Raw genomic sequence first — 57,671 nt, 5'->3', positions numbered from 1 at the left:
AAAAGCAGATCCTGCCAAAGGCTATTTTGTCGATAGCAATGGTTTGGCTTTACCAGTAGACGGCAATGGCTTTGTTACGGTCTCTGTGAGCGATTTAAATCATCTGCAATTTAAACCGGTTAATGATTTCAGCGGCCAGGTCAGCATCACAGCAGTTGTCAATTTGGTTGACAATGCTCTCAATAGCCAGGGTCAGACAGTGACCGACAGCGCCAGTTACACCAAGGTGATGAATTTCGACGTTTTGCCAGTTAATGATCCGGTACATTTTGGCGGTCAGTTTAATTTCAGCGGTAACGAAGATGTAATTGGAGGCATTCCCTTATCAGGAATGACCGTCAATACAACAGATACCGATGGATCAGAAAAAATCGTCTCTCTGGTCATTCGAGGTGTGCCGGATGACTTTCTGATTAGCTCGGCTCAAAACATGGGAAATGGTGACTGGAAAATAACCGTCAATGCCGCCAGTTTTGACTTGTCCAGCATCAAAGTCATCGCTCCCGAGAACTTCAGCGGCAGCCTGGATCTGGAAGTTGTAGCCTTTACAAAAGAAGCGCTCGCCGCCCTGCCTGGTTCTGGCGGAAGTCATAGTATCCATCTGGATATTAACCCGGTCAGTGATCCGGTTGACATTATTGGCGCTGGAGCCGCCAGTACTGCCAGCGGTATTGAAAATGGGCAAATAAGTATCAATCTTAACTTTCAGGCTCGGGATAATGTAGACAGTTATAACGGCTCTGCGACCAATGTACAGGAGAATGGTCCGGAATCCTTACTCATCACCGTAAAAGGCGTACCCACTGGCTCAGAAATCCAGCTGCCAGCAGGGGTTAACGGCACACTGGAAAGCAAAGTCTATGACAATGCCAGCGGCGAATGGATCTGGACTTTTAAAGTCAATGCCGCAAATCTTGGCAGCATCATTTTCCTGCCTGGTGATTTTAACGGGAATGCAGAATTAACAATACAGGCACAAACCGTAGATAACCAGGCGGCTCCAGGAGCAGTTCGTGAAGTAAACGTAGCAGTGGATATTACCGCGGTTAATGATGCACCGGTTAATATCCATCCCGCATCATTTGACGCCCTGGAAGATCAAAGCGTCCTGCTTAACAATATTCAGATTAGTGATGTCGATGCGCGTGAAGCGAATGGCAATATGACCGTTACCCTCTCCGTTGAACATGGAGTACTTACACTGACTGGCTCTTTAAGCGGTATTATACTCACCGGCAATGGCAGCAGTACAGTCACACTTGTTGGCCAATTGGATGCGATTAATCAGGCACTCAACGGAAACCTGCATTATCAAAGCAATTTAAACTATAACGGCTCAGACTCACTAGTCATTAATACCAATGACAATGGCAACTCCGGAGGACCTGCGCTTTCAGCAGTATCTACTGTGCCGATTAATATCGCAGCAGTTAATGATGCCCCAGTTAATATCACACCTGCGATTCCTCTCGAGGCAGCAGAAGATCAGGTTCTGACTATCAATACCTTGAGAGTAAGCGATGTGGATGCCGGCTCAGGCGCGATAACTATCACTCTGAGTGTTGAACATGGTTTACTCAGTTTGGCTGGTAGTGCCGGCGGGGTTACTGTATCAGGTGAATTCACTAATCATCTGGTTTTAACAGGAACCGTCAATGATTTGAATACCCTCCTTACCACAGGCGTTCAATATCAGGGTCTGGCCAATTATTTCGGGCCTGATGCACTGACTATGACCAGTAATGATCTCGGTAATACTGGCGGTCCGGCACTAAGCGATACCGATATTGTAGATATCGTGGTCGCCGCACGAGCAGACAATCCGGAAATGACTATTCTCTATCATTCAGTAGTAGCAGCGCTTGCTGTGCTTATTCCCTTAAATATTCAGGCAGAAGTCGTGAATCCTGCAGCCAATGAATTGAGGGTGCGCCTGGATGGCTTAGGCGATGCGGTTCCCGTTGATGAAAACGGCAATCCTTTGGGTCAAATGCTGGCTCAAGGCTCCTGGGAAATTTCAGCCGGTCATTTGCAGCAATTACATCTGCAGAATGTAAGCGAAGGCGAACATACAATCACCGTAACCGCTATTTCGGATGTCGGCGATAATAATCCGCAGGAATCGGCTTCGCAGACTATTGATCTTAATGTGGTTAATTCAAGCCTCAATGATCTTCAGAATACTCAGGATGATCACAGCAACACGCATCTGGTCGGCTCTGAACTGGAAGATGTCTTGCGAGGGGTCTTTGGCGATGACATGCTGGATGGAAAAGGCGGTAATGATCTATTAATAGGCGGTGATGGAAATGATATCCTCATCGGCGGTAAGGGCAATGATACACTCACTGGCGGCGCGGGCCATGATATCTTCCTCTGGCAGGCCAATGATCATGGGGTTGAAGGCAGTCCGGAACGTGATGTCATTACTGATTTTAATCCTCAGGAAGACAAGCTCGATTTATCACAATTACTCAGCGGTGAAAATGAGTCCAACCTGTCGCATTATCTTCACTTTGCCTATGATGCTGATTCAGACACCACTACCTTGTCGATTAGCTCACAGGGTCATTTTGATGGTACAGAAGTGACACCTTTGGACGTAACGGCCAAAACTGATCAGGAAATTGTGATTAACGGCGACCTGGTCGGACCTGCAACAACTCAGGCCGAGATTATTAATACCTTGTTTGCCGCCCAGCAAATTGTTGTGGATGTTTAGTGTCCCAATCAAGACACCCGATGAAACTGCAGGCTAACTTCAGCAGTCATCCCCGGACCAACTGTCAATGTACCCTGGGCATCACCGCTATTTTCAGAAAAATTACCATTCATGCTGCCATATTCCGTATTAAAGGTTGCTACCCCATTGATACAGGTTCCGGTAAATTGATTCACAGTATGTTTTGGGCAAAAAAAGCTTCCGGAATCCTTATCCGCTACCACTTCAATATTAAAATGTTGTCCGCCGTCAGCGCTTGTGATAGTGCCGGAACCATGATATTTACATTCGCCAATAAACCAGTTGGTCGCTTTTCCTGAGCCTGCCCATTGTCCAGCAATCAGCTGGCAGGCATCATTATCGGAGGAGTACAAAGTGAAATCGGCATGCGCCATGTTTGAAAAAGAAAAAGCTGCAGCTATAAATCCTGTTAATACATGATGTTTCATTTTCTGCCTTGAAAAAACTGACTTGTCAAGGCGATGATTATTACTCTATCGACCCGCTAATGCAATCAAAAAGTGGGGGGCCCTTAGGCCCCGGAAGAAAATTAATCGGCTGCTACATAGCGGCCATTTTCAATGTGATAGGCATGACCGTCTCTATAGACCACGCCTTTTTTCTGGAAAATCACGCGATCCGTTGCAGAAGCAACTCCGCCGACTACAACGCGAGTTCCTTTAACCACCACAGTACCTGATTTTTGAACTACAGTTCCGGTAGTGGATACCACTCTTGCGCCTGTTCCCATAACCGCGCTTCCTGTTTCATTCAGCGCATTCTGAGTACCGCAGCCTGTAAGCACAATAGACGCAGCTCCTGCCAGTGCGAAAATAACTTTTTTCATAGTTCCCTCCATTTTTTCCTTTTTATTTACTGCACCTAATCAAATATAGTACAAAAATCGAGATTGGATCTGGGCCCGGTTATTCCCTAAACTTAATATTATGAAAAAACTTTATACTATTGGACATTCCACTTACCCTCTTGCGGAGTTCATCGACATTCTTCACTACTTTGACATTAAGCATGTGGTGGATATCCGCACGGTTCCACGCTCACGCCATGTACCCTGGTTCAATAAGGACAGCTTTGCAAATGCATTAAAAAAAGAAAATATTGCTTATGATCATCTCGATAAACTGGGAGGTCTGCGTAAAACATCCGCTTCATCCATTAATACCGGATGGCATAATGCGAGTTTCAGAGGCTTTGCGGATTACATGCAGACCGCATCCTTTTTTGAAGGATTAAAAGAACTGCATACATTCATTCATGCTGATTATGGAACGGTGATTATGTGTGCTGAAGCGCTCCCATGGCGTTGCCACCGCTCACTTATCGGCGATGCCGAGCTTGTCAGGCATACTGAAGTTCTGAATATTTTTAATAAAGGACAAGTAAAGCCGCATAAACTGACTTCCTTTGCTGTAGTGAACAAACACAGCCGTCCTTATAAAGTTTTTTATCCCAAGCCAGTTGACTAAACAGAAAGCTCCTAGTCAAATAATCATTTCTGATTAATCGAATCTCTGCCCTGTGGACTCAACTCAACGTTCTTTATTGTCTTCTCTAGTTGCCTTAGGCCTTTTCCTCGCTACTTTGGGTAAAATTGATAATATAAAGCTGGCTATTTTGGTACATCTCTTTATTTTTTTACTTGGAGGTCTCATTGTTTATGCCCTCTGCCTGTTTGATTTTTCGAGAAAGGCTTTTGCAAAGACTGGCAGCCTTTTTGGCAAGTCAGCAGCCATTCCTGAGTATCAATTATTGGGGGTGAGCGCAGTTCTGTTATTCTCAACCTGCTATTTTTTGTCGGGAGTATTATTTAATCATCTCCCGGTAGAGATGGATTCTATGGCGCAATACGCAGGCGCAAAAATATTATTAAGCGGGCATTGGACCTTAGCCAGTCACCCTCTGCGCGAATTTTTTGATACACCCTGGTTTATCAATGATGGGAGGTTTTATACCTTCTACCCTCCCGGACATATGTTTCTGCTAGCCTCAGGTCATTTCTTTAATCAGCCGGCAATCATCAATCCACTCATAGCAGCTACTACGCTGATTGCCAGTTACTATCTGGCCAAAGAGATTGGAGGAGGTTTTGCTGCAAGAATCTGTCTTTTTTTATTCATGGTTTCACCTTTTATCGTTTTTCTTTCCTCTGAATTTGATAATCGGTCAACAGCACTTTTGGCCGCCACATTATTTGCCTTATTTTATATCCGGACAATCAAAACAAACGATATGAGAAATGCAATTTTTGCGGGGCTTTCTTTGGGATATTATCTCATCACCCGCCCGCAGTCGGCCCTTTTTTTCAGCCTTCCTTTTTTTGTTTACAGTCTTTGGATTCTGCTGTTTCAATTCAGGAAATATTTCAAATCGTTTGCCATGATGGGCCTGATTATTCTGGCTTTTATGTTCTTTTTTCTTTTTTATAATCAGCAAACAACCGGCTCCGCTTTTCTAACAGGTTATCAGAAATATTTTGGGAATCAGGTGGTGCCTGGTGAAGAATTATTAACGAATGACAATCTTAATAACTTGAAAGCTCAAATCATTCGTGTTGTTGATTATATGCAGTTACTTCATAGACAGTTATTTGGCTGGCCGATTTCGTCGCTATTATTCGCATTTCTTCTCTTTTTTTTAGGCCTGGACAAACCCTGGTGTCGATTGCTGGCGATGAGTTTTTTTAGTATTTATTTCAGTTTAATCCTTTCCGAATATACTTATGATATTTTCGGCCCCCGTTATTTATATGAAACGGCCAGTATTGTGATTATCCTTAACGCAATTTTTCTAAGTCGAATACCGGCCTTTTTCCGAAAACGGTTGCGGGTGAGATTATCGCTGAATGAATGGAGGGGAATTATTGCCCTGCTGCTTTGTTTTATGACCCTGACTGCTTTGTTGACGATTATTCCAGCCCGCTATCAGCTGTATTCAGATAACTACCGGCAAAGCAATAAACAGCTTTTACAGGCAATTGACAAGGGTACTGCCAAACCTGCGGTCGTTTTACTTAGTGAAGAGAATGATCGTCTGGCCACGATTTTTATGCAGCCCTGGTTTGATTCAAATCCAGTGATTGTTGCTCATGACAGGCAAAGTGAAAATTATAAAATAATCCAATACTATCCTGGACGGAGTGTGTACGTATTAGATAAGGGCAAGCTTAAGCGCATTCAATGATCCTGCGTAGCCGCCGTAGGTCGGGCGCTTCGCCCGACATTTTTCTTGGATAAGTAGCTAATTTGATGAAAAAAAAGATGTCGGGCGAAGCGCCCGACCTACGTACTATTAAGCCGAGGGACGTAGAAGTGAGGATACCTTTCAACTCGCATAATGCATCGGCTTTACCAGGATGAGAAATGAGGGAATATTGATATTAAGTAACAACAGACACAATAAAATTAACAGAATTAACAGCACAATAAAAATTTTGTTAAAAATTAATTTTTCAGGATAAATAATATCAAAATTATGCTCTAATCCCATCAGAAAATACCAACCCATCCATCCAATAAGAAAAGGCATCAGGATGATGAGTTCTGCTTTGTACTTTAACATTAAAATCGTGATACCAAATATGGTCAGCAAGCCATAAATAAAAGCCGATAGTATAAGCGTATGGGTGGTATATAGCGCATAGGATTTTCGATAAGCAATAGCTGAATCCCGGTTCTGAAAAATACGATATTCAGCTACCCGTTTCATGCTCATGGTAAACGCTCCAATCGCCCAGGTGGTAAGAATCAGCGACGAAGGTGGTAAATAGTGCGGCAGGATGCATAACCAGCCAATCATCACGCGCAGCGGGTAATTGACTGATTCCAGCAACACATCAATATAAGCAACGTCTTTTAAGCGAACAGGAGGTATATTATACAACCAGGCCAGTATCAGATAAACAACCAGAACCATCAGAATATTGGCATGAGCGGTCATGCTTAAGCCCAACGCCAGAAGAAATAGTGCACAATACTCAAAAATAATCAGCGGTTTTTTAGTCTGGATTTTTGCTAGTGCGCGATCCTTTTTTACAGGATGAAACTTATCTGTGTTTCGATCAAGGTATTCATTCAATACATAATTCGCTGATGACGCAGCACAGAGTGCAAAAAATACACTAATACACTGCAGCCAATGAACAGGAGCTGAGAATTGGCTAAAAATGGCGGCCAATGCAGCGCCTGCGAACATTAGTAAATTTTTGGGCCAGTTATCAATACGAGCAATGGATAAATAAGCATTCATATTACTTTTTTCTCGCAATAATCATCCAGGAATCACGAAGATTTAGAGGAACCACCCAGCGTTTGAAACATCCCAGGCGACTCAGGCGCTCCATAAAAGGTAAATAATTATTTAAACGCTTTAAAAGATAGTCCATTGAAAAATACCAGGAAGGTCTTTTCCATTTAATGATTTCCAGATTGCTCTTTTCAGCTGCTAAACGCAAGGTTTTTTGATTAAAATAGCTGAGATGGGCTACCCGATAATGCCACCATTTTTTATTTAATAATCTGGCCGCCAGAGAGGAAACATCAGGCGTTACAATGACTGCGATCCCCTCATTAGTCAGATGTTGGCTGATATCAGTCATCAGCTGAACAGGATTTTCAACATGCTCCAGGACATCAATTAAGGTAATTATGTCATACTGACTGTTGACAGCAGCACCTGGAAAACTACCCGAATAAACGGGCAGCCCCTTTGATTTGGCCCTTTCCACAAACCACTCGCAAATCTCGATCCCACTGGCATCAAATCCCTTATTTAATCCTTCCTCTACCAGGATACCAATGCCTGCCCCGATGTCGAGTAACTTCCCTTCGCGTTTAAAATGAATGATTGTTTTAAGTAGTTTTTGTGCCTGAAGTCTTCGGGGTTCCTGTGAGTCTTCATAGGGTTTGTCAGTCATTGACTCATAATAGGAGTTGATCGCCTTTGCTTCAGGACAAAAAAGAAAATTGCAGCGTTGGCATTGATAAATGCTTAAACTTGTACCGTAATCAGAGTCGGTCACCGTGAAATGACTGCTCTTAAGTGCCTCAGGGGAAATACCCCGTCTTTTTAATACAAGCGTCCTGCTATCACACAGCCAGCACCTGAAATTATTTTTATTATTCATGAAGGCTCAATTGGGTAATCAGCAGGATTATAACAGGTTTTGTTTTAATAGCTTAGCTTGCTGGCGGCTTGAGCGAGTTTTCAGGAGGATTTTTGGCAACCGTCTGATCCACGATTTTTTTTAATATGTGATCATCCCGTGTAGCGAGGCCTTCTCCATATTTTTCTTTAATTCCTTGTTTCCAGTCGTTCAGGAACTCCTCGGCGATTGTTTTGAGAGGCTCCCTGTGGCTTTACTTTTTTCCAACAGATAGACATCAAGGAATTGCCTGATTGGAATTCGATATTTTTTGACCAGCAAAATGATGTCCAAGCTTGATTTTGGTTTGTTTACGATCTCACGAGCAAGCGTACTAGCTTCTCCTTTTAGGTCTCTCATTATTACTCCCTATGAACTAAGAATTCCATTATGAGTAATAATAGTACATATTTTCAAGAGGGATAGCGGAGTTATTCTTTCCAGGCTTTTTCCAAAGCACTCAAGTCCAGCTTTTTCATCTTTAGAAGCGCTGCCATCACCCGATCAGATTTTGATCTATCTCTATCCTGAATCCATTCGTTTAATATTTCAGGAACGATTTGCCAGGATAGTCCATATTTATCTTTCAGCCAGCCACAGACTTGTGCCGATTCATCGCCATCTTTACCCAAATGATCCCAGTAATAATCAATTTCTTCCTGGGTTTTGCAATAAACCTGTAATGAAATGGCAGCATTGAATTGAAATACAGGGCCGCCATTCAATGCAGTAAATCGTTGACCATTGAGCTTAAATTCGATAGTCATGACGGTGCCAGCAGGCATCCCATGCTGATCCTGCCCTACATTGCCATAATGACTTGTCTGGCAAATTTCGGCATCGGGAAATATTGATAAATAAAAATTAACCGCTTCTTCGGCATTTTTATCAAACCATAAACAGGGAATTATTTTTTGCATTCGTTGTCCTTTAAAAAAAAGGAGGCATTCGCCTCCTTCTATCAGGGGGGAGATTAATTAAAGCGCCATGAAGCAACACCCATCACACCATTTTGCTGTACTCTATCAGCCAGCTGACCAGGAATGCCTGCGCCGTGTTGCCGTTATAATCGGCACGCAGATACTCATCGACACGCGGGAAAACTATATGTCTTGCCGAGTCGAACTCATTCCATCCGTAGGCACCGCCCGCGCGAACTACCCAGCGATCCATACGCGCACTACCATAAAGACCCAGGTAGTAAGTGTCCACATCCACAACGGAGTTACGCTGACTGACCTTGTTTCTTAATTCGCTGTAGCCACCGAAAATACCCACGCGAGTCACATCAGTATTGGCGTCCGCACCGATGAAAATACCACCGCTATTGACTCGAACCCGAGCATAGTTATTGGTACCATCACGATGTCCCCAGTTACCCACTCCTTCAGCCCAGAAATTGATTGCACCATAGGGACGATTCGGATCTTTCTGATAGTCCATTGGCGAGGTCAATCGATTTAACATAGTATTTTCAACAAACTGACCAGCAGTGATAAGGCTTGAAGTCACTGACGCCAGGGCTTCGCCTGAAAGACTGTTTAAGGCTTCCTGCGCACTCTGAATAGTTGGAAGATTTAAAATCAGCGTTTTTAACAAGCTGCTATCGGGTAAGGACTCAAGGGCATTACCTACAGCCGATTGATTAGGCGAGGTTGCGACACCTGAAATCGGTAAAGCAGTACGTCCAATTTGCAGATTGACGTTATTGGGACCATACAGCAGATTGAAGCTTAAGAATGGCAACACGGGCAAGGTACCTGCAAATGTTCCGGAAACACCACCGGTTGCAGTCAAAATACCATAGGTACCCATTACAAAGGGCAAGCCATTGACACTGATGACGTTCACTAAGCCACCATTCAAAATAGCACTTCCTGCCACCTGAATTAAATCGGATTGACCGAATGGGTTGACCTGTACTTCAAAAATGGAACCAGGATTCTGGATTAAATCCCCTAATACATTGAGTGTTCCAATGCCCAATCCCAAGCCTGGTGCGATAGTGCCGTTAATAATTGCATCGCCGCCTACCGTGCCAACACCTTCCAAACGACCGCCGAGATTGACGAGAACGTCGCCTCCAACACTGCCATTAAGCTGCAAAAGTCCCTCATTTACGGTTGTAGTTCCTGTGAAAGGATTAATTCCATTCAATATCAGACTGCCCGGGCCATTTTTTATTAAATCACCGGTTCCATCAATGGAGCCGCCGAAAATGCCAGCACCGATGCCTGCGATAATCAAGTCATTGGCACCGAGAAGAATCTGGCTGCCGCCTACGCCGTTCAGATTGCCAATTAGCTGCGCGCCAAGAGCGGCAGATATATCCAGAGTTGCGCCTGGCTGGGTTAGATTGAGAGGACCATTTGCAGAAAGGCTTCCTCCTGCACCGACCGCCAGAGTACCCTCAGCAATATTGGTTCCACCAGTATTCGTTGACGCACCGGTTAATAATAACACTCCTGCACCTGCTTTAGTCAGAGCGCCTGTACCGCTTATACCGCCTGATAATGTCAATAGTGGTTCAGTGACCAGCGCGGTTAATCCGCCCGCAGCTAAAAGAATTGGATTTGCTAAATCAAGACCGGTTACAGCAGGCTGAATGATACCGCCGTTGCCGGTAATCAAGCCAAACCCAAGGGAGGTATTGGTATCGATAATCGCATTACCACCATTTAATACCGCATCGAAATAGCTGCCAGGACCGGAGACATTCCAGGTGCCGCTGTTAAGGACTAAATGTTGGAAATTGATATAAGTACCGGAAGGTGCCGAGCCTACTCCAGCAGTTCCTGAGCCAGTTCCTGTTACGGAGTTTTGTAGAATTAAGGTGTTATTACCGCCAAAACCGCCGTCAATGACGCCTGTTGGTGCAAATAATACGCCTAAACCTAAAACAGGCAGATAAATACCCAGACCGGTGCCGGTTACTGTCGAACCAGTTACAGCGGTAAAGGTATTGACGCTATTCTCTCCCATTGAGAGACCGCCAAAAATGCTGCCGCTGTTGATAAAGGTATTCCCCTGGCCCGCTGTGCCATTGGATTGAAATGCCATACGGCCAATAATTGTGCCTGTATTAATGCCGTTGACTTTAGCACCGCCATAAGCGGCTAATACAGGGATATCATCAGGAAATAGCACCGCCCCAATTAAAGGAACGCCATTGATCAAACCATTATTGACTATGTTGGTTACACCACCAACTCCATTTTGCACGGCCAAGGCCATACCGGTTAAATCGGCAAGAGTAACCCCGAGAACCCCGCTGGTACCACTCATGTAACCATTGTTAGTTACGTTGACATTGCTGGGATTCGCATTACCAATGTAAGTGCCTGTTGAAAGAACATTCAGCAAACCCAGGAGTGAAGGATCGATAGTTCCGTTGTTGTTTAAAGTAATATTATTTCCTGGCAGAGCCAAAGCAGTTCCGCCTAAACCGAGAAGAACACTCAGATAAGCACCGCTTTCGACGTTAACAGTCAGATTATTTGCAGCGGAAAAAAATGAGGGGTCCAATGGATTAGTTGGGGGAAGACAGGTTACCACATCGCCATTTTGCGGAAACGCTGGAATACAATAGGCATTAGCGGCGTTCGTATTTAATAATCCTGCACAGGTAGCGGCCAGGATACTCATGCTAAGTTTACTTAACATACCTGAGCGCGGTTTTTGATCAGTTACATCTCGATTAGAAGCTTTTATTTTCATGAACATTCCTTGTTTAAAAAATACTGACTTCACGAGAGTCTTCATCAGACTGTGTCATGTCATCTCGAACGCAGTGAGAGATCTCCGAATGCTGGCACAAACCTGGATTAGGGAGATCTCTCACTGCGTTCGAGATGACGGCTTCCTTATAGTCCTCTCTCCCTCAGGGAGAGAGTTAGAGAGAGGGCTTCAACTTTCCATGATTTTTTGAAATACCTGCAAAAACCCGTCAAAACCATGATAGCGAGAGGCCGTGAGAAGTTCAGCAGTCAAAGTTTTGCGTGACGCATTCAGAATTTTACTCAAAGAGTCTCCAGGCCCCAGATCCACAATCAAATCATACTGATATTCTTTGATTAAGTTGCAGACATTAAACCAGTCCAGGCATTCCTGCAACTCCAGACCCAGCAAATCCCTTTCCTCTTCAGCTTTGTAAATTTTCCTTAACTTCAAAGGGCTGATAACAGGATATTGCATGACATCAGCCTGAAAATTACCATTTAAAAAATGCTGAAACTCGACACTGGCCTGCCTGTAGAAAGGAGTATGTGAGGGCAACTGAATATTTAAAAATTTTATAAGCCTCAGACCTTCTGTTGATAGCCTTGAAGCAAGGCGTTTTAAATCAGCACATTTTCCACCAATTACCAGATGCTGAGGCGAATTGATAATCGCTATGTAGCAATGATATTCAGCTATCAATATTTGAATAGCCTTCCAGTCAAACTCTCCTTTAACAGTGATTAAATCATAATCCTCTGTTCCAGAGACTAAGGTATTCATTAACTGGCTTCGATGATGAAGCAGTTCTATTATTCGTTCAGGACTGGCATTGATGCTTGCTAAAAATGCGCTGGCTTCTCCCAGACTGTAGCCAGCCAGTTCGACCTGATGATTAGTGAGCAAGGGCTTTACTCTTGCAAATAAAATCAGTTGATAACAGCCAATAATAATCTGTACCCATCGAGGATTATCAATAGGGAGAGGCTGTGATAATAAATCCAGTTGCGCCAGAGAAGAAAAGGTTCCAAGTAAATCGTCAGCCTCATCACCCTGTTGAAAAAAATCAAAAAGTGTATTGTTCTGATACCCCTGCCCCGCAAAAAGGAATAGAATTCTCACGATTGCCTTCCAAAAATCTGCCGAAGAAAAAAGAGCAAACCCAACATATCGGCTACTCCCCCTGGACTAATATTGGCCTTTGAAAACAAGCGATGCAAATCATCAGCTGCGCGGATAGACTGTTCACGATTATTCGCTGAAATACTTTGCCGGATATGGCCACGGGCAAAAGCCAATCCCTCAGGACCTGTGCGGTACAACACATTAATATCATCCAGGTTCAACAAAAAGTGCTGATAGGCCAGCAAGCCAAAAAACAGGCTATCTCCCTGGATTGGAGATAACTCTGCATAAGCATCAAATACCAGTGCATATCCATCGATGGCTATTTGTCTTGCATCATTGACTGCGTATTTTTGTCTGACCACAACACCGTGAGTATTCAGGTTAGTATGCTCTTTCTGCAAATATTCAGCCCATTGTTCGACTATTGCCGATTGCAGATCCCATAAAGAAAACTCGCGGAAACGCCGGCTCAGATTGCAAATGGTCGCACATAAAATACCCATTGAGAAAATTGCACCGCGGTGGGTATTAATTCCTCCGGTAATCGACTGCATGGTCTTTTCCGCCTTGATTCCCAGCGGTACCAGATTCCGCGGAGCTAAATCCTCGGCAGCATGGCAACCCAAATGAACAAAATAATGTCTTAAACCGAACAAACTGCGAAAGAATAAACTGCCATCCATATCCGAATGCGCACCGCTGTCAACAAAACTTACCAGTCCTGGTTTTGGATACAAAGCCACTTCATCATATAAGGCTCGCACCGCTCTTTTGGCAAAATAGCGGGCAATCTGCGAAATGCTAGTTAATGAGTGATGGAAATGAGGCATACAGATTGTCTCTTTTTAGCAGGCTCAACTCATGGATTGATTTAAACAAGAGGGATTCTCCGGATTGTTGCAATAATTCCCTCCAGGAACAGTCGCCTAGTCCCGCAAAACGGATTTCTCCGTCAATCCTTTGTTGTGGAAATCGCGCCTGTAATTGGGCGTACAGGCTTTTCAAATCCGATAAGGACTGCTCCTTATAGTCGATCAACAAATCCAGATCGGACTCCGCTTGAACATAGGGCTCTTTTGTCAGATACTGCCAGCAATAGGAGCCATAGACCTTAATTTCATAATCCAAATCCGGAAAAAGCTCCCTTAAGTCAGGCAGCTCGCTGACTCGGCTTATCGCTGAACAGGATAGAATAAAACTGGCGCGTATTTTCTTTACCTGCTCAGCCTGAAAATAAGGAATGGCCAGCTGAATCTGATGGACAGCAAGATCTGGAGGCTGACGGGTCATAATGAGTGGATAGCCGCATCCTTGCCAATGTTTAAACAGACTTAGGTTTTCCGGTGAACAATTGATATCCGGTACTGCCTGCTTATCGAGATAGCATAAATTATGTCTTAGATACCTCATAAATTTTCAATACTTTTTATAATATCGTAAGCTTCTTTTCGCCCGCCGTATAATTTGCCAAGTTTCGCGCGGTTATCTTCTTTAATCTCTGGATCTTGCAAACAATTTAATAACTCGCTGGCAACATCATCAATAACCAGCACCTTATGTAATCCTCCCAGACTGTGGAAATTCTCAACTCCCGGAGCAAAAACAGGGGAATTTTCGCTAATCTTTCGTAGTATATCGATATCGATTTTAGTGACCCTGGCCATCCCTTCCAGCCACATAACTGCGAGTTGAGTTCCTTCCAAAGCATAGATACGATCAGCCATCATGCCAAAAGCGATAAAACTCCCTCCAATCGCCTGATTATAAACCAGAGTAATCAAGGGACTGCCTGTTTCACGCGCCAAATGCAAACACTTTAGCAAATGGGCAAAACAGGCATACATTCCTAGCCATTCATCCCGCATGGATAATTTTTGTCCTGTCACATTGGTGAGTAACACAATGGGATCTGTATTGTTGCTTTTGATAATCGACAGGACATGGCTTGCCATTTCCATCGCTTCATCGACACCGAAATCCGTGTCCTCTACCGTACCCAGTATATTAAATCGCCTGCCTTGAATGATTCCGCTTCCATGAACCACATGTTGATTAATCTCTGTTTTGTTGCTGTCAAAGCATTTTTCCAATAGATCTTTCAATGAAATTTTATTGCTGGACATGTTGATCTTCCTTAGCCAAAGCTAAAAACTGCTCATCCGAACAATTAAACACATCATGCGCGTAAACGTCTGGATGATATTGTTTTAGCCACTCGCCTTCTTCCTGACAATTACCCGCAGATGAAATTCGTTTTTGCAAGAATTCATGTTCCGCGAGCAGGGAATCCAGATCCAGCTTTTGCGTACAGGAGGATTGCATACATCGTTTGATAGCGTCTAAAACCGCTGACATTTTATGGCCGCTGTATTCCTGAGCCCCTTTTTGCAGGTATCGCGTTCGACCACCATAAACTCGCCATACCAGGGGGCGGTTGCCGCTGTCAAAGACCTCAGCTCCTTTCACTGCCTGAATCACCTCTGCCCCGGACACACCGATACGGGCATTCTGGCTGACAATCAATGAATCCAGTGTACCGCTGATAATGCCCATGCCGCCATAGGCCCCATTATTTCCACAAATCACACCAATTGTTTTTATTCCTGCAGTTCGGGCGTCAAGAATGGCACGAATGATTTCGGAAATTTCAATTTCACCGACATTGGCCTCCTGTAAGCGAACACCTCCACTGTCGATTAACAACAATATGGTTGACAGCCCCTTCTTGATAGCATAACGAATCAGTCCAATGAGCTTCGCACCATGTACTTCCCCTACTGCACCGCCAAGAAAATCTTTTTGCTGGGCAGCAATTGCTACTCTCTCTCCATCAATTGAGGCTGTTCCAATCACCAGGCCGTCATCACTCTCGACTTGTATCTCAAGCTGTGGCAATGTCGGGCTCGGCGTATTTTGTTCCAGCAGAAACTCCTGGAAGCTGTTTTTATCTACCAGAGAATAAATACGGTAACGAGCTGTTGCCTCGGCATAATTATCTTTAGTTTGATAGCCAGTTTGATAGGTTTCGATGGCCTGTCGCAGGCGCAATGAAACCACAGGAGGAGTGGCACCGGCATCATTCAGGCAAATAGTAAGCCCGGCATAGGGATAATCCTCGACGAAACGCTCAATAACCGCATCCCAGGTCGGTTTAAAACCGGATACCGCGGTGTTGACTTTGATTGTAGTCTGTTTTTTATTGCCAGCCGCTTTGACAATCACTTCGAGATTTCCGGAACCTGCAACCCCGACTTTGATTAATGGGGCTTCTGGAAGCGTTTGTGACAGATCAAAGCTATATTGATACTTTTCCATAATTCCTACCAACTTCTGAATTTATTGGGAGGACAATACAGTCCTTTTGAGATTTCAACCAAATCATGAATACTTTTAGCCGCCAAAAGATCGCGATCCGCTTCTTTCAAGGAGATACCAAGATCTTCCGGGCGCTGGATGATACCGCGCGAGCGAAGTTCATCCACCTTCGTCTTATCGCGGCCTAATCCCATTGGGGTATATCCGGCCACACCGCGAACCGCTTGCTCACGTTCATCCGCATTCCGGCATAAAAGAAGATTCGCTATCCCCTCTTCGGTGACCACATGCGAGATATCATCACCATAAATCATAATAGGCGGTAAATCGGCATTCATTTCTTTCTGTAATTCCCAGGCATCCAGTTTTTCAACGAAAGTCGGCTTTCCAGCACTCTGAAATGTTTCCACCATTTGAATCACCAGTTTGCGTCCACGGGGCATCGCCTGAGAATCATGGCTATATTTTTCCTGACCCGCTTTAAGCCATGCAAAGGAAGAATGACGCCGCCCCAGGGTATCGCAGCCCATATTGGGTGCGCCGCCAAATCCGGCGATGCGTCCTTTGGTAGCAGTGGAACTATTAGCCTGTGCATCCATTTGCAGGGTCGCCCCAATAAATACATCGCAGGCATAGTGACCGGCTAACTGACCAAACAGGCGATTTGAACGCAATGAACCATCTCGGCCTGTAAAAAACACATCGCTACGCGCCCGCACATAGTCGTTCATCCCTACCTCACCGCCTACACAGAAAATAGAACTGACAAACCCGCTCTCGATAGCAGGAATTAAGGTGGGTAAGGGATTAACCATCCAGTGCTGACAAATCTGGCCTTTTAATCCCAAGCTCTCCGCATAGGTAGGAAGAATAAGCTCAATGGCGCAGGTATTGAATCCCACACCGTGGTTCAGACGATTGACCCGATAAGGGGCGTAAATCCCCTTAATCACCATCATTGCCATCAGTATTTTAACTTCATCAATTTGAGCGGGATCGCGGGTGAATAAAGGTTCGATATAGGAAGGCGTTGGCGCCTTGACAATCACATCCACCCAATCTCCGGGGATATCGACTCTGGGTAATTGATCGACAATTTCATTGACCTGGACAATTACCAAACCATTTTTAAAGGCCGTTGCCTCGACAATGCTCGGCGTTTCCTCGGTATTGGGACCCGTGTATAAATTCCCCGCATGATCCGCTTTGTCGGCGGTTATCAGTGCGACATTGGGGGTTAAATCCATCGCATAGCGGGCATATAGCTCATTATAAGTATGGATGTTACCAATTTTTAGCTGGCTTCGCTGGATCATTATCGCAAGACGCGTTGCCTGCGGTCCGGCAAAGGCAAAATCAATTTTTTCAGCGATTTCGCGTTCAAATAAATCAAGGTGCTCCGCCAGCGTTACTGCCGATTGAATCATGTGCAGCTTATACACTTTTTCCGGATTCACCGCACATAAACTGCGTGCTAAAAAGTCAGCCTGCTTCTGGTTATCTCCTTCCAGACAGACTTTGTCGTATGGCCTGATGGCCGCTTCGAGCAAAGGCAGAATATTTTTGATAGAGGTAATCTTGCCATTTTCCAAAAATGGCCTGATATCGCGAAGTCTGGCTTCATAATCCTGTCGATTCTTATTCCAATCCATAGTTTTTCATAAGCAGCGGTTTGTAATTTACTGTAGCATGAACCGATTACAGCAGAAAGCAAAGCCTTAAAGAATTGCATGAATCCTATTTACGACCAGGGCTGTAATCGGGGGGTATTTCTTTATGTATCTTTTGGCGTGTTCTTACTGGCGCGGCCCTCTCATTTGCTTGAATGGACGCAGGGGATTCGGTTTGGAGCGGCTCTTGCAAGTTCAATTCTTTTTTAGCTGCCTGCTTTCTTTTTTTGTTTTGTCCACTGAAAAACGTTGGATCAGTATCGTGTCGGCCAGGAGTACGTTGGCGTTTAGCCTCTCTTGTTGGAACATTGCCCTCCTCCTTCGTCTGAGCTGTTGAAGGCGACGTTTCCTTGCTGCTCTTAAGCTTGTCATGCTGGGTCAATTCTTTCAATAGCTTATTAATCTCCGCCGAATAGGCGAAGGATTTTTGTGCAATTTTATTCAGGATCACCTGGCAGTGCGCCCATTTTTCCTCTGCTATCAGTGAAGAAAATTTTTCAGAGGCGCTGCTTTTGTGAGCAAGCAATTTAGATAATGCAGGAGGGCTTATATCTTTAATTAGCTCCTCAAGACAATCTGTCGTTTTTAGCTTCAACGCCCAGTCAAAAACAGTCAGCCCATCATCATCTTCAAGCATGAGGTTGACTTTTTCTTTTCTGAATAATTCAATAATTTTTCGTCTTGAATTGGCATCACCGGAACTCACTCCATAATATTCCCCGGCCATTACCATATGAAAACTGGATAAGCCAGCTCTTCGAGACTGCATGGCAGGATCAGCCTTCATTTTTAATAATGCCTCGACTCCTTTTGCGAGCCCCAGATAGGAAGCTATCATTAAACTGCTGAGCCGCTCTGTGGTGCTATTTTCCTGCAATTCATTTTCGGGGGTGATAAACAAAACAGGAAGATCCGGATGTTCGAGAGCTCTTACCTCCTTTTTCCCTGCCAGAATATCCGCTAAAGCGATGGGCAGGATTGCTTTTTCGACCACATCAAAATACAAACCATTTAATTCACCAGGAGTCTCTTCGCTTTCCCCTTTATTATGAAATAAAACGGCTGTCTTTGAATATTCCTGCTGGTATTTGTGAAGCAGTTGCTGTGAATTATAGGGTCCATCGGAATGATGCAGGAAGACTCTTTGAATATCCCCATAATCATAGTCGTCTGAATAATTAACCAGGATCTGTTCTCCGGGTTCGATATCCCTTACCGCCATCACGACTATTTCAAAACTAACCTTTCCATCTTCTGTCCTGATTGGCCGCTTGCGAAATTCCGCATTCGGTGTATGTTTACTCTCATTGAAAAATCGGGCAACGTTTCCGGAAAGCCTGGCATCAATAATCGTTTTTGATTGGCCAAGCCGCATGAAATAATGCGTATTGAGCTCCTCTTTTGGGATGCTGTTTGCATCATCTTCAGTAATTCTCGCTCCCTCGTAGACACAGAAAATTTCTTTGGCTTTTATTCTTGTTCTGGCCAGAACGCCTTTCCCTCCGAATAACAAATTGATACCCGTTACATCCAGTTTGGAGTCCAGATCAGCGTCATTATGCTTATAGGTAAAATTTTCCTCTGCAGCCAACTGCTTTTGATGGTCCTCGATGTCCATATGAAAAACTGGCGGCTCCTTAAAGTCTGAGCCTGCAAGACTGTCAAAATCCACTTCCTTATCTAATGAAACCAGATGCGGGTTTTCTTTTACAGGAGCAGTGATTTGATCTTCATCAACTATCTCTTCTATCACTTCCTGGATTTCCTGTACTTCTGGTTGAATGACAACCGAAGCCGCGCCTTTTTCTTCTATCGTTTCTCTTTCTTTAGTAACTGGTTGAGCAGGCGCAACAGGAGTTTGAGTCCTGGGGCTATTGAAAATCGCTATCATCTGAGGCGTATTAGCGTATACGGACTTCCACAGCTGCATATTGATTAAAAAAAGATGATTTGGTAATTGATAAAAAGAAGTCACCCTGTCGCTCTTTAACAGCTCCTTATCTTCTTCTGATTCTACTTTTACCAGTTGTTCAAAATGATTTCTCGACAAAGTTTCCTTGGTACTGACTAAATCATATGCCATTATTATCAGCGCTTTGGCGTGCCAAAGCTTTCCCTGAATCGACTCTTCTTTTATCCTGTTGCCTGAAGGCGTATTGCCTGGGAGACGTTTTACCGTGTCCATGGAAGCGGTAACAGTAATAGTTGACTTAAGTAATCCCTCAGCCGCTTTCACAAGTGCAAAAAAAAGACTGACTTTATCAAGAATGATTCTGCTGATCCTGTCATTTTGAACGACTAGAGGAATGGTTGATTTTAGCCCATTGTAAAGCGAGATAATCTTCTGATAATCTGCACAGGCAGCATCTGTTAAATCCCAATCCTCTATTGCATAATGCTTTTTCAATTCATAAAACACGATAAACTCGAGAATTGCAGAGATGGGTACTTCCGGGTGTTGTTTTGTTATTTCATCAACCACCTTGTCATCAAATGAAAGCGTATCAATCATAAATAAATCCATCGATCTTGTTGCTTTAAATTATAACACAAAGCAAAAAATTGGTACGATAAGTACTTAAAATATCAGAATTGTTATCTGTAGGAGATCCCTCGCTTCGCTCGGGATGACGTGGGGGCTAGCTCGGGATGACCTGGGGTTTAGCTCGGGATGACCTGGGTTTAGCTCGGATGACCTGGGTTTAGCTCGGATGACCTGGGTTTAGCTCGGAATAACCGAGGGGTTACGTTAGTAATCGACAAAACAAGTTAACTTGCTTAAGCTGCTCAAGTGAAACGGCACTCGCATCAGGTAGCGAAGGGGAGTAAACAACGATTGCCAGACATTTAGCCCTTGATACCGCCACATTGAGCCGATTCTTATCCAGCAGAAAGTTTAAACCGCGTGGTGATTCTTCCCCATCACTGGCGCACATGCTAAGAAATACAATGGCTTCTTCCTGCCCCTGGAAGCGATCCACCGTTCCCACTTTGGCTTTTGGCCCTAAACTGAATTGAAGTTTATTGACCTGATGATTATAGGGTGCCACAAATAACATATCGCTCCAGCTGATGGCTCTTCGTGTACCATCAGTTTCAATATAGGTTCGTCCGCATAATTGCTGAGCCAGTGTTTTAATAACCTCTACCTCTTCTTCACTTGCCTGAGTATTACCTTCATGAACAACTGGTACGGCAATAATTCCAGCCTCTTTATTCAAAACCCCCTCATAGCCTTCAGGTACTTCAATAATCCGTTTGTGATTAGAAGACGCGGTCTCAAGCTTTCCCTCATAAATCATTTCACTGATGAAGGCATTGACAGCCGGGTGCATACGATAAGTCGTACCTAGAAAAATACCGCATTCCTCTGAAATCGTAGGGCTATGATGGAGTAAATAATCCAGAATTGAAGAACCGCTTTCTTCCGGATGATTTCCCTGGCAAGGCTGCGGTAACTGCATCTGATCCCCCATTAAAATAATATTGCGGGCGGACTGACTCATTGCGATTAAATTAGCGACGCTCACCTGCCCTGCCTCATCAACAAACAGATAATCAAACTGCGCCTCCAATTCGACTCTGGAAAAGCCCCAGGCTGTTGAGCCGATAACGCAAGCGTCCTGCAGCTCATCAATCATGTCTTTATTTTTTACCAGTTTAATATTTAATCGCTCCAGCATGCCATCGCTGTCCTTCGTGGAAACAAAATGCCCTTTAATCCCGTTTTCCTGACAATATTCCGCGCTACAGCAAAGCAAGTGATTCAAAGCCTTGTAGGCATTAGAAGTTACTCCAATTTTCTTACCCTGCATCAGCAATTCAGCGATGATATGTTTGGCAGTATACGTCTTCCCTGCTCCTGGCGGGCCCTGAATAACCAGATAACTGTTATCAAGATTTAAGACTGCATCAATTATTTGTCTTAATCGGGTTGCCGGATCATGGCTTGGCGCGATAGCCTGCCCCGGGAATCTGTTTTTTATGCGCGGATAGGCTCGGCTTAAAAAATCCCCGATCGCCGTATTAAAGAGTTGATTCTCTATAAACCTGCCGGCCTGTGCATAAATGGCAGCAGGAATTGGATCAGGATTAATATAGTCATCCGGGATAAGCGTAATGGTTTCATTAAGAGCTTCCTTCATCTGCAGCGTGATAAATCCTTCATTAATTCGACTGCCTTCCTTTTCGAGAGTCACTTTCAGATTTCTTCCATCAGCGCCCTTTTTCCCTAACACATAATAAGAACTTGAATTGGCTTTGAACTCCTGCCTTGGGTCAAACTTGTATTCATAAGCCAGATTTCTTGACTTTGGTGTGGGTAAATAAGGCTCCCTCCCTGTTCGCGAGCATAAAGCCAGGCATTCAATATCTTCCAGCAGCTCTTCTTCATTCATGTCCATTCGTTCATACAACTTCCAGATTAGCGGTTTCCTTTCCCGACGATGGAACTCGAGACACCATGCGAGTAATCTCGCCATAGCGGCTTCCTCGGGCTGGCTCTTTTGTATCAGTGTTTCCGAATGATCCAGCAATTGATTACGCAATGTAATCGCCTGTGTCACTGCCTCTTTAAGTTCAGGATCCACCAATTCATTGTTTCCGGAATACGTAATTCCAGCTGCTGATTGCCTGTCTCTTAACCAGTCCACCAGTTCCTGGGTTGAATCGCAATCATCGCGATTATAGTCCCGAATCGATTTCAGGATTTTCGAGGACTGCCAGTCATGGCCATCAGGATTTTCTCGCCAATGCTCATAAACTGCCACTGAATCGCCGCCACTCGCCACCTCAGTCTCTCTTTTGGGTCGATAAAGATGTTCTATATTTTTTATTGAATAACGTGGCTCACCCACCAGCAGTGCATTTTTCACAATTTTATATAAATCGACAAAAACCCCATTACGAAGCAGTTGATCCACCTCGTATTCGCAAATGCCATAACGTCCCATTAAACGACGGCAGGCACTGATTTCATAACTGGCATAATGATAGATGTGCATGGAGGGATCCTGAATCCATCGCTGGTACACCCATTGTATAAAGCGGTTAAAACAATCCTTTTCCTCTTCTGCGTCATGCGCCCAGAAATCCTTGTATTGTCTGCTGCCATCTTCAGCAAAATAAGTGACTCCCCAAAGGTATTCCAAACCACCCTCATATAAGGGATCGCCCTCGATATCAAAAAACACATCCGTCTTACAGGCTGGCGGCAGTAAATAGAAACCCGTATCTTCAGGATGCTCCAGAATCCTGAACAAGGGAATTTCTTTATTTTGACTGGCCTTCTGAATAGCGGCCTGAGCTTTTAGACGCGCCAATGTTTGCCTGTTGATTCCTTTCACATTATCTCCAGACTCAATCAGACTTTGCATGGTCGAAATCCCTGCTTTCTGCAGTTTTCTGATATGGGTTTTGCGAATATTGGCAACCTGGGCCAGATGATCCTGCTGGAAGAATATCTGCTTTGCATAGGCGCTCCATCGCTCATAAGAGCCAGACAGAGAAGGATCAGGACATTGGTCAGGATTGAACCCTGAGTGTGCCGCCAGAAATTTCTTTTTTAAATGCAGGTAATAATAAATATATTCCCTGAGTGCAAGGCGTTTATGTTCTCCTGAACCCAAAGAAACAACGATATTTTCCGGTCTTTTTCCCTGGATAGTTTCCAGCATTTCAGAATAACAGCAGAGCTGTAAAATAAACTCTGGCTTCACTGATTTTGCCAGCTTGCTGTCCCAGACTTCATAATGATAGTCACCCAATACGCTTTGTCCGGTGACCTTGACCAGAAAATCAGCACGCCCTTTGAAAGGAATTAATGCCAGTGGAGCCTGATAAATTACATCAGCTCCAGCCCGCATCGCCTCGATGCTATCCTCTATACGATTGCTATCCGCGAGATTCGTCACACGAAGACCCTGGGCTTCAAATTTCAGCAGTTCTCCTAATTCATGGAGCACTCCCTCTTTCTGCAAAACGGCAGTCATCGAATCATTGACATCCGGCTCTGGAGATAACTCAGGATGGGTTACATGAAGATGCTCCATCCAGGAAGCGAAAGGACTTTTGCTAAAAAGACTTAAATCGGAAGGAGAGAAAATCAGTTCCCCGGCTTGCAGATGCATGGAATACTCCGGTTTATTTAAACGTTCTGAGCACACTATAATATTCGCAAAGCGTTTCTGCGTCACTTCAAGAACATCAATTGCCTAGCAGGCCCCCTCGCCCGCGGAAGAAACTTGAGCAAAATACGTATTTTTTTCGCGTTATTCCCTCTCCCCAGCCCTCTCCCGCGCTTACCAACTGGATTTTAATCACTTTTCTTGCGCGGGCGAGGGGGCACAACTCATACATCTTAATGGCCAAGAAAAACTTAACGCTAATTGAAAGGGCGGAAATAACCAGTTAGGAACAAGCCGTGACACATTGTTATAGCAGCTTACTCAAAAGACTGAGGCTTGGCTCTGGATTGTTTAAGTTGTCCCTGTCTGGACTTTTCGTCCAGCATTTTCTGCTTTGAGCGCCGCGAACGCCGCCTTTTCTGCCGCTTTAATTTTTCAATGTGCTGCTGCTTTTTTGATTTCTCATCGCTGATTAAGGCATTTAATTTTTCGCAGATTCTCATCCTGGCAAAATAGCGGTTGTCCTCGCGGCTTCGCGCATCCTGACATTTGACTTCAATTCCGGAGGGCAGATGTTTAAGATAAACCGTCGAAGCTGTTTTATGTAATTTTTGCCCGCCCTTGCCGCTGCCAATAATAAACTTTTCCTGCAAATCGCTGTCACTGATTCCAAGTCTCTCCATCCACTCGCTTAAACTGTTCCACTTGTCATTGTTAATCATAATTGCCTCAACGTCATCCTGAACGAAGTGAAGGATCTCCTGAATCTGGCTCAGTTCCAAGCAGCTTGAGATCCTTCGCTACCCTCAGGATGACGTACCTGGGGAGTTACTCATTTTCTAAAGATAATTCGGCCAGCTCAATGGAGGATATCGCCAGTGATTTCCCTTATATTCTTATAATGTATGATACCCATGTTTATCTCTCTTGATATGTTCCATTACTTTCCTTTTCTTGTATCCGAAACAGCGCAACAATGGGAACTTAAAAAATTCTGTATTCTGGGAATAATCGTATTGCGAAATTTACTGCCATTGAAGAGGCCGTAATGGCCAACTTTGGGTGCCAGATAATATTGTTTCATCGAATCAGGAAGATTTTTGCATAAGCTGATTACCGATTTGGTCTGGCCAAGGCCGGTGATATCATCATTCTCCCCTTCGATGACCAATATGGATGTCTTTGTTATATCCTGTAATCGAATGTCTTTACCTCTTGATTTGTATCGACCTCTGGCAAGCAAATGCTCCTGAAAAACGGTATGAATGGTTTGCATGTAAAATTCTGCAGTCAAATCCATAGTCGAGAAATACTCAAGATAAAACTGGATTGTTTTAAGCGCTTTATCTTTCTGATTTGTTCCATAATCATGAACAGCCGATAAAAGCGATTCGATATGGCGTTGCATATTCATGCTCATAAAACCGGAAAGCTGCATGAATCCCGGGTAAACAAGCCGCATTGCGCCCGGAAAATGCCCGGGAACCATTGAAATCACATTTTGCTGAAACCAGTCATCCCCTCTTGAAACTGCCAGACGGTTCACTGCCGTGGGCGATTGGTTCGTGTCGATGGGTCCACCCAATAAAATCGCACAATGAGGCAGATGCGGATCATTATCGGTGGACATTAAAGCCAATGCGGCCAAAACAGGTACTGTCGGTTGGCAGACCGCCATTACAGAAAGATCAGGACCTAATTGTCTGAAATAGGAAATGACGTAGTCAATGAAATCATTCAAGTCAAAAGCACCCTCTTTCAGCGGCACATCGCGTGCATTTTTCCAATCGGTGATATAGACGTCATAGAATGGCAGCAAGGCTTTGACCGTGTCTCTGAGTAACGTGGCATAATGACCCGACATGGGAGCTACCAGCAGCATCTTTGGCTGTGTTTCCCCTATGTTTCGTTTTTTAAAGTGAAGCAGATTGCAAAAACTTTTCTCATCCACAATCTCTTCAAACACATCAAAATAATCATCGCCTATCTGAACTTCTTTGATGTCAAATTTAGGCTTTTCATAGATATTGGTGACCATGTGGTATACATAAAAATAACCGGCTAATTCCCGGTAGTTTTTAACAGCCCCCTGAGTGAACTGGCTGATTGCATCAGTCTGCATTTCTGATAAATAGGGAAGTGTCACCGGCAAATCCAGCGAATTCGCAATTCTTTGACAGCGTTTTGACAGGGTCAGGCTGTAATCAGACAGTGGTTGAATAAAGCGCATCAGCCAATCATAGGCGTTATACAAAGAACGATTATCGAGGGGATTGAACAACATGGGAAGAATTCCTTTTTAACGTGTAACTGCTTCCTTGTGTATGCTTAGTATAGTTGATAAAAAACAGCTAGATCTTTTTATTTTTTTCTTTATAAAATGCTATAAAATCATCGACGTTAAGTGCTTTGGAGTAGAACCATCCCTGCCCGTATTCGACCTCTTTTGAATCCAGATATTCAGCCTGCTCAACCAGTTCTATCCCTTCTGCCAGAATTTTGAGATTTAAAGTTTTTGCCATATCAATAATATGAGGGGTTACATTGCTTGTCGCTGAGTCGGTGCGGATACTGGCTATGAAGGATTTATCAATCTTCAAAACATCCAACTCCAGATTATGAAGGTAGGAGAGACTTGAATACCCCGTTCCGAAATCATCAATAGCCACCACATAGCCCAGACCTCTGGCGTTTTGAATCATTTCTTTTGCAAAAGCCAATTCAACAAAAGCACGCTCGGTAATCTCTAACCAGATCTGACGGTTTAAAATAAAGGTGTTAGCAAGTTTAGCCTCGAGGATTTTAAGGATCTGTCCTTTTTTTATGTCGGCCGCACTTAGATTGATTGAGATATGCAAGTCTCGATCAACTGATAGTACCTTGCCCAAATCCGCGATCATCAGGTCAATCACCTGCTCTGTGATCTGCGTGATTAAGCCCTCATTTTCCGCAACCGGTATGAACAACTCAGGAGATATCTCCTTGCCGCTGGCACGAGGCCAGCGGATTAAAGCTTCAGCGCCAACGCATTGGCCTGTTTTCAAGGCTACAATAGGCTGGTAAAGCAGGTAGAGTTTTTTATTTTTTATTGCTGAGGCAAGTTCGCCGGCAATTGAAAGGCGATGCTGTGAAAAATATATAACCAAACCAATAATAAATGCGGAGATTGCAATAGCTAATGGCAATAACAAGCCCAGTTCATTTCTCAACTCATTGTATAATACTTCTCGTGATTCTATTGCTGTGGCAACAAAACCTTCATCACTCGAGGTATAAGCGATAATTTTATCATCGACTTGCTGATAATCCTGCGAAAACTGTTTTACCAGATTCATATCTGGCTGATTACGCTCTGCAATTAATACGCCTTTTTGAGTGGTCAGGGCGATTTGTATTGAATGGTCAACAAGAATATCAAGAAAACGGAGAGGATCTACCAGAATATAGTAATTTCCATATTGGAAGGCTATTAATAACTTGTTATTTCTCACCGTCGATTTTATGTTGAAAGAAGCACCAAATCCTCTTGCTGTAATCAGATCCGGTGCATACTGGGAAACAGGAGTGTTAAGAGCACCCCAAATTGAACATTTTAACAAGCCATTCTCAAAAAAACCGATTTCCTCCACTACCGGATTATCGACAGTCATTTTTCGCATGACGTTTACATGCTCAGGAGAGCAAACGGGCTGAATTTTCAGCCTGTTCAGCTCATATAAAGTTTCCCTGGCCAGGCCTGCTGTATGGCTGGCACGCTTAACGATTTCATCGGTAATGTTTGACAGATGTTTCTGTTCAGCTTGAATGGCGCGCTCAACTGATAAATATAAAACAATGAGGATAGGGATTACTGCCCCGACGATTGCTAATAAGCTTGCAACAATAATCAGTTTTGCACGTTCCAAGGGATTTCCTTATTTTCATTGCTTTGTATGGGCTTTCCCAGGTCCCGCTCACTACGCCCGCTGTCTTGAATCCTGTACAAAATGCAATAAAAGGCAGGAACCAGGAACATGGTAACGATAGTACCCATAGTAAGCCCAAACATAATCGTTACTGCCAATGAAACCCAAAAAACGTCCTGCAATAAAGGAATCACGCCCAAAATGGTAGTTACCGCGGCATTGACTACTGGGGACAGCCGACTGACACCGGCCGATACCACTGCCTCATAGGGCTTCATTCCTTCCGCAAGATTAATATTGATCTGATCAAGGAGAACAATCGAGTTCTTAATCATCATCCCCGATAAACTCATTGCACCCAGCAACGCGATAAACCCAAAAGGAACCCCGGTTATCAGTAACCCTGCGGTTACACCAATCATCGCAAACGGAATGACTGCAATAATAATTAGCGGAGGCCGGTACGAATTAAACAGCATCACAATAATCATTAACATGATCACAACTGCCGGAAATAATCCTGGCTTTAAGGCACTTGCAGACTCATTACTGCTTTTGTATTCACCATCCCAGGTGAGTGTGTAACCAGGAGGCAGTTTAATTTTTTCAAACTGCGGGAGAATACTGTTGCGCAAAGTACTCGCAGTCACCTGATAAGGTGAGCATTGAACAGTGATGGCCCGTTTACGATCCCAGCGCCAGATAATTGGATCCGTCCAGGATAGTTCAATACCATCAATTACCTGCGCCACAGGGATTGTTTTGCCTGAGAGAGCGGTACTCACCTGCTGAGTAGGCAGATCAATTGCTGCACGCTCTCGTTCTGCCAAAGGCTGACGTAAAATAATAGGAATTAAATTATCCTCTTCCCGATAAAGCCCAATGGGAACCCCGTCACTGGCTCTTTTCAAAGCCTGCGCCAGATCGGGACGAGAAATACCTGCCCAACGTGCACGTTCCTGCTGATAGTCAGGAACTACCTGCAAAACGCGTTCACGCCAATCGGTTCTGACATCAATTGCATAGGGACTTGCTTTAAGTATGGCCACTGCCTGATCAGCGAGATTGCGCAGTATAGCCGGATTCGCATTGGCAGGGCCGCTAAAACGCGCAGCAATCTTCCAGTTGTTAAACGCGCCTACCGCGTATTTTCTCACTCTCACCAGCGATTGTGGAAAGGTTTTCTCATTCCATGCCGGTAAACGGGCCACTAAATTATCGACTTCCTGCAAGTCCTTAACATTTACTATGATCTGCGCGTAAGAAGAGTAAGGAAATTCAGATTCAACAGGTAAATAAAATCGGGGCGGCCCCTGACCGATAAAACTGCTGACACTGACTACACCCGAATCGTCCAGAAGTTTTTTTTCCAGGATCTTAACATCAGCTGAAACGTCCTGAATTCTTGTGCCTTCCGGTGCCCAATAATCAATCATGACCTGAAAGCGGGAGGAGTCAGGAAAATACATAATAGGTACAAAGCGAAAACCGACGATGGATAATATTAATAGAGCGATCATGGTCAGGGAAAAAATTAACCGATAACGAATACCAGCTTCAAGCAGCGAACGGTAGACTCTGTAAAACCGACTGCTGTATTGCTGGTTCTCATCCCCGGTTTCCTTGGGTTTGGGCATAAAAGAAATACATAAAAGGGGTGTAACAGTTTGTGACAGCACCCAGCTTAAAAGTAATGAAACCGCAATCACCGTAAACAGACTGCCTGCGTATTCTCCTGTGTCATAGCTTGAGGCAAAAATAGGATAAAACGCCATCGAGGCTACAAGAGTAGCACCAAGCAGCGGCCAGGCTGATATGTCGGCTGCTTCAATAGCCGCGGTTTCGCGATCCATTCCCTTTTTCACACGAATTATGAATCCATCTGCAACGACAATCGCATTATCCACCATCATCCCCATCGCAATGATTAGCGCTCCTAATGAAACACGCTGGAGGTCGATGTGTAATAGTTGCATCACAATAAAGGTGCCCAAGATCGCCAGAATAAGCCCGGAGACGCCTATAATCATTCCCGCAGTAAAGCCCATCGTAAAAGTCAGAACAATTAATACAATGACAACCGCTTCCAGTAAGTTAATTAGAAAAGCATTAATTGACTCTGCAACAATATCGGATTGCCAGGAAATTTTGTGTATTTCGATTCCTTTCGGCAAAGCGGTCTGAATTTCATTGATACGCGCGTCAATTGCCTTGCCAACCTCTACAGCATTTACTCCTGACAAGGGGGCTAAGGCAATTCCAATCGAGGGAAGCCCCGAATAGCGCATTAATTGTTTGGGCGGATCAATGTATTCTTCTTTCACCTCGGCGAAATCTCGAATTCGGATAATCTCATCGCTTTGTTTCTGAGTTTTAACCTTTAATTCAGGCGTGATGGCCAAATCACCAATCGCCTCGGCATTACTAAACTCACCGGTCGGTGCAACTCGAAAACGCTGTTCCTGAAAATCCACAAAGCCCGCATCCACAACCTGATTTTGTAATTTTAAGGTTCTCTCGAGATCAGCCGTTGTGATCCCCGTCTGTGAAAACTGAGTGTTGGAAATGTCTAAATAAATACGTTTTTCCTGAACCCCCCATAAATCCACACGAGCCACACCCGGAACAATGCTTAGCTCTTTTTGCAAAATTTTGGTGTAATGTTCCAGTTCTGCGTAACTGTAGCCGTCTGAACTCACAGCCAGTAGAAACCCAAACACATAGCCGTAATCGTCTCCAACTACGGGCAGACTAGCTCCCGGTGGCAGCTTGTCCTGAATATCTCTTAATTTTTTTCTTAATGTATCCCAGGCCTGCGGCAGGCGATCAGACCAGTATTCGTTTTTAATATTGACCTTGATAATAGAAAGTCCTGGCCTCGAAATAGAAGAAATATCTTTCACTTCAGACATTTCCTGAATTTTTTTCTCAAGCAAATCGGTAACTTCAAGCTCTACCTGCTCAGCACTGGCACCGGGATAATGGGTAGTGATGATCGCAGTTTTTACTGTGAACTCGGGATCCTCCAAACGACCCAGATTAAAAAAGCAGATGGTGCCGGTAATGGTTAATAATAACACAAGAAACCAGGCTACTTTTTTACTTTTGACCGCACTGTTAGCTAGTGAGCTCATTTTTTCTTATCTTCTTGGTTTAAAATGCTAACCACATCCCCTTCCTTCAGACTGTGGATTCCAGCAATCACCAGCCAATCCCCGGCTTTTAAGCCTTTCAGGACGGATAGTCCGGTTGGAGTCAACTCGCCTATTTCAATTTCCTGCTGATGAACGCGGCCGCTTTCTGGATCAACCAGCCAAACGAATGTTTTATCAGTGTCCCCCACGGTCAATACCGCGGATACAGGCACAGTTAATTCAGACTGGGTATTTTTTTTCTGGATTACCCCCTTCGCTTTACCTGCCATTCCCGGCAAAATTTCAATGCCCTTGGGCTGCTGTAAAAGCAGGGTCACTGGATAAGTACGGGTATCCGGAGAAGCTTCGTTACTGATTTCCTTAATCTGAGCGGGAATGGAATGCGTGGGAAAGGCATCAAACTGCACTACAATATTGCTTACTGAGGACATAAGACTAATAGCACTCTCAGGAATTTGAATCACCATTTCAATTTCTGAAATATTAAGCAGCCTTGCCACCTGCTGGTGACTGGAGACCGTCTGGAAATTCTCTACATATAAATTGGCAATCTGACCGTCGAATGGTGCCTTGATAACACTGTCTACAAATGCTTTTTCAGCTAATTCCAGATTGGATTGCGCCATAATCCATTTTGACTCGACCAAATCATAATCTGATTTGGAAATGTGACCTTTACCCACCAGCTCCTTAGCACGCTGATAATTTTGTTTGTCGCGCATGAATTCCGCTTTGGCAGCCTTTACCTTCGCCTGAAAATCTCTGGGATCCAGCTTGGCGACCAGATCGCCCTTTTTGATTTTGTCACCGATTTTAACGGGTAATTCGATAAGTGAGCCGGCCACGTTAAATGAAAGATCGACCTCCTGAGAGGCTTTGGCTTTTCCAGGAAAAAAACGTCCATCAAGTGCTGTGGCATTTCCTATCTGAATCGCCTTAACCGGTCGTGCCTTGGCAGTGGTTTTATTGTTGGTTTCATTTTCGCTGCAAGATAAAAGTAATAAAGCCGCAATCGCGAACCCCGCATAACACAAACCTCTTGGAAACAGCTTCATGATTATCCTTAATTTCAATGTATCTTTTTTTCCGCAGCAAGTCATTGTTGCGTAAACAGAACCAACAAAGCTGTCGTCTTTGCGAACCAAGTGAAGCAATCCAGATCATGGGTAAGTATATTCTTTACCAAACAGTGCTATAAACCCATCAAGGCCCGCTCATGCTCGCAGTTTCGGAGGCCTCAAGCTCAGCATCAGCATTAGCTTCAGGCTTTACCTCATCTTTCAGCTGAGTCAGAGAAGCCTTCATTTGATTTGTAATTGCAACCGATTTCGTTTGCAGGGTTATTCCTGTAACAGCATGGAACAAACGGGCCAAACTATCAAGAATTCCTCTATGTTTTCCTAGGTCGGTTTTTTGCGCGGCTTCAATTTCTTTTGTGGTTTCCTGTTTAAACTCATCAATGGTTATTCGAGCTCTGGCATAGCGTTCTCGTAAATCTAATAGAGTTTTATAAAGCTCTGTAGCTTGCTCACCGACAACACCGTTCTTGCTCGACAGGCGCATACTTTCCTTTTTCAATTGTTCGAGATTTTGGTCGATAATACCCAGATAATTATCTTTTTTTGCTTTAGCATTTTCAAAATGCTCCGCAAAGTCCATCACTTTATCTAAAGAGCTGTTAAGTGCTGACTTTGAATTTTCAAGCTGAGCACTTTTTTCTGCCTGACCTTGCAAGGCTCCAATCAGAAGTGGGTATCGCATAAGATGCTGCATAGGAACGATCGCCACATTTTCTACTGAGCTCAGGGAGATTTTTTCACTAGGATCAGAATGTGCGTCATTATAGGCCTTAACTGCATTATCTATTTGCCTGCTGTATTCTGGCTGGACCAATGCCGCTTTTTCCAGCCGGCTGATAAACTCAGCAAAACGCGGGCTTTGAATCAGCTCCGATAATTTACCAATAACTGTTTCCAGACTGTCGTCCTCATTGGTGATGAGCTGGTCAATTTCCATTTTTTCATAGGCAAGTTTTAAGTCCTCGATATCCTCAATATAAGAATCCATTTCATGATTGTCATCAATCCGATAGAGGAAATCGGAAAGTTTATTGAAACTGGCATATGCCGTTTCAGCTTTAGCAATAATTTCCTCAAAAGCATGGGCTGCCTTGGAATCAGACTTCGCTATCCAATTGGCGCGCAGCTCTTTTTTATCTTTCATTTGCAAAATCAATTATGGAATCTTATTTAAAATATAGATGTTATTTTTTCAAAATAAAATTCATTAATAATTTGTTAACATTTATACAATATAATTCATTTAAACATGTCTTTTATGTAGCGTTTATATTATGAAAAGAGAAGAAGTGGATACCCTGATTGTAGGCGCTGGTCCCTCAGGTTTATTACATGCAATTGGTCTGCTTCAAAAAAATCCTCAGAAAAATATTCTGATATTGGAAAAACGCGAAGAATACACGCGAAACCACGTAGTCCGTTTCAAATACACCAAATTGCAGGAATATATCAAAACAATCGGCGGAGAGAACATAGAGGAACTAACTGATCTTGTAAAACGTCTGAAAAAAAATCCCGCAATCCGAATCAATGAACTGGAAGGAATATTAAAAAAAGTGGCGCTTAGAATGGGCGCGGAAATCGAATATGACGAAGTTAAGGATGTTCAGTCACAGGTGTTTGAGAATTATCCTAATCTTGATTTGCTGATTGGTTCTGATGGTACCCATAGCACTGTTTCGAAGCAGGTGTTTGGTGAGGATAATCAGATTAAGCACTCTTTTGATTATGTGCTTCAGGTAAGATTTGAGGTAACAGGGCCCAAACCCAATGCAATCGATTTACCCAGCTGGCCTTCTTATTTACAAGCCTACGGTGTAGCTGGTGAAGAAGTCATGGGTAAAACCGTGGATGGTAAAACACCGATTACAATGCAGATCATGATTTCCAAGGAAGATTTTGATGCCTTAACTCCGCATGCCACATCAAAAACCCCTATTCGTCCTTTTAATGACGCAGAAACCAAACTGGACAAAGTTCCTGATGAAATCATGCAGAAAGTAAAAGGCTATCTGGGTTTACGGCTTGCGCATTACACAAATAATAATGCAGGTGAACATATCGATATGAGCGATGTTCGCCTAAGCGTTAATGAAGCCCCTGCCACGAGAGCGAAGTCAGTTCTTAAGTTTAAAGAGGTCGGCGACCGCAAAGTCACGGTTATGTTGGCTGGGGATGCGGCACTAGGTCTTTCCTATTTTAAAGGGGTTGATGCCTGTCTGGAGAATGCGTCTCATGCACTGAATGCCCTTAATACGGATTCACCAGAGCAACGCACTGAAAAACTTGAGGAATATTCAGAATGGTTTGATAAAGATTTAGCGCCGAGAAAAGTAAATGAAGTCGCCCAATATAGCAAATACGGCGCGCGCCTTCCCGTTTCGATTTTTGCTTTCCTAAACAGATTGCTTGGGCGTGATTTTGCGATGAACACTGCGCAGGCTGAACGTTTTGCTGATTTATATCATGGTAATCAGCGGGAAGTTCAAAAAAATGGCGCCCCACAGGATATTCTGAATACCCCCTATCCACATCGCAGCAATTATTTTATGTCGGTACTGAATACTAGCCCCACACCCGTATCAGAGCACATGAAAACTATTGGCAAACATTTCCAAAAGTTTTTTACGACGTACAAATCCAATAATTACCTTTACAAGGATTTATTACAACCACTCAATGCAGTCAAAAATATAATTGAGGGGGCTTTAAAAATTGGCTTATCGCCTCTGATGTTTTTGATAGCAACCCCGATTAATTTATTCAGCACCAGGAAACTTAAAACTGGCTGGGAACAGGTAAAATCCAGTTTTGCGGCAACCGTAGGCAGGATGGGAGACGGATTTGGGCAATTGGGTGTAGGAATCACTTTGGCTCTCACCGCGGTCTTGATGCCGATAAAAGTAGTGGTCAATAGTATTACGACTGCTCGTGCAGAACCTCGTAAAATTGAAAATAACCCAGGCATGGCAAAATTGATAAAAGAGGCAGAGAAAGTTGATCATGAAGAAATGTCTGTTAATAAAATGAATGCCCTGCGTATTGACATGCATCGAAAACTTGAAAAATCCCTCGATAGACATCAGAAGACAGATATTTCAGTTGAGGAAGAGCGCAAGGCATATAAGGCCTGTCAGCCCAGCAATCCGGAATCCTATAAACAGTATTTCAAACTGTTTAAACCAGCGCCTCAAACTCCGGTTGAGGGCAGTAAAGCAGCTAACGATGCCGCAATAGACCCCACAGAAACCACCTTAGGCAAATAATGCTACACAGGCTCAAATAATTGAAGCAGACGTTCCTGTAAAGGCCGGGCGATTCCAAGCCCTGCCTTTTCTGGCGAGCCTGCATTGAAAGGCGGCTCAGGATCGTATTCGATGCCAAGTTGCAAGGTTTCAGCCACTTGTTGACCCGCCACTTTAGCAGCCAGCAGTAAGGCCATATCAATTCCTGCCGACACGCCGGCAGCGCTGATAATTTTGCCATCCTCGACAATCCGCTCCGAAACAGGTTCGGCCCCCCAATGCCTTAGTCTGTCCAAAACAGCCCAATGACTAGTGGCACGCTTGCCCTGCAAAAGCCCAGCCGCTCCCAGGATTAAACTGCCCGTACAGACAGAAGTTGTCCACTGAGTCGTATTATGAATTGATTTTATCCAGTCGAGTATTTCTGGCTCATGGGAAAGACTGGTTGCCTTACAGCCTCCGGGAATCACCAGAATATCGGTTTCCTTGACATCCGATAAGGCATAATCTGCTATCAACTGCAGACCCAAACCGGTCTGTACTCTTCCTGCCTGTTTGGCCACACGTTGCACAGTAACTCCAGGTAAACGCGCTAAAACTTCATGCGGCCCAATACTGTCGAGAGTTGTCATCTCATTATAAAATAAAAAGCAGATTCGCATTTACGCTCTCCTAGTTTTCCTGTGTCAGCTGGTAGATTAATAAAGCAGCACGTTCGGTTTGAATTCCCAAAGAAGCAATATCCAGGGTTTCTTTTTCTGAATGAATACCTGAACCTGCTGGTCCGAGGCCAGCCAGTGACGCCTCGACTTCTGATGCAATGAATGAAATATCCCCAGCTCCTCTCAAGACAGGATCCAGTGGTTTAATCGCTCCATAACCAAGCTGGCTGCTTGCCTGACTGTACTTTTCCAGTAATTTTAAATTGCTTTCAGTAGGAGACATGGCAGGAATCCCATCCTGAAATCTGATGACGGCATTGGTACCGGTCAGATGGGAGTTAATAATTGCCGCTATTTTTTGCTGAGCGGCTTCTTTTTGCTGTTCACTGATAAAGCGCAGGTCCCCATTTGCCACTGCCGCTTTGGCAATGACGTTTCCTTTACCAAAACCCTCCCCTCGGGAATCCTTATTGTCATAGTCAACACTGGTACCGCCCAAAATAAAGCCAGGATTGAATGATAAATACTTTTCACCAGCTAGCTGCTCACGCATGGTATCCAGAATTCGTACCAATTCATAGATGGCACCGTAGCTGACACCCTGCTGAAAAATTTGTGAAGAATGCGATTCAGTACCCTGACTGGTCATTACCCAATTGGTTATTCCCCGCCGGGCAATTGTTGCAGTATCCATAGTGACTGCTCCTTCAAAATCCAGAGCTATATCGCAATGTTTAGCAACTTCTTTAAGCGGCTTTCTTGAAATAGAAGTCGGCTTGCCGGAGTCTTCCTCATCACCGGTTAACACCACGGTAACATTGGCATCATTAAGAAGGTTGTTCGCTTGTAAGGCTTTTAAGGCATAAAGGATAACGATATCCCCTCCTTTATCATCGACAACGCCCGGCCCCATTGCAAAATTTGCTTCGCGCTTAAATTGCTGAAAAGGACTGTTAATAGGGAAAACTGTATCCAGATGACCTATTAAAAGCAGACGCCTCCCTTTTTTACCTGGATGCTCGGCAATCAATGTGCCAGCCCGCTGCATGGAAGGCGGCTCTTCTTCCCAGCGCAGTTTAAAACCCAGGGTTTCAAATTCGCTCGCCAGAATTGAACCCACTTTGCGAACACCGGGGATATTGCTGGTACCACTATTGATGTTAACCAGCTTCTCCAGCAAGGAAAGCTGCTCTTGCTGATGGGCAGAGACAAACTGCCTGATTTGCTGTTCAATTGGCTGATTGGCTGTTGCCCCATTTGAAGAAAAAGCCATCATGAGAAGCACGTAAACTATCCGTTGAAGCGAGTGTAATCTGTTTCCTAACCGCATTTTCTTCTCCATAAACTCGGCGACCACCAATTCATCTCGACTAGTTTTTGTCATTACCGCGTCAGGCGGGAATCCATTTTCAAGGCACTGTGCCAAGCCAGAGATAGATTCCCGCCTGACGCGGGAATGACATAAAATCTGTTAATATAACAACTCTACATTAACACGCAAGGGCATGGCGAATAATCAGGACCATATGTAATGTAGTTCTTAATTTCTTCGTTTTTGGCATAATGAATGGGCTTTTTTCCAGAGAAGTCCAACGCTTCGCAATCTGCTTTAAAACGCAATAATAACTGCGTAAGCGCTGCATGTGATAATTTGACGCTTCGATGAAGCAAGCTGTCTCCACCCTCATTCTTCTCATTGACATTGATTCCAGCTTCCAGAAACAAAGCGACCATTGCCAGATTTCCTTTCTCGACCCCTACAAAGACAGGACTGCCTTCATGCGTTATAAAATTAAGCTCGGCGCCCTTTTCTTTCAGTAAATTAAATACTGGTTTATGTCCCATCTCAGCGGCAATCATTAATGGCCGGGAAATAACCGGATAACGAAGTATCAACTCCCCGTCCTGTAATTCATTATTTGAAACTATAACTGGATTACCATCAGGAAAGGAGAACAACGATTGCAGCACCGGTGCATTGATATCAGCCCCATGTTCAAGCAAGAGAGCCGTCATTTGCACATAGCCTTTCTGCACCGATACAGTCAGTGCAGTACAGAGGATCTCGCATCTTTGCTGATATCGGTTGATATCTGAAATATGAGGAAGCACCTGCTCCACCACATGAAGATTGTTCTTCTCTACCGCGGCAAATAATAATTGATACTCATCTATTTTTCTAAAAAAATTGATAGTCATGATGGCAATCTTCCCTGAATTCATGATCCTTGATAATCATTCAATCAGAATTACTGACGACTTACAATTGTCCGCAATCATACCATGGCTAAATAAGTGATTAGCCGGGCTATTTTTTTAATTTTTTTTCTTTAAAATACGCCAATAAAAGTTAACAATCAGAGATCAGTTATGCCTTTTACCATTCCTTCCTATGAGACCATTAAGACCATGCTTAAATACATGGATGCCTCAAAAGGCAATTCTTTAAAAGAACGACAAGAACAGGATATAGAAGTTATTGGTAGTTTAATTAAGCAGGGAAACCTCGCGCAGGCAATAGAAAAAGCAAAATTTGAACAAACAGCGAATGATAACCATTATTTGATGTTTCAATTAGTTAGTATAATGAGAGAGGTAACTTATCCTCCTGTTGAGCAAACGTATAGATCAGAGGCTCCCCTTAGTTTATCTGAAAAGATCGGCTGTCTAGTCATCTATCGCCCTGTAGATATTGAACAATTAAAAGAGCTTTATCAAACCATTCCTGCTTCATCGGAGTACTACGAGAGGTCACAAAAACAAATCACCGCCATCCAAGCAACGATTGATTTCAGAAGAAAATCTAATGATTTGGCAGAAGAACTTAATGAAAAAGATCAAGAACGTACAGTATGCCCTTTGGCTTGTAATTAGAGAAATCCAGGCTGGGAGAAAGCTGATTTTTGAACCCTCTCTCTAACTCTCTCCCAAAGGGAGAGAGGACTTTGAGGAAAATTAAGAGAAAATCCCTCTTCTCTGAGAAGACTTTTAGCATGATTTAGCACTTAAAAAATATCGATTCTTTAAGAATACGTTAAGTTTAACCAAGTATAATTCAACTATTAATCTGACTAAATGGACTTATGTTTCTGTAAATAAACGGATTCGCAGTTTTGTTGTAGGTGATAGCATGAAAGAGAAGAAAGAGAAGGTATTTGTACAAGTTAATCTTGGTACAGATACTTATTATACCCCGACCCCAGCGGAAGATCCCGTTAATTATCCTGACGGTGAAGCCTTAAGTGTCGCTGGTCAATTAGTCGATTCAAACGGCGTTCGCCGTGATGATGAAAGCCCCTATGTCTCTGATAAAGTAGAAGTTATCATCGGTCCCGATACCTTGGGTAAGGCCGTTTATAGCCGTATCGCCCGGCAGATGGAATCCCTTCTCAAAGCTATTCTTCGCGGCGACGACCGTGCTGCTATTATTGCTCATAGCCGCGGAGGGGTAGAAACCATTCTGCTCACCCACTACATGAATGCAATCAAAAACCTGTTCAATCGGAATAAAGGTTCTAATTACGAACAGTTCATAACCTTGCTAAAAGCCGATCCGGTGGTCGGTCCTTTTTTAGCAAATGCAACGATCACTCACAAACTGCTGCAGGAAGTTTTTCCTCAATTGAAAGCCGTTTATGAGCAAAAGCAAACAATCGATCTTAAATTAAGTATTTTTGTTCTTGATCCCGTTCCTGGCGACGTTCCCATTTACGGATGGGATGACAAGTTATTTTATCAGCCCCTTCCTGAAATCGTTGATCAGGCAGAAATCGTTTATTATGAAAACGAAATGAGCTGGGGATTTACACCCATCATGCCTAAAGCACCGGTTCACGAAGGTGCAAAGTTTTCAGCCATTACTATTCCGGGGCATCACGGCACCGGCTCTTCCGGAAATAACTGTGACCAGACAGGAAAGCCTGTTCCGGCTGTACCGCGTAAATCAGGTGAAGGCAATGCCAATGCAAAACAAGCTCACAAATTAGTATTTTTAAAACTGCTTCGGTTTTTAAATGATAATCAAGTGCAATTCGACATGAACAGTTTTGCAAATGCGCCGGAAAAAGGTTTGCTTAACAAAGTTATTCGATCTCTTAATAAACACAAGCTGACCGATAAAGACCATCCTCTGGTTTCCACAAGACAGACTGAAGGTGAGCCAATTGAAACAGTAATTAATTCTGAATGTCTGGTTCCTGCCACTTATCATTCTTACTATAAGATGCAGGATAATGAACTAGCCTATAAAGTGTTTAACAATACCAATTATGCCTGGCTTGGCAAGCGCAATGATAAGTTTCGCGAAGCTTTACAGGATGGCAAATATGTTCCCTTATCCAGTGTCATACCGCCCGTATCAGGCTTTGTTAATGAAGAACATGCCAATATTGCCCGAGAAAAATTGTTCAAGGATTTTGGTATCGATGCCACATCGTCTATTGACCATCTCCTGACCCAGGCAACACTGACTTTGGTATCAGGATTCTTAGCCGCGGTAGCCAAGCCTGATAAAGAATTAAAAGCAACCCCTGTTGACCTGTCCGTTTCATCGTCGCTTTCCGAGAGCTGGACTAACCTAATCCCCGCTGTCAAACCGGCTGGCATGCCTTCCACAGTGGCTAATCTGCTGGCAACTGAATCAGGCCAGAAAATGATTAAGGAAGGATTTTCCGCAGTGGTTGAAAAAATCAGCCAGAGCTATTTATCCGCTGGATTAAATCCCGCCACTCGATGGACCCTTTATCAGGCGATTGTGGGCGCATTTAATCAGTTTGAAGAAACACTGATTAACTTAAAAAGCAGCGCAGAAAGTCAATCTTCACAACCTGTTCCAGTGGGCGCAATGGCTGCCGTCGCCGCAATTGCGGCAACCAGCTCCGCGCAGAATAAACACAGTGAGCTGTCCAAACTGCTGGAAGAAGTAAAAGAGGATGCGAAGTCTTCTCTCGTTAAAACATTTGCTCAGTATCAGCAAAATATCGAACACGAACTTCAGAATATTGTTGCTACCATCAAGACACCCAAACATGACAAATTGGTAAATGGCTTTAAAAAAATAGCTTTTTCAATTGTTAAAAAGAATGCCGATACCAAAGAAATTAATAGTGAAGAGGACAAACGCTTTTTTGCCGCATTGGAAGAACGCGTAAGTGGAGTCAAGGATTCAGATTATCCAGAAACCATTGCATTGCTTTGGCCATCAATTAAAGGCGATATCATAGCGATTTATGGTTTATCAGGAGAAAACGCCGAAGCAATTGACTCTATTGATTCCGAGTTATTAAGCAAATATTTCGATACCGAACCAAGCTGGTCTGACTTTGAATTACTCTTTGAAAAACTGATTAATTTCCAGAGGGATCTCAAAGCGGTTGAGATATTACCTACCGATGAATACTTGCATGAACTTCAACTGAATTTGAATGCATTGTGTGATTGTGCTGCCCGGTATTTGCCTGCTCCAGGCGGTCACTCAGAATTCGCTAAACAAGTGAGATGCTTCAGAATTCTTGCAGGAAAAGATGAGTTTCCTTCGATTGAAAAACTCCAGGGTGAATATCACCTGTTAGAAAAAGCTCTTGCTGATCTTCTCATTGAGAATGAAAACCTGTCAGAAGTAAACGAGCGTTTATCTCAGGCCAAGGTTCACGCAGAAGAAAGAGTGAAAGCTCTGGAATCTGAAAATGCAGCCTCACTCCTGCTGATGAAAGCTTTGACAGTTCAGATAGAAGAGTTTCAACTGAGAACCCAAGCTTTGCAAAATCAGCTTGAATCTCGGACTCGAGAAAAAGAGGAATTAACAGTTGAAAAAGCTGATTTGCAAAATACTGTTGAAAGTCTTCGACAAGAAATAGCAAGTTATGCTCAAAAAATTGATGTTTTATCCTCTGAAAAAGACAGGCTGGATGCACAGAATAAAAAGCTTTTATCGACATTATCTAAATTTAAAGGAATGAAAGAACACATTCAGGCATTGCTTGTAGACAATGAGAGGCTTCAGGCAGGCAATGACAGGCTCAAGGATGAAGTTGCTGTCTTAAAGCGGGAGAAAAGCGAGGCCGTTGCACAGCAATTCGAAATGGTAATGGAAGCCCAGGCAAAAGACAGGCAACTGTCTGCTGCCGCCAACGAAAATCTGGAACTAAAGTCTCAACTGGAAGGCATTACAAAGACTCGCAAGGAGTTAGATAAGCAAAACCAAAGCCTGGCAGAAGAAAATGCCAGATTGCGTGCCGAAATTGAAGCGAAAAGCCGTAGAATGGAGGAGACGCGAAGATTCCAGCAGGAAGCAGCTCGTGAAAACGAGGCCTTAAAGTCTGAAAATAGCGATCTACGCAATCAATCAGCTCAAGCGAAAGAATCGGCAGAGCGGCAAATAGCTCAATTTAGTGCAGAGAATTCACGCCTGGCAGCAGAGTTGAATCAAGCGACGGAAAGAAACGAAGCTCAGGAGAGCGATGTCAGACGATTAGAAACTGAGAAGGCCCAGCTTGAGGAAGAACTTGCTCAGGCCAGAGCAGGCCAGTCTTTACAAGATGAAGCTAAACGTGTTGAACTTCTCAGGGCTTTAAACAGTGACACCCAAAGAAAATGTCTGAATACCATTAGCGATGAACTCATACCCCTCATTGATGGGTATCTGGAGCATCTAAATAATAAAAAAGATCCTATTGCCGAACAGAAAAAGCAAATAGTGTCAAACTTGAGAGCCATCTTAACTGACGAGGTAAAAATCCCTCTGGCAGTAGATAGAATGAAGGAATATCAAACAAGGCTAACTCAAGCAGACAAAGAGATGCTTTCATCGCATCGTGACGGTCCCTGGACACGTTTTGCCTCAAATTCGCTGAAAATCCTGGCGATAGCGATTACCGGCGTGCTTCCTGGCCTGGCCATTCTAGGTGCTTATTCTCTGATGACAGGCAAGTCACCGATGTTCTGGCAGGCACAGGGTAATCGGACCATGCGCAAAGTGGAAGATACAATCAACCACTCCCTGAAGGAATTTGAAACTCCCGGAAGAACTCTGTAATTATCTGGCCAGCGCCTTTCATGAAAGGCGCTGCTTCTAATTATTTACGGGCAGTTTACGAAAGCCTACCGCAAGTCGATTCCAGCCATTGATGGTAATGATAGCAACTGTCAAATCTACTGCTTCTTTTTCGCTGAAATGCTTCAGCAATTCCTCATAGACTTCATCAGGTGCATGAGTTTCAGATAATAAAGTAATTGCCTCAGCCCAGGCTAGTGCCGCACGTTCGAGCTCTGTAAAGAATGGCGCTTCATGCCATACCGCAACAGCATTCAGACGTCTTTGCGTTTCCCCTGCTTTTAAAGCATCAACACAATGCATATCAACACAGAATACGCAGCCATTGATTTGAGAAACTCGCAGTTTCAGCAGCTCAAGCAGGCGCTTGTCCAATCCGGATTCGTTCACAAATCGCTCAAGATTCAACATCGCTTTAAGTGCTTCAGGAGATGCTTTATAGAAATCGGCTCGCGAAATAGTCATCCTAACCCCCATAGTTATAATGGATTATCAGCCGTGAAATGTGAGTTAATTATAGTTCATGGGAAAAGCAGTGTCGGGGTTGTTGCTTAAATAGAACCAGGCAGCCAGCCCTGTCGTCTTTGCGAACAAAGTGAAGCAACACATCGAAACTTGAATAAAGTTATGATCTGCTTCGCTAAGGCTCGCAAAGACAATTTTGTGCACTTATCCTGATTTTTGCCGAAGGATTTAAGGAGGAGTTTGAGTGCTTAACTGCTGTAATTCATATTGAATAAGCGAGATTTTTTCTCTGTGGTCAACCAGTGATTTAAAATGCTGAAGACAATCAATATAGTCCTCAGCGCGTTCTTTTCGATATTCCTCCTGTTCGGCAAACTGGTTCTCCACCCCATCAAATAGCTCAGCCGCATCCTCCAGGGCATTCTCTATTCCGCATCCCAATAGAAAATTGGCAGGCATAAACGCATCCCCTATCAGGCAATAAAATCCACCCTGGGGAAGACCCATCGCATGATGGCTTGCTATTTCGAGATTCATTTTGAATACTGAAGACAGGTTTAAGGCCCTGGTTTTGAATTTTTCATTCTTCATTAACAATTGAATGATACGGTCAAACCATTTTTTTAGTTCCCCGGTGTCTTTACTTTGTAAGATTTCCTCAGGCACTTCGCCAGTAGCATAGACGGTTTCAGACTGCTTTGAATACTTTATAAAGAATACGGGAGAACGATCAAGCTTCCAGCCTAAAGATTTTAGTTCGGATATCTGCTCCGGTGATAAGATGATACTGGAATCGAAGGGGGTCATTACCGGGGTACGCATCATCTCAAAAGGAGCATTCTCAATGGCCAGACTGATAATACCAAAGGCATTATATTCAGGATTCTCAATCGGCTCATAGGAAATCGCAAACTCCGGATTTTGTCTATTCCAAATTTGTGTATAGGATTTAGCAGTTTTTCCCGACGCATCAACCAGCAGGTCAAAATGAACGCTCTGCTGCTTACCATCGATTTCAAGTATTAACTCCTGCTCCTTTCCCCTGGCCTCGATAACCTGAGTATCTCCTTTGTGAAAAACCAATTGCTGATCGTCTGAAAACTGAATTGTATTTCTTTTAAAAGAATACGCTCTTTTCGCATAGATAAATTGTAACTTTTCATACTGATAGCGTTGCAAATCACTAATAGCAATTACAGTACGCTCTTTCTCAATAAGCTCAAAAAAAGCCAGATCAAGACGCTCTTCTTCGTTAAGCTCGGGAAGCTCTTGCGGCGCAATTAACTGGCACCTGAAATCCCTCTGATTTAAAAAGTATGCTTTATTTTTAAGTGAGCTTAGATTAAAGAAATCAGTAATGGTTTGCTCTTGCAATACCACTCCCTGACTACGGCTAAACAATTGATCTTCTCGCCTGGAGTCTATCAAATGAACCGAATAGCCTTTACTTAACAAGCTAAGAGCAGCAGCCAATCCGGCCGGCCCCATCCCCATAATATAGGCATTTTTTGTCATAAAGAGTTATCAATGAGTGAGTGTGTGAAGATGGTACCACTCGATTATTAAGAAATTATTAGGATGTGTATTAAGGCGATACTGCCAAAGTGAAGAAATCAATTTGAATGATCCTGTTATTTGGAACTCGGCAGGAAATAATGGTTTTGCGGGATTGAAAGATTAAATCTTAGCAATTTTTCAATCATTCCTCCAGAGAAATAAAGTAACTTCCCAGGTTGTGGACAAGTTTGATATTAATTCAATCAAATCCGTCTCAACGTCATCCTGAACGCAGTGAAGGATCTCCTGAATCTGGCTCAGTTCTAAGCAGGTTGAGATCCTTCGCTACGCTCAGGATGACGTACCTGGGAGTTACGAAATAAATTATAATTTTTCGATGAACTGACAGCTGATTTTTGCAAACCGCTACTTGTATGACTATAGTTAAAATTGTTTACTAATTCATCTACTCGGGAAGAGGTGTATGATTCCTGACCATCCAGTTAAATGCACAAAACTGTCTCTTGGGGAAATTGATCATTACACACTGATTGTGGAAAATGCAGAGAAAGTGGCCGATTTTCATATTAATCTGCTTGGATTTAATTTCCAGTACATTAAACATGTCAATTCAGGAACTGTTGCTGATCCCGAACATGACATGACTAATTATATTCTGACTTTGCCCGCCAATCCGGCTATTTTTTGTGTGATTACCCAGGGAATGAATGAAGAAACAGTGTTCAAAAAATATCACCGAAAATTTGGAGAGGGAATTCATCATATCGCCTACAAAGTGGATGATCTATCAAAGAATTGGAATATTTGTGAAGCAAATAAAATTACGAGAACCTCAACAGAGATTATTACGGATCCCGTCAGCGGATTGAAACAGTTTTTTATTGTGAAAGATTTGGGCGGTTATTTTATTGAATTAATTGAACGATCAGATAAAACAGTAGAGAGAGAAGATTTTACCAGCCAGAATATGAAAAAATTGTCTGATAGTATTAAGAAATATGTTTAACAAGGGTCTAAAACTTTTCTTCGGATATGTCGAGAGTCTTCATCAAACTGTGTCATCCATGTCATCTCGAACGCAGTGAGAGATCTCCGAATGCTGGCACAAACCAAGATTTGGGAGATCTCTCACTGCGTTCGAGATGACGGCATGCTTGTGAGTAATGACACAGTTTAATGAACACTCTCGATATCTCAGGCTCCCAATTCCATTTTTCTATCCCTCTGTGGATATCTTATGATACAAAATAAGAAATCAATCGCAGGCAAAGGATAGTCGCTGATGAAAGAATCTGAACTAATGGCTCTTGTACGGGATTTAAGGGTGAATATTGAAGGATTTATTCCCGGATTGTACCTCTTTTACCGCAACACTTCAGAGGACGACTGGAGAAAAGCAGGTGAAGCGCGTCAGGAACAAATTGAGAAGGCCCATCAATTAATTCAATATCTGGATAAGGTTACCAGGGATTTTATGGAGATTGATAATACCCTGTTTCAAAACCAGAAAAGCTACATCAAGGCCAACTTTCAGCGCATCCATGAGTGGCTTATAGACAAGTCCGATGTGGTTATCTACCACATTACAAAATTTCATATTTTCAATGAAAATCCCTTTGGAATCATTGTCCTCGATCGGCCCGAAGATACCCGAAAATGGCATTATTTGTACGCGAGTTTTCAAGCGCTTGTTGCTGATGTATATTATCGGGTTGGATATCTCAATCAGCTGGTTGAGGAAAAGCTGGAAGAAATACCCACCGTCCAATCGTCTCCTTTGAAAAAAATTACAGAGATAGCAAGCGATTCAAGGGAGCTTAATTACTATTATTATCAGTATGGCCGGGAATCTTCGCTTAGAATACCAGCCTCATTTTTTGATAACGAGAATACAATTCAGTTATCCTCAGAGCAATTCGGAAGTTTTATTCTGGGTGTTTATCATTTTTTAAATCAGTATCAACCGGATTATGCTGAAATATCCAGGCTTTGCGCATCGCAAAGCAGTCATCAGCTATTATTGATTTTTAAGGCGGTTCACAAACTTGCCCCGCATCATCTTGATCTCACCGAAAGCCTTTATCCCTATCCACAAGACCCATCAATCCAGGCACTTAACAGAACACTGGCAAATACAAAAGACTACCCTGCTCTCTCCCTTCTTCTCCCCAGCTATCGCTGTGAAGCCATGATTTCAATTTTGGAAAAACAAATTAAAATCGAACAGGAATTCAGTGATTTTTTTAACGAAGAAACCAGAAAATCACTGAGTGATATGCCAAAAAAAATATATAACTCGCCCACCGAAACGATTAGAACATCCATATTGACAATAAAAGAAATTAATCAGCAACTCCTTAAAATGAGAAATTTGCTGGATATTAATCTGCTGCCGACTAATGAATTACATTCTATTTATATTAACTTCCTCTCTTATGAGGAGCTGCTTTATGAAACTTTAACTATCTCCGCAGGCTTAAACTTCCAGGAGCTGGAGTTTTCAACTGTCATTTCGCCTCTTGAACAAAACGATGGATTATTACAGGGAAGCTATCAGCCCCTGCTGTTTGAAAGCTATTATCTCTTGAGAAGTCTATGCATTTCTTTATCCTCAATGTTAAAAAAACCTGCCTTTACACGCCATCAACATAGTGAGAATTTGAAACAGTCTTCGCGAGAAAAAGATTGCATTTACTATTGTTTAGGCCGGGATTTGGATCTAAGCGGATTAGCACCAAGTAAAATAGAGTCCTCTTATTCTGCTTATCTGTCAGGTTTATATTTTGCATTGTATCTTTATGACGAAACGCTGCCTGTTCCTCCTCAATATCCAGAAACAGGCAAAGCGGAACTCATGCAGGCGGTAAATGATATCAGAAAGACCCTTCTTTATCGATTCGCAGCACAATCCCTTAATCAAACTGAGCTTAAACCCTACATCCCTGTTAACCCTTTTGAGCAAACTTTAAAACTTAGAAAATCGATTAACACCCTGTTAAGTCTTGCGGCAGTCAGGGAAGTGGGGATTTATGCCTTGCCGAGAAGACAGTCTGAACGAACCTCCTCTCCCCCTGTAGAGACGTCGGCCAATTTATCTCTGTGAGTTTTTGAAACTAAAGTCCTGCTTTTCTAAAGCCTGGGGGCTTGCACTGTCTACTATTTTTATAGTAGCATCTACTAAAAAAATAGTAGACATCCAGTCATAACATCGGAGTAATCAATGTCCCCAAAAAAAATACATTCGACTATGGCTCATGAACGCCTTCTCACTGAAGTAGAGCTTGAACTGATGAATATCATCTGGACTTTAGGCAATACCACGATTAAAGAAGTGGTTTCACAGCTTTCCGCAAAAAGATCCCTGGCCTACACCACCGTCGCTACTGTGTTCAAGGTGCTGGAAAAGAAAGGCTTTCTCAAATGTCAGAAAAGCACTCATGCCCATATTTTCATACCCGTTGTTTCAAAATCTGATTATGAAAGCACTTGTCTTGATCATGTAGTCACCAATGTGTTTGATGGGGAGCCCCTGGCACTTGTTCAACGTCTGCTAGTCGCCAATAAACTGCAACAGCAGGATATTCAGGCGATTGAAAAAGCGCTAAAACAGTTAAGCACCGATAAAAACCTGACAGGAATTGAATAATGTTATTTCTGGAAATTGTATTAAGCATTCATTGCCTGTTATTGTTAAGCTCCTGGTTTATCCGGCTCCCCTGGTTTGCGAAGCAACCCTCCCTCAAGCTTAAGCTCACCCGTCTTTTATTAATCAGTTGCGTCATTTCGCCGCTGATAATTCAAAGCATTCCTTCAGCGCCGAACATAAAACTGCCAAAACTCGTCTCACTGGACAGTCTTCAAGACTATATAAAGCAGCCTGTTGTAAGCAATGACTTAACTAAATTAGGTCTTGACTCCCCAATACCCAAAGTTACCGAGCTAAGTTATCTAAAGCTTTTTCTTCTTCTATTTGGTTTATTTATTTTCATTCGCATTTATCGGGTATGGGCGCATTGGACTACATTACGAAGGCTTTTAAGCGAGGCCATTTCTTATCGAAGCGCTGGTAGACTGCGGGTGAAAGTCTCTGATCAATGCCATATCCCCTTTTCAGTCAATCTGTTTGGAAAAGCCTATATAGTGTTGCCGGTTTCATTATTGTCTACTCCGAAATACGCAAAAATTGCGATTGCTCATGAGGGTCAGCATCATCGTAACGGAGATTGCGTATGGGCTTATGTCGTTGAAGTTTTAAGGATTGTTTTCTTTGCCAATCCGGGCATCGCTCAATGGCAGCGTGTGTTAAGCGATTTACAGGAATGTGCCTGTGACGAAAAAGTAGTCGGTCGCCGCAACATTTTAGCACTCGATTATGGCCGCTGCCTTTTTCATGTTGTACAAAACTTGTCTTCTAATTCTCTGCAATCAATTCCTGCGTTTGCCTGCACGATAGGTATGGCTTTAAGCAAAGAAAATAAAGACTCCACTTTTATTATCAGGAGGATTTCAATGTTAAACCAATACTCAGGCAATACATCCCGAAAAATGATATCGGGAACGGCAATTGCCGCATTTTCCATTTTGCTGCCGCTCTGCGTAGCCTATTCCGCTAGCGGCACATTAAGCGCGACTCAAATAAAAGAAATGGACTTATCCGCGCTAGATCAAAAAATTCAGACGATTGCAGAAAAGGAAGTCAGCAAAGCGATTAATCAGTACCATGCAAAATCGGCTGTTGTTGCTATTGCAGATGCCAGTACAGGAAACATAATTGCTTTTGCTGAACTAAGTCAGGATAAGCAATATCCCAGTTGGAAATCGCGTATTTTCTCTCCCGGTTCTACCATTAAACCTTTTATTGCTGCCGCAGCAATTGATTCTGGCAAAAGCTCGGAAAATCAGGTCTATGATTGCCCTTCACCCTATTCTGTAAATGGGAAAATGTTTAGCAACAGCGATCGAAGCGTAACTACGGTCTCCCTGTCTCAAGCTATTGCGAAATCCATTAATGTGTGCCTGATTAAAGTGAGCGAACAAACGGGAGCTTCGATTATCAAAGAAAAACTAAGCCAGTTTGGATTTGACCTGAAGACCGGTTGGCAATCTGGCCAAAATGAAAGGCTTCAGCTCGCAGAGACTGCTGTGGGGGAAAATATTCCGGTGACAATTGAATCGCTAACTAAATCTTACGCCATCCTGGCAAACAAAGGTCATCTGTTTTCCACCGCCAGGCCAGCTGTCATTTCAGAACAAACAGCCAGTTCTGTCACTCATATGCTTGAAAATGTGGTGAAAAAAGGAACAGGAACACTTGCTGATATTTCAGGCATTTCAGTCGCTGGTAAAACGGGAACGCTTTTGGAAAATCCTCAGGATTCCCAGGGACTTCAGCTTGCCCTGTTTGCCGGATATATTCCTGCAAATGCACCCCGCTATGTAATTACCGTCATCATTGAAGAAGGTCATCTGACTAAAAATGGCGAGGTATTGAGGAATGGGGGAGAACTCGCGGCTCCCGTATTCCGTCAGATTGCAATTGAAAGTCTGGCCTTAAGCGCTACAAGATAATCCTTCCCCTCTGCATTAGCAGAGGGATGATGTATCCAATATCAGAGAAATAATTAATGAAAAAATATGCCTTGCTGCTTCTTTTACCTGTATTAGCTTTTGGTTCTTCAATTTTGCCTGAGAAGAGCTGTTACCTGATCAAGGAAAATCAAAGGATCCTGAAACAGGAAGGAGAGGATTGTAATCAACGCTATTCGCCCGCATCGACTTTTAAAATCGCACTGAGTCTGATGGGATTTGATTCGGGCATTTTAAAAGATCCGCTTCACCCGCTGTGGCCTTATAAAAAGGAATATGAACTGTATCTTAATGTCTGGAAGTACCCTCACAATCCCCGTACCTGGATCAGAGATTCCTGCGTCTGGTATTCTCAGGTGTTAACGAGACAACTGGGAATGAAACGTTTTAAAGCCTATGTGCAGGCATTCGATTACGGTAATCAGGATGTTTCTGGTGATAAGGGGCAAAATAACGGTTTAACCCATGCCTGGCTATCAAGCTCTCTCGCCATTTCACCAGAAGAACAAGTCGATTTTCTTCAAAAGCTGATCAATCATCAATTGCCCCTGCAAAACAAAGCCTATGCCATGACCAAAGAAATCCTCTTCATTCAGGAGCTGGTCGGCGGCTGGAAATTATATGGAAAAACGGGTAGTGGACAACAATTGTCCGCGGACAAAAGCCAGAAATTAAACTTGCAGCATGGGTGGTTTGTGGGCTGGATAGAAAAGGATGGACGCGTTATTCGCTTTGCAAGTCATCTGGCTGACAGCAAGGAAGAATCGAGTTTCGCAAGCTTCAGAGTAAAAAATGAAATGATGATAAAATTATGGTATCTCATTAATGAACTGGAGAAATGATCAAATAGCGAGGATAAAGGTATCCAGTCAGAATCAGTAACATGTTTTGATTTAAACTTCGCCATTTCTGGATGCCCCGAACAAGTCGTGGCATCCAAAGATCTAACCACCTGCCTGCGGTGCTCTTTTCTCTTCAGCAATCATTTCCTCATACTCTTTTACACTATGAGGTTTATAAAAGTTCCAGAAATGACGTTTCATTTCGCAGAGGCTTTTAATTCTGTTTTTAATAGCAGCCTCATCAAAATGCTTGCTTTCATCAATAACGTCACTCAAAACCTCTTTTAAGAATCGCAGCTTTTCGGAGTTTTCGCCGCGCGTTTTTCGATTAATCCCTTCACTGATATTAAAAATCAGTTTTTCGAGAATCTCACGATATTCTGTTCTTTTGACATGATTTACAATTGGCTCATTCAAAAAAGTTTTTAATTGCTCAATCCCCTCATCAGATCTTGAGGAGATTATCAGATGTCTGAGCCTGGCTTTATCGGCCCATTGAGTAAAACTGATAAGCGCGTCATGATTCTGAATATCACATTTTGTACCCAGCAGTATAATTTTGGATTTTGGATACTCTCTGATAATTTCGTCAATTTTGTGTTGATAATCGGCTATATCCAGAGGCTCGTCTAATGAAATGTCAACACAGTATAGTATGGTTTGTACACCATTAAGATAGGCACTTCCCAGGCTTTCATTAAAGGGGTCATTTACTGTGTCACAAAGCTGTGCTCTTTTTTTGCCATGAGAATACTCAAAAAAATCATGGCCAATGGTTCTTCGGTATTGAGTTTGAAAAGAACTTCCAATCAATCGGCGAACAAGCTGCGTTTTGCCGGTATTCGGTTTGCCCACTATCGCAATTTTATATAATGACATTATATAAACTCCATCAAGCGAGGACTTCATTCACGTGGAAATTTGTCCCTCCTTGTTAAATGCCTGTAATTAGCCTGCTGACTTTTGGCTGATTCCGCCTCAGGATTCATGATTATATCTTAACTCCCCAGAACGTCATCCTGAAGCAGTGAAGGATCTCTTGAATCTGGCTCAGCTCCGGGTAGTTTGAGATCTTTCGCTACGCTCAGGATGACGTGCCTGGGGAGTTACATTATCTCTACAAGCGCGGTGCACAATTGTACTGATTTGTCGCTGGCCTGTCCATTTCCAAAGTGGTCAAAAGAGTAATGGCATTATGGTACTTTTTAAAAGGGGAAGTGTTGATTTTATTCCCTCTCTCTAACTTGCACTGCCATTAAGTTAAGCTCAGTTGTATGTAAACTGTCCTCCCCGCGAAGGCGGGGATTCCATCTCTGAGCTCGCTATAATGCCAATTGAGGAATGGATTCCCGCCTTCGCGGGAAAGACAAGATTTCCTTAACTTAATGGCAGTGTCTCTAACTCTCTCCCCTAAGGGGCGAGAGGATTTAAATGAAAATATCTACTGTGGTCATTTATTTTGGTCAAAGAATAGACTTGTTCAGCCCCCTGCCTTAACCCACGGTTTTGAAGATGAGAAGGCACATCAAAAGGTTTATTATATAATTGATTTATATCAAAACAGGCACTGTACAGTTCAGTCACCTCCTGTTCATCTACTGAAAATGGTGGTCCTCGCATTTCATCCTGTTTGTAGCTTGTTGTGATTAAGAGCATCTTTGTTTCTGGACGCATCAGTTCCGTTAAATGCCTGGCATAGGCTTGACGAAGCTCTGGCGTTAAAGCAATCAGCGCTGCCCTATCGTAAACTGCATCGATGTTGCCAATAACAGACGGTCTGATTTCGAAAAAATCACCTGATAATAAAGTGATGGTGCCGCTGCTATAGACTGTGAAATTGTCGACTTCGACTATCCTGCAAGGAATCTTGTTCTCATCAAAAAAAGCATCACAAGCCATTTGACTGTATTCAACGCCAATGACCAGATAGTCCTGCTCTGAAAGCCATAGCATATCTACACTCTGCCCGCACAAGGGTACAAAAATACGAGAACCCCGAGCTAAATTCAAAGAGGGAAAATAGCGCTGCATAAGTTTATTGGGTTGCTGCTGATTAAATCCAATATCCCTGGCCAGCCATTTCTCTTCCCAATAATTTTTATCCATTCAGAAGCCTCGCCTTACTATCAGTCATAAATCCTTGATTATGCCATGAAGTATGAGCCAGCTAAAGATTGGGCTTTTTTCAGGTTTGTAAAAAAATTACGGTGGGATGGGCGGGAATTAGTTTGAAACCTTCCGCTTTCGCGGAAGGAAACATGTTCGTCACTTATGATTTAGATAGTTTGATAAAGTTGGCTAGACTCATCTTCTTCAGAGCATGAAGGCAGTGAATTCCAGGCAGCACCAGCGAAATCAGCTATATTTAAAAGCGAACCCACTAAAGTGATAGCAAGAAAAGCCAGACTATAAACTGCTAGCTCTTTAGCATCACTCATTGCCTGATTTCCGTCTGCCTTATTGAAGGCTAAGTAATTACAAAGTCCCCAGAAAACACTAGCTGCAGCAGCCAGAGCCAATCCAGCACTTATCACAGTGCCAATAACTGGAGCTGTTACTATACTTAAAAGTCTGGATGAAAAATCCCAAACAGATTCAAAGGCCTCAAACAAGTGGATTTTTTTTTCGGCTGGGGTGTCATTATCATTTTGACTAATCGCGGAAATAAGCGTGGTTCCAAATAAATTTAATCCAAAATGTCGCTTTTTCATTTTTATCCTCTTCAATTCTTAAAAAGAAGCCAATTCTAACATACTGTAGAAAAATAATGCAATAAATTTCTCATAGAACTCATATTTTATTAATATTTAATCTGTTAGGCTAAGATATAAACAATTTCATTGTGTTTGCTTACTTAAAGTAAGAGCAAACCAGGAATCTGATTATTCTATTTTTTAATAATTGAGACGGGAATATGAGAGGCTACGTTTAAATCCCCTCCGCTTTCGCAGAAGGGAAAGTATGATCTTTAATACACGGTTTAATTTAAGCCTGGGGCTTCACTTAAGTCCTCTTCTTCGGAACAGGAGGGCAGTGTATTCCATAAGGCGCCGCCAAAATCAACTATATTGCAGGGCACACTCGCTACAGCTACAAGGAAAATTCCCAGGGCAAAACCTGCATTTTCGCGCGCTTCCTTCATTAGGTGATTCCCACCCCTTATATTGCCAGCCAGGTAGTTGCAAAGGCCCCATAAAAACTGAGCAGTGGCTAATATAGCAAATCCCGCAGATATTGTCGTAATAATGATGGGAGCGACGACCAGACTGATAAGTCGCGATGCAAAGTCTGAGGCTGATTCAAACTTATCATAAAAAAGAACTCGATCCTCTCTCTTTTTCTCGTCATCCGTTATAATACGAAGCGCAGTAGTTCCAAGTAAATTGGCTGAAAAAAAACGTGCCATTTTTATCCCCTTAAATAAAAGAACTCGATGTTAACACACTGTAGAAAAATAATTCAATATTTTTTTAAATGACCTTTAAAATTATTTACTATTGATCTGTTGGCACAAAAAGTGACCAATAAGTTCTTTTATCTTTTTTTAATAATTTCAGAAAAACTGTAACTCCTTAGGTTGTCAAATCGTCTCAACGTCATCCTGAACGCAGTGAAGGATCCCCTGAAGCTGGCTCAGTTCTAACAGTTTGAGATCCTTCGCTACGCTCAGGATGACGTACATGACGCTCAGGATGACGTACTGGGAAGTTACAAAATATTGCACGTTTCCTATTTGCGTTTCAACGTCATCCTGAACGCAGTGAAGGATCCCCTGAAGCTGGCTCAGTTCTAACAGTTTGAGATCCTTCGCTACGCTCAGGATGACGTACATGACGCTCAGGATGACGTACATGACGCTCAGGATGACGTACATGACACTCAGGATGACGTACGAGGGGAGTTACGAAAAACTTTAGCCAACTTATTTTTTTATTCTTAATTTTTCCTTAATAATTACTGCTTAAAATGATGAGCATTTTTGCTTGTTTCAGGTTGAATTTTGAAAACACTTTACAATCTATGTAATGAAATACAAGAAAAAGAACTTAAAATACTTGAGGTCTTTTCCTCCTTCTATAAAGAAAACCTTGAAGTGCTTAGAGAGGTTAATAAGGAAAATCTTCTCAATGAAATGGATATCAGGCAGTTAGAAATTTATTTATATCCCTTCAAGAAAATTTATTCGCTGATTGCTCCAAACACAGCCTTGGACAGCAAAACTATATTGAAATTTTTCACATTGAATCATCTTAAGGTGACTCCAGAAGATTCAGAAGACGAGTTGATTAAAAAACTGCTTATGCTGATTGCTTCGCCTGCCTTTCTTTCCATTCGTAAAGCAGCAGCTCTTGCCTTAAGCCAATATAAAGAAGCAAACCAGTTTTATCAGCGACTAGCGGAAATACTGGCCTGGCCCTCTTTAAAATCCCGACATCTTCAGGACAAGCATATTATTTGCGCTCAGATATTTTCACAATTTGCCATTTTGGGTAAGGAGCTTTTTGAGCTCAATCAAAGTACAGGCTCTCGACTTATCAGCGAAACATTCGCCAACATTGCCGAGTCCGCGAACCAGTTTATTGCTCCTGAACCCGACACAATCAAAGAACTGGAAAGACTCGAAGCCATTAAGCAAGAACTTCAAAATCAATTGAATCGCCTGGAACAGGAAGCCAGGAAAGTGCAACAAGCTTCTGTGGCGCTGCAGCTGAGATTTCAAATAGCTGAACAAATGATGCAATCCACTGATAAACAAAAACAAAATCAATTGTACAGCAAATGGAAAGACAGCTCGTCTCTTCTTGATTTTCCATCTGATTCACTCAGTCTGGTAAAATTGTCACAGGAAATTGCCGAACTGGAAACCCAGTTACAACAACGAAATGCAGACCTTGAGCCGCTCCAAAAACAGATTGGCCAGGTAAAAAGATTGCTAGACAAGAGCCAAATGGAAATTACACTGCATGACTCCACTTCCACAATAAATGTGCATCCTGATGTGCCTGCATGGCTTAATAAGCAATATAAGTCAGAGCCCGTTCAAACTACTTTCCGGGTCGTTATAGAAGAGAACCTGGCAAGTAAAGAGAATCCGGAACCCACTGAATCCACACCCAGTGTCGGCACTTCAAAACACGGCTTTTTAACGAGAGCACGCAGCCTGACTAACCTCGGCAGAATAAGATCTTCAAGCTCACCCCTGCAAAAACATGCAAGCTCTGAAAAAGAAAAAACCTTGCCGCAGAGTTCCTCTAATACGGAAGCTAAAGGAAAAGCTCGAATCCAGTTTTTTACTGATAAGGCCCATGCCGTCGAGCCATTACCACAATTGCAGCAAGTAATAAAAGAACTCAAATCAACCAAGAGTTTTTCATTGGAACCTAAAGGACTTACAGGGTAACGGCCCTGTCATTTAAACCCTCTCTCTAACTCTCTCCCAGAGGGAGAGAGGATTTTAAGTGAAGTTTTTTAAGAAAATCCCCTCTCCCGCGATTTACCAACTGGATTTTAATCACTTTTCTCGCACGGACAGAGGGGCGCCACTGCATTATGCGGTTCAAACTGAATGAATACCCCCTTTTGCAGGCGCATCACAAAAAACTCGACATGTTACTTTACTTTCTGTCATATTACGGCTGGAAGTTACCTTTAAAGGACTGATTATGACGAAAACTCAAATACTGTTATTTCATTTTTTACTAGTATTCTTAAACAGCGCTTTTGCTGCCAATACCTGCGACAGCTTATCCCGTTCATGGCAGGGTGAAGGTCGATATGTAAGCCCGTATCTCGCTTACCTATTTGAGGCACAGGCCTCATTCACCAGAGAAAATGGATTGAACAGTTTTCGATTCAATTACACTGCTCACGGTGACGTTGAAAATGGCAACACCTATTCCTATCAACTGGAATGCGAAAATGGATTTTTATCGATTAACGATGGACCAGTTCAGGGTGAAGGCGCGGTTACCGGTACCAGATTGGTATTAAAACTATTTGATGGAACAGGCTACACCTTCTTGCGACTGAAATAGTACTTTGGGGAGGCGCTTATAAAGTCTGATGGATGACATGTGTGACCACTCCCCAGATAATCAAATCCTGATTTTCAGTGATATCAATGGGTGAAAAAGCAGAATTCTCCGGTATTAGCTGAACCTGGCCGTTGATGCGTGACAAGCGTTTGACGGTTAGCTCCCCATCAACTGCCGCAATGACGATTCGCCCATGTGCAGGCTCAAGGCTGCGATCGACTACGAGTAAATCGCCATTGACGATCCCCGCATCTTTCATTGAATCCCCGGAGGCTGTTAACAGAAAAGTA

44 protein-coding genes (2 of these 44 cut by a window edge) are annotated in these 57,671 nt (G+C 43.1%); 13 read left to right on the top strand and 31 right to left on the bottom strand.

The features are described 5' to 3' along the window. Nucleotides 1-2,722: the end of a DUF5801 repeats-in-toxin domain-containing protein gene (locus LXA66_RS06945; RefSeq protein ID WP_233012546.1), read on the top strand. The gene continues 11,099 nt to the left of window position 1, outside the view; the window shows 2,722 of its 13,821 coding nt (coding positions 11,100-13,821); the start codon falls outside the window, past its left edge; its stop codon occupies nucleotides 2,720-2,722. An 8-nt stretch (nucleotides 2,723-2,730) separates the two neighbouring features. Here LXA66_RS06945 and LXA66_RS06940 read toward each other — a convergent pair whose 3' ends face one another. Then, nucleotides 2,731-3,171, bottom strand: a complete 441-nt coding sequence (locus tag LXA66_RS06940) for a hypothetical protein (RefSeq protein WP_233012545.1) — start codon at nucleotides 3,169-3,171, stop codon at nucleotides 2,731-2,733. 101 nt (nucleotides 3,172-3,272) lie between these two features. Beyond that, complete coding sequence (locus LXA66_RS06935; protein WP_112218065.1) at nucleotides 3,273-3,569, bottom strand: hypothetical protein; 297 nt, start codon at nucleotides 3,567-3,569, stop codon at nucleotides 3,273-3,275. A gap of 100 nt (nucleotides 3,570-3,669) precedes the next feature. On the opposite strand from LXA66_RS06935, the gene LXA66_RS06930 reads away from it, so the two are divergent. After that, the gene (locus LXA66_RS06930) at nucleotides 3,670-4,209 is read left to right on the top strand and encodes a DUF488 family protein (protein WP_233012544.1); all 540 of its coding nucleotides are present in this window, start codon (nucleotides 3,670-3,672) and stop codon (nucleotides 4,207-4,209) included. Between the two features lie 76 nt (nucleotides 4,210-4,285). Next, nucleotides 4,286-5,923 (top strand): glycosyltransferase family 39 protein, encoded by a 1,638-nt coding sequence (locus LXA66_RS06925; protein WP_233012543.1) that lies wholly within the window; start codon nucleotides 4,286-4,288, stop codon nucleotides 5,921-5,923. A gap of 141 nt (nucleotides 5,924-6,064) precedes the next feature. On the opposite strand, the gene LXA66_RS06920 is transcribed toward LXA66_RS06925, so the two are convergent. The 18 genes from LXA66_RS06920 to LXA66_RS06835 all read right to left on the bottom strand — a co-directional run bounded on the left by LXA66_RS06920 (nucleotide 6,065) and on the right by LXA66_RS06835 (nucleotide 33,121). Further along, nucleotides 6,065-7,006: a UbiA family prenyltransferase gene (locus tag LXA66_RS06920; protein ID WP_233012542.1), complete on the bottom strand. Its 942-nt coding sequence runs from the start codon at nucleotides 7,004-7,006 to the stop codon at nucleotides 6,065-6,067. After that, nucleotides 6,990-7,865 (bottom strand): class I SAM-dependent methyltransferase, encoded by an 876-nt coding sequence (locus tag LXA66_RS06915; protein WP_233012541.1) that lies wholly within the window; start codon nucleotides 7,863-7,865, stop codon nucleotides 6,990-6,992. The genes LXA66_RS06920 and LXA66_RS06915 overlap by 17 nt, the downstream gene beginning before the upstream one ends. A gap of 449 nt (nucleotides 7,866-8,314) precedes the next feature. After that, nucleotides 8,315-8,803 carry a VOC family protein gene (locus LXA66_RS06910; RefSeq protein ID WP_233012540.1) on the bottom strand — a complete coding sequence of 163 codons (489 nt, stop codon included), beginning with the start codon at nucleotides 8,801-8,803 and terminating at the stop codon, nucleotides 8,315-8,317. A gap of 82 nt (nucleotides 8,804-8,885) precedes the next feature. Continuing rightward, nucleotides 8,886-11,600, bottom strand: a complete 2,715-nt coding sequence (locus LXA66_RS06905) for an autotransporter domain-containing protein (protein ID WP_233012539.1) — start codon at nucleotides 11,598-11,600, stop codon at nucleotides 8,886-8,888. 189 nt (nucleotides 11,601-11,789) lie between these two features. Next, complete coding sequence (locus LXA66_RS06900) at nucleotides 11,790-12,722, bottom strand: malonate decarboxylase subunit epsilon (protein ID WP_233012538.1); 933 nt, start codon at nucleotides 12,720-12,722, stop codon at nucleotides 11,790-11,792. Continuing rightward, on the bottom strand, nucleotides 12,719-13,558 hold the full coding sequence (locus tag LXA66_RS06895; RefSeq protein ID WP_233012537.1) for a triphosphoribosyl-dephospho-CoA synthase MdcB: 840 nt from the start codon (nucleotides 13,556-13,558) through the stop codon (nucleotides 12,719-12,721). Before LXA66_RS06895 ends, LXA66_RS06900 begins: the two co-directional genes overlap by 4 nt. Further along, entirely contained in the window at nucleotides 13,530-14,138 is a 609-nt protein-coding gene (mdcG, locus tag LXA66_RS06890) for a malonate decarboxylase holo-[acyl-carrier-protein] synthase (protein WP_233012536.1), read from the bottom strand. Before mdcG ends, LXA66_RS06895 begins: the two co-directional genes overlap by 29 nt. Next, nucleotides 14,135-14,851 (bottom strand): biotin-independent malonate decarboxylase subunit gamma, encoded by a 717-nt coding sequence (mdcE, locus tag LXA66_RS06885; protein WP_233012535.1) that lies wholly within the window; start codon nucleotides 14,849-14,851, stop codon nucleotides 14,135-14,137. Before mdcE ends, mdcG begins: the two co-directional genes overlap by 4 nt. Then, on the bottom strand, nucleotides 14,838-16,043 hold the full coding sequence (gene mdcD, locus LXA66_RS06880; RefSeq protein WP_233012534.1) for a biotin-independent malonate decarboxylase subunit beta: 1,206 nt from the start codon (nucleotides 16,041-16,043) through the stop codon (nucleotides 14,838-14,840). Before mdcD ends, mdcE begins: the two co-directional genes overlap by 14 nt. 5 nt (nucleotides 16,044-16,048) lie before the next feature. Next, nucleotides 16,049-17,695: a malonate decarboxylase subunit alpha gene (gene mdcA, locus LXA66_RS06875; RefSeq protein ID WP_233012533.1), complete on the bottom strand. Its 1,647-nt coding sequence runs from the start codon at nucleotides 17,693-17,695 to the stop codon at nucleotides 16,049-16,051. 85 nt (nucleotides 17,696-17,780) lie between these two features. Further along, entirely contained in the window at nucleotides 17,781-20,225 is a 2,445-nt protein-coding gene (locus LXA66_RS06870; RefSeq protein WP_233012532.1) for an SET domain-containing protein, read from the bottom strand. A 232-nt stretch (nucleotides 20,226-20,457) separates the two neighbouring features. Beyond that, on the bottom strand, nucleotides 20,458-23,841 hold the full coding sequence (locus LXA66_RS06865; protein ID WP_233012531.1) for a TM0106 family RecB-like putative nuclease: 3,384 nt from the start codon (nucleotides 23,839-23,841) through the stop codon (nucleotides 20,458-20,460). A gap of 314 nt (nucleotides 23,842-24,155) precedes the next feature. Continuing rightward, nucleotides 24,156-24,560 carry a peptide chain release factor-like protein gene (locus LXA66_RS06860; RefSeq protein WP_233012530.1) on the bottom strand — a complete coding sequence of 135 codons (405 nt, stop codon included), beginning with the start codon at nucleotides 24,558-24,560 and terminating at the stop codon, nucleotides 24,156-24,158. A gap of 218 nt (nucleotides 24,561-24,778) precedes the next feature. Next, a complete protein-coding gene (phaZ, locus tag LXA66_RS06855) occupies nucleotides 24,779-26,122 on the bottom strand; it encodes a polyhydroxyalkanoate depolymerase (RefSeq protein WP_233012529.1) in 1,344 nt (447 codons plus the stop codon). Nucleotides 26,123-26,189: 67 nt separating this feature from the next. Further along, nucleotides 26,190-27,743: an EAL domain-containing protein gene (locus LXA66_RS06850; RefSeq protein WP_233012528.1), complete on the bottom strand. Its 1,554-nt coding sequence runs from the start codon at nucleotides 27,741-27,743 to the stop codon at nucleotides 26,190-26,192. Next, the gene (locus LXA66_RS06845; protein ID WP_233012527.1) at nucleotides 27,725-30,877 is read right to left on the bottom strand and encodes an efflux RND transporter permease subunit; all 3,153 of its coding nucleotides are present in this window, start codon (nucleotides 30,875-30,877) and stop codon (nucleotides 27,725-27,727) included. The genes LXA66_RS06850 and LXA66_RS06845 overlap by 19 nt, the downstream gene beginning before the upstream one ends. Continuing rightward, entirely contained in the window at nucleotides 30,874-31,953 is a 1,080-nt protein-coding gene (locus LXA66_RS06840; protein WP_233012526.1) for an efflux RND transporter periplasmic adaptor subunit, read from the bottom strand. Before LXA66_RS06840 ends, LXA66_RS06845 begins: the two co-directional genes overlap by 4 nt. A 148-nt stretch (nucleotides 31,954-32,101) precedes the next feature. Further along, nucleotides 32,102-33,121, bottom strand: a complete 1,020-nt coding sequence (locus LXA66_RS06835) for a RhoGEF domain-containing protein (protein ID WP_233012525.1) — start codon at nucleotides 33,119-33,121, stop codon at nucleotides 32,102-32,104. Between the two features lie 130 nt (nucleotides 33,122-33,251). On the opposite strand from LXA66_RS06835, the gene LXA66_RS06830 reads away from it, so the two are divergent. Beyond that, complete coding sequence (locus LXA66_RS06830; protein ID WP_233012524.1) at nucleotides 33,252-35,243, top strand: hypothetical protein; 1,992 nt, start codon at nucleotides 33,252-33,254, stop codon at nucleotides 35,241-35,243. A 2-nt stretch (nucleotides 35,244-35,245) separates the two neighbouring features. Here the strand turns inward: LXA66_RS06830 and LXA66_RS06825 are convergent, their stop codons facing one another. The 3 genes from LXA66_RS06825 to LXA66_RS06815 all read right to left on the bottom strand — a co-directional run bounded on the left by LXA66_RS06825 (nucleotide 35,246) and on the right by LXA66_RS06815 (nucleotide 38,083). After that, nucleotides 35,246-35,884: a DJ-1/PfpI family protein gene (locus LXA66_RS06825; protein ID WP_233012523.1), complete on the bottom strand. Its 639-nt coding sequence runs from the start codon at nucleotides 35,882-35,884 to the stop codon at nucleotides 35,246-35,248. 10 nt (nucleotides 35,885-35,894) lie between these two features. Further along, complete coding sequence (locus LXA66_RS06820; protein WP_233012522.1) at nucleotides 35,895-37,268, bottom strand: M20 family metallopeptidase; 1,374 nt, start codon at nucleotides 37,266-37,268, stop codon at nucleotides 35,895-35,897. Between the two features lie 101 nt (nucleotides 37,269-37,369). Then, entirely contained in the window at nucleotides 37,370-38,083 is a 714-nt protein-coding gene (locus LXA66_RS06815) for an ankyrin repeat domain-containing protein (RefSeq protein WP_233012521.1), read from the bottom strand. 171 nt (nucleotides 38,084-38,254) lie between these two features. Here LXA66_RS06815 and LXA66_RS06810 point away from each other — a divergent pair, with 171 nt between their 5' ends. After that, entirely contained in the window at nucleotides 38,255-38,758 is a 504-nt protein-coding gene (locus LXA66_RS06810) for a hypothetical protein (RefSeq protein ID WP_233012520.1), read from the top strand. A 256-nt stretch (nucleotides 38,759-39,014) separates the two neighbouring features. Next, the gene (locus tag LXA66_RS06805; protein ID WP_233012519.1) at nucleotides 39,015-42,917 is read left to right on the top strand and encodes a hypothetical protein; all 3,903 of its coding nucleotides are present in this window, start codon (nucleotides 39,015-39,017) and stop codon (nucleotides 42,915-42,917) included. Nucleotides 42,918-42,953: 36 nt separating this feature from the next. On the opposite strand, the gene LXA66_RS06800 is transcribed toward LXA66_RS06805, so the two are convergent. Continuing rightward, nucleotides 42,954-43,400, bottom strand: a complete 447-nt coding sequence (locus tag LXA66_RS06800) for a carboxymuconolactone decarboxylase family protein (RefSeq protein ID WP_112218099.1) — start codon at nucleotides 43,398-43,400, stop codon at nucleotides 42,954-42,956. 228 nt (nucleotides 43,401-43,628) lie between these two features. Continuing rightward, nucleotides 43,629-44,915 carry an FAD-dependent monooxygenase gene (locus LXA66_RS06795; protein WP_233012518.1) on the bottom strand — a complete coding sequence of 429 codons (1,287 nt, stop codon included), beginning with the start codon at nucleotides 44,913-44,915 and terminating at the stop codon, nucleotides 43,629-43,631. Nucleotides 44,916-45,381: 466 nt separating this feature from the next. Between LXA66_RS06795 and LXA66_RS06790 the strand changes: the two genes are divergently transcribed. The 5 genes from LXA66_RS06790 to blaOXA all read left to right on the top strand — a co-directional run bounded on the left by LXA66_RS06790 (nucleotide 45,382) and on the right by blaOXA (nucleotide 51,346). Next, complete coding sequence (locus tag LXA66_RS06790; protein ID WP_233012517.1) at nucleotides 45,382-45,924, top strand: VOC family protein; 543 nt, start codon at nucleotides 45,382-45,384, stop codon at nucleotides 45,922-45,924. Nucleotides 45,925-46,200: 276 nt separating this feature from the next. After that, nucleotides 46,201-48,021 (top strand): hypothetical protein, encoded by a 1,821-nt coding sequence (locus tag LXA66_RS06785; protein ID WP_233012516.1) that lies wholly within the window; start codon nucleotides 46,201-46,203, stop codon nucleotides 48,019-48,021. A gap of 117 nt (nucleotides 48,022-48,138) precedes the next feature. Next, complete coding sequence (locus tag LXA66_RS06780) at nucleotides 48,139-48,564, top strand: BlaI/MecI/CopY family transcriptional regulator (RefSeq protein WP_233012515.1); 426 nt, start codon at nucleotides 48,139-48,141, stop codon at nucleotides 48,562-48,564. Further along, the gene (locus LXA66_RS06775) at nucleotides 48,564-50,486 is read left to right on the top strand and encodes a M56 family metallopeptidase (protein ID WP_233012514.1); all 1,923 of its coding nucleotides are present in this window, start codon (nucleotides 48,564-48,566) and stop codon (nucleotides 50,484-50,486) included. Before LXA66_RS06780 ends, LXA66_RS06775 begins: the two co-directional genes overlap by 1 nt. Nucleotides 50,487-50,542: 56 nt before the next feature. Beyond that, nucleotides 50,543-51,346 carry a class D beta-lactamase gene (gene blaOXA, locus LXA66_RS06770; RefSeq protein WP_233012513.1) on the top strand — a complete coding sequence of 268 codons (804 nt, stop codon included), beginning with the start codon at nucleotides 50,543-50,545 and terminating at the stop codon, nucleotides 51,344-51,346. 102 nt (nucleotides 51,347-51,448) lie between these two features. Here the strand turns inward: blaOXA and LXA66_RS06765 are convergent, their stop codons facing one another. From LXA66_RS06765 to LXA66_RS06745, 5 genes are all read right to left on the bottom strand, one after another. Continuing rightward, nucleotides 51,449-52,225 (bottom strand): GTP-binding protein, encoded by a 777-nt coding sequence (locus LXA66_RS06765; protein WP_233012512.1) that lies wholly within the window; start codon nucleotides 52,223-52,225, stop codon nucleotides 51,449-51,451. Between the two features lie 531 nt (nucleotides 52,226-52,756). Further along, a complete protein-coding gene (gene tmpT / locus LXA66_RS06760; protein ID WP_233012511.1) occupies nucleotides 52,757-53,452 on the bottom strand; it encodes a thiopurine S-methyltransferase in 696 nt (231 codons plus the stop codon). A gap of 170 nt (nucleotides 53,453-53,622) precedes the next feature. Continuing rightward, nucleotides 53,623-54,057, bottom strand: a complete 435-nt coding sequence (locus LXA66_RS06755) for a hypothetical protein (protein WP_233012510.1) — start codon at nucleotides 54,055-54,057, stop codon at nucleotides 53,623-53,625. Nucleotides 54,058-54,326: 269 nt separating this feature from the next. After that, nucleotides 54,327-54,752, bottom strand: coding sequence for a hypothetical protein (locus tag LXA66_RS06750; protein ID WP_233012509.1), 426 nt, complete (start codon nucleotides 54,750-54,752; stop codon nucleotides 54,327-54,329). A gap of 174 nt (nucleotides 54,753-54,926) precedes the next feature. After that, nucleotides 54,927-55,220, bottom strand: a complete 294-nt coding sequence (locus LXA66_RS06745; protein ID WP_233012508.1) for a hypothetical protein — start codon at nucleotides 55,218-55,220, stop codon at nucleotides 54,927-54,929. A gap of 126 nt (nucleotides 55,221-55,346) precedes the next feature. Between LXA66_RS06745 and LXA66_RS06740 the strand changes: the two genes are divergently transcribed. Beyond that, the gene (locus LXA66_RS06740; protein ID WP_233012507.1) at nucleotides 55,347-56,747 is read left to right on the top strand and encodes a hypothetical protein; all 1,401 of its coding nucleotides are present in this window, start codon (nucleotides 55,347-55,349) and stop codon (nucleotides 56,745-56,747) included. A gap of 262 nt (nucleotides 56,748-57,009) precedes the next feature. Beyond that, nucleotides 57,010-57,381 (top strand): hypothetical protein, encoded by a 372-nt coding sequence (locus tag LXA66_RS06735; RefSeq protein ID WP_233012506.1) that lies wholly within the window; start codon nucleotides 57,010-57,012, stop codon nucleotides 57,379-57,381. Between the two features lie 16 nt (nucleotides 57,382-57,397). Here the strand turns inward: LXA66_RS06735 and LXA66_RS06730 are convergent, their stop codons facing one another. Further along, nucleotides 57,398-57,671, bottom strand: partial view of a LexA family protein gene (locus LXA66_RS06730; RefSeq protein ID WP_370637198.1) — the 3' portion only. 248 nt of this gene lie beyond the right edge of the window; 274 of the gene's 522 nt are visible here — the last part of the coding sequence; the start codon falls outside the window, past its right edge — the gene reads right to left on this strand; its stop codon occupies nucleotides 57,398-57,400.

This window comes from Legionella sp. 16cNR16C, from assembly GCF_021297775.1.
Classification (GTDB): Bacteria; Pseudomonadota; Gammaproteobacteria; order Legionellales; family Legionellaceae; genus Legionella_C; species Legionella_C quinlivanii_A.
Note: the sequence above shows the minus strand (reverse complement) of the source record. Positions and strands in the feature narration are given on the sequence as shown.

Excerpts from the sequence above, each read along its gene's own strand:
- tmpT (WP_233012511.1), bottom strand. The coding sequence starts at position 53,452 with ATGGATAAAAATTATTGGGAAGAGAAATGGCTGGCCAGGGATATTGGA.
- LXA66_RS06790 (WP_233012517.1), top strand. The coding sequence starts at position 45,382 with ATGATTCCTGACCATCCAGTTAAATGCACAAAACTGTCTCTTGGGGAA.
- LXA66_RS06750 (WP_233012509.1), bottom strand. The coding sequence starts at position 54,752 with ATGGCACGTTTTTTTTCAGCCAATTTACTTGGAACTACTGCGCTTCGT.
- LXA66_RS06940 (WP_233012545.1), bottom strand. The coding sequence starts at position 3,171 with ATGAAACATCATGTATTAACAGGATTTATAGCTGCAGCTTTTTCTTTT.
- LXA66_RS06810 (WP_233012520.1), top strand. The coding sequence starts at position 38,255 with ATGCCTTTTACCATTCCTTCCTATGAGACCATTAAGACCATGCTTAAA.
- mdcA (WP_233012533.1), bottom strand. The coding sequence starts at position 17,695 with ATGGATTGGAATAAGAATCGACAGGATTATGAAGCCAGACTTCGCGAT.
- LXA66_RS06820 (WP_233012522.1), bottom strand. The coding sequence starts at position 37,268 with ATGACAAAAACTAGTCGAGATGAATTGGTGGTCGCCGAGTTTATGGAG.
- LXA66_RS06860 (WP_233012530.1), bottom strand. The coding sequence starts at position 24,560 with ATGATTAACAATGACAAGTGGAACAGTTTAAGCGAGTGGATGGAGAGA.
- LXA66_RS06865 (WP_233012531.1), bottom strand. The coding sequence starts at position 23,841 with ATGCATCTGCAAGCCGGGGAACTGATTTTCTCTCCTTCCGATTTAAGT.
- LXA66_RS06910 (WP_233012540.1), bottom strand. The coding sequence starts at position 8,803 with ATGCAAAAAATAATTCCCTGTTTATGGTTTGATAAAAATGCCGAAGAA.
- phaZ (WP_233012529.1), bottom strand. The coding sequence starts at position 26,122 with ATGTTGTTCAATCCCCTCGATAATCGTTCTTTGTATAACGCCTATGAT.
- LXA66_RS06805 (WP_233012519.1), top strand. The coding sequence starts at position 39,015 with ATGAAAGAGAAGAAAGAGAAGGTATTTGTACAAGTTAATCTTGGTACA.
- mdcD (WP_233012534.1), bottom strand. The coding sequence starts at position 16,043 with ATGGAAAAGTATCAATATAGCTTTGATCTGTCACAAACGCTTCCAGAA.
- LXA66_RS06930 (WP_233012544.1), top strand. The coding sequence starts at position 3,670 with ATGAAAAAACTTTATACTATTGGACATTCCACTTACCCTCTTGCGGAG.
- LXA66_RS06785 (WP_233012516.1), top strand. The coding sequence starts at position 46,201 with ATGAAAGAATCTGAACTAATGGCTCTTGTACGGGATTTAAGGGTGAAT.
- LXA66_RS06800 (WP_112218099.1), bottom strand. The coding sequence starts at position 43,400 with ATGACTATTTCGCGAGCCGATTTCTATAAAGCATCTCCTGAAGCACTT.
- mdcE (WP_233012535.1), bottom strand. The coding sequence starts at position 14,851 with ATGTCCAGCAATAAAATTTCATTGAAAGATCTATTGGAAAAATGCTTT.
- blaOXA (WP_233012513.1), top strand. The coding sequence starts at position 50,543 with ATGAAAAAATATGCCTTGCTGCTTCTTTTACCTGTATTAGCTTTTGGT.
- LXA66_RS06915 (WP_233012541.1), bottom strand. The coding sequence starts at position 7,865 with ATGAATAATAAAAATAATTTCAGGTGCTGGCTGTGTGATAGCAGGACG.
- LXA66_RS06755 (WP_233012510.1), bottom strand. The coding sequence starts at position 54,057 with ATGAAAAAGCGACATTTTGGATTAAATTTATTTGGAACCACGCTTATT.
- LXA66_RS06780 (WP_233012515.1), top strand. The coding sequence starts at position 48,139 with ATGTCCCCAAAAAAAATACATTCGACTATGGCTCATGAACGCCTTCTC.
- LXA66_RS06735 (WP_233012506.1), top strand. The coding sequence starts at position 57,010 with ATGACGAAAACTCAAATACTGTTATTTCATTTTTTACTAGTATTCTTA.
- LXA66_RS06765 (WP_233012512.1), bottom strand. The coding sequence starts at position 52,225 with ATGTCATTATATAAAATTGCGATAGTGGGCAAACCGAATACCGGCAAA.
- LXA66_RS06905 (WP_233012539.1), bottom strand. The coding sequence starts at position 11,600 with ATGAAAATAAAAGCTTCTAATCGAGATGTAACTGATCAAAAACCGCGC.
- LXA66_RS06815 (WP_233012521.1), bottom strand. The coding sequence starts at position 38,083 with ATGACTATCAATTTTTTTAGAAAAATAGATGAGTATCAATTATTATTT.
- mdcG (WP_233012536.1), bottom strand. The coding sequence starts at position 14,138 with ATGAGGTATCTAAGACATAATTTATGCTATCTCGATAAGCAGGCAGTA.
- LXA66_RS06895 (WP_233012537.1), bottom strand. The coding sequence starts at position 13,558 with ATGCCTCATTTCCATCACTCATTAACTAGCATTTCGCAGATTGCCCGC.
- LXA66_RS06870 (WP_233012532.1), bottom strand. The coding sequence starts at position 20,225 with ATGATTGATACGCTTTCATTTGATGACAAGGTGGTTGATGAAATAACA.
- LXA66_RS06935 (WP_112218065.1), bottom strand. The coding sequence starts at position 3,569 with ATGAAAAAAGTTATTTTCGCACTGGCAGGAGCTGCGTCTATTGTGCTT.
- LXA66_RS06825 (WP_233012523.1), bottom strand. The coding sequence starts at position 35,884 with ATGCGAATCTGCTTTTTATTTTATAATGAGATGACAACTCTCGACAGT.
- LXA66_RS06830 (WP_233012524.1), top strand. The coding sequence starts at position 33,252 with ATGAAAAGAGAAGAAGTGGATACCCTGATTGTAGGCGCTGGTCCCTCA.
- LXA66_RS06775 (WP_233012514.1), top strand. The coding sequence starts at position 48,564 with ATGTTATTTCTGGAAATTGTATTAAGCATTCATTGCCTGTTATTGTTA.
- LXA66_RS06745 (WP_233012508.1), bottom strand. The coding sequence starts at position 55,220 with ATGTACGTCATCCTGAGCGTCATGTACGTCATCCTGAGCGTCATGTAC.
- LXA66_RS06840 (WP_233012526.1), bottom strand. The coding sequence starts at position 31,953 with ATGAAGCTGTTTCCAAGAGGTTTGTGTTATGCGGGGTTCGCGATTGCG.
- LXA66_RS06835 (WP_233012525.1), bottom strand. The coding sequence starts at position 33,121 with ATGAAAGATAAAAAAGAGCTGCGCGCCAATTGGATAGCGAAGTCTGAT.
- LXA66_RS06845 (WP_233012527.1), bottom strand. The coding sequence starts at position 30,877 with ATGAGCTCACTAGCTAACAGTGCGGTCAAAAGTAAAAAAGTAGCCTGG.
- LXA66_RS06795 (WP_233012518.1), bottom strand. The coding sequence starts at position 44,915 with ATGACAAAAAATGCCTATATTATGGGGATGGGGCCGGCCGGATTGGCT.